The sequence below is a fragment of the Exiguobacterium sp. BRG2 genome (genome assembly GCF_031844245.1).
Classification (GTDB): Bacteria; Bacillota; Bacilli; order Exiguobacteriales; family Exiguobacteriaceae; genus Exiguobacterium_A.
In genome coordinates, this window is sequence record NZ_JAUZUW010000002.1 from 403,452 (window position 1) to 446,150 (window position 42,699).

The window sequence follows — 42,699 nt, forward strand, 5'->3', positions numbered from 1 at the left end:
ACCAGGAGGATATTTCGGATTGACGTGTTTTGTTGCGGGCGGTCCGCTGGGCGGGGCGACCTTGACGGACTGGGAAGTCTATCAGGAAAATAGTCTTCAAGGTGGACTCGGTTACACGAAAGAACGATTACTTTACATATTCGATGCATTCGACGTCATCGAACTAACAGAAATGAAAGCCGTCGACAATCCAGAGGTGTTATTTGGTCATGCCGGACTGTGGACTGGTCTGTTCCGATTAAAGGAATGATTCGTCTGGCATTCGAGACGTGAACCAATCTATAAAATAATGGATATCCTCTAACGAGATGATTTGATGCGTATCGTAAGCGGCGAACAGTGACAAAAAGCGCGGTTCGTCCGGAAAATAATGAAGTAGAATCGGACGGAGTGTCTCTAGGTCGTGCACGAAGCTTTGATCTTCCTCTAAGATGAGGTGATAGGCGCTCCGAACAATCCGTTTCACGATTGAATCCGAATCAAGCAGAGTGATCTGACCTGTTTCTAGGAGAAATAAATCAGTTTTCAACTGTTCGCATAACCCACCGTTTAACGCGAAGCCAAGAGCACGTGTCGGACAAAGGGACGGAAATCGACTTTGGAGATTTTCGCCTGCCAAAAATAAGTTGACGGACTTCAACCAGACGCCCCAGCGAAGTGCTTCGTCATCCCGTATGACGTCGCCAAGCAGACCGATGTCATAATCGATTTTGGTGACAAATGGATAATTCGTCAGCCAATGTTCTGTCCGTTCATCTAACTGCATGTGTTCTTCTTCCGTCAACGGTTCTGTCAAAATCAGTGTAAAATCGAGATCGGATTCAAAGGGACGAGCCGTTCCTTTTGCAACGCTGCCATACAAGTACACGCCATGAAACGCGGATAAGGTTTGTACATAGGCGACGACGTCGCGAATCACGGTACGATAACGGACAGGAATTGCTTCAGCGGAAGTTGGATTGTGGATGTAGCCATTTTTCGTGCCAAATGTCGTTGGATACTGCATCTGTCTTCCTCCTCATCCTTCAGGAATTGATTGATAGCGATACCAGGTCTTGTTTCGCTGCACATATAAAAACATCGTATCATCTTTTTCTTGATAGATGACCGTACCGCTCTTAAGTCGATTCGCCATGCCGTCCTTGAGTATCGTTTCGGATCGCATTTTTTTGATACGTGGACCAGGTGTTAAGGAGAGATCCGAGACAGTTACTAATTGATCGAGTCGATAAACACGGTCATTTAAGCGGATCACATCTTGATTTTGTTCGATGGCTTCAGCCGCGATGAGGTCTGTCGTTGTAATCGTCGTCTCTTCCTGGCATCCACTGAGACAAAGAACAATTAACATTGTAGTAGCTAAAACTTTTTTCATGAAACACACCTCTTTTTCTAGTTATATATCGTAATTTCGATATATTCGGGTTATGCGATATAAGGGGGAGCATCATGATTTCATCTGATTTTGAAAAAAATTTACAACCGACTACAGTCACGGTTCAAAGAAAACCTATCTCACCAGAGTGTACGTATTCTCCAACACATTCAATTTGCGACGAATCCGACGATCAAGGAGATTGCCGAGGCATTTCGCCTCTCACATAATACGACGTCCGAGCACGTCAAAAAGTTGGAGAAATTAGGTTATTTCGAAAAAAACGGAATCCGGAAGATCAACGTCAAGTAACGATCGATTTAACAAACGATGGAGATACCATCGTTCGGCGTCACACAGAACTTGATCCTGAACGGTTGAATCGAGTGCTTGCTACGATGTCAAAAACAGACCAACAGACGATTGAACAGGCGTTTCGATTATTGCGGGAGGCTGCAGATGATTGCTTTTCTCGTTAAGGTATTGTCAAGCGCAGTGGTCATCGTTCTCGTTACCGAAGTTGCCCGTCGTTCACCGTCACTAGGTGGCGTATTGTCCGCGTTGCCGGTCGTTAGTCTGATCAGTTTCGCCTGGCTCGTCAAACAAGGAAGTGAACGGACCGAGCTTAGTACATTTTTAAAGAGTGTGTTACTCGGGTTACCGGCGACATTTTTTATTGCTAGCTGTCTTGTATTGGCTCATTCACTTAGGGATTCCTGTGTTTTTCAGTATAGTTGGTGCAACGAGTTTTTTTTATCGTCTGTTGGTATGTTCAACGTTATCTACAACAGTGGTGGCAGACGTAACGGAAAAGGAGAGAAAGCGATGGTAACCCTTCAAACAGAACGATTGACGATTTATCCATGCACAGCGACAGACGTAACGCGTTTACAACAACAGCAATACGAGAACGGACCTGAAGTACAGCATCACTTGACGTTACTCGCGTCAGATCCATTGATGCTGTACTGGGGAAGTTGGCTCGTCATGACAAAAGACGGGCAGGTAGTCGGAGATATTGGATTCAAAGGGAAACCAGACTCGCGACAAGCAGTCGAAATCGGTTATGGTTTGTTACCAGCGTTTCTCAATCGAGGTTTTGCGACGGAAGCCGTCCGAGCCCTGATTGATTGGGTGTTCGACCAAACCGAAGTGAAGGCTGTACTCGCAAAGACGGATTTGACGAATCAAGCATCGATCAGGGTGCTTGAAAAAGCGGAATTGATTCAGATTGGGAGCGACGATCGGTATATCATGTGGGAGCGTTTGAAGTAGGTGTAAAGGAAACTTGACAGGTGATGCGTTATTTACATATAGTGGAACAAGCGAGGTGGAACTATGAAAAATCATGTCAAGAAGATGCGCGAAGAACGAGATTGGTCGCAAGGCGAACTGGCAAAACGATTGAACGTGTCGCGTCAGACGGTCATTTCCATCGAAAAAGAGCGGTATAATCCGTCACTCGACCTCGCGTTTTCACTAGCTGATCTGTTTGAACGGCGAATTGAAGAGATCTTTATACCGAATCGAGTGAATGAGGAGGGAACAGAATGAAGCGAGTCAATGTGTTACTAGACATCATTTTAATTGGAGTAGGTCTGTACTTAATAATGACGGATCCTGCGGCTAAAACACTCGGAATCATCCTCGTTTTAGCAGGTGTCACGTCACGTATCACAGGAACGGTATTCTCGCCAACGGAACCGTATGATGAGCGTCAAGGAACGATTAAAATCCGTAGTGGACATATCGCTTATCTCGTAAGTATCGGATATCTTTTTTTGATTTTAGTTCTCGTCAATTTATCAATCCTTCAAGACATTCAATTTGCTCTGTTGTTGGCATTAGGAGGACAAATCTTACTCTTCCCGATTACGTTGCTGTATGTGAATCGGAAGATGTGAATTAGGGGCTAAAGATTCCTCGATGATTGGATAAAACAAAGAGAGGAAAAAGCTACATTCCTCTCTTGGTACTTAAAAATTAGTGACGCGGAGCAAAAAGCATGACACTGACGCCGATTAAACAGATCAAAGCACCAATCATGTCATACGAATCTGGTGATTTACGATCTACGATCCAACCCCAAAATACGGACATGACGATGAATACACCACCATACGCTGCATAGACGCGACTGAATGTTGGAAATTGCTGAAACGTAGCAATGATGCCATATAAAATCAGGATCAATCCACCAATCAGACCGAAGTACGAAGGTCGTCCCTCTCTTAGCCATAGCCAAATCAGATATCCGCCACCAATCTCACTTAAACCAGCAATAAAGAAAATGAAAGCCGACATGATCACGATTCAACCCTCGATCGCAAACGTATCACGCAATTCAATGATCGTTCCTTCCGGTGCTTTTAATTTACTCAGATGTCCATTGACGACGAAATAGATGTTGCCACCGTGTTTTGGTAAAAAAGGCATCCCGAGTTGTTCCAGTCGTGTTACTTCCTCTTGCAAGTCGTCAACATAGAGGGCGAAATGAACAGGACCCGCTGCTTGTTTTGTGTAATCGGTGAACGGTTGACCGGATTTGGGTGTCTGTAACTCGATGTAGAAATCACCGAGACGTAACCAGCTGTTAAAGTCGCGGTCATGAAAATCGGGTGTTTCTTGAACGAGCGAAAAGCCGAGCTGTTCATAAAATTGTTTAGACGCGACGTAATCCGTCGTCTGAATACAGATGTGATGAATTTGTTTCATACTAAAACCCTCCTTCGTGTTCAATGAAATCATGCAGAACTAGTGTAGCATTTCGCGAATCAGTTGGAGTGATAGAAATGGAGAATACGATGCAACATGTCATAAATTTGATGTGTGAACGTTTTTTATTAGGGCAAGTGATTAGCGAACCTGTCCGATTGACGGGTGGTCTTCTACATGAGTCGTGGCGACTACAGACAACGACAGGATTCTATGTCTTAAAACGATTGAATCAGGAAATCATGCGACGTCCTGAAGCACGAAACAACTTTAAGATGTCAGAAGACGTTGCGATTCAAGCGTCTCTTTACTTAGCAGCATTACCAGCACGTCGCGTCAACGATCAAGTGGTGCAGATGATTGACGGCTCGGATTACCTTTTGTTTGATTGGGTCGATGGCAAGATGTTATCAACCGACCAGCTTCGATCGGCACATGCACGACAAATCGGAGTTCAATTAGGACGATTGCATGGTCATTCCGTGGCGACGACTGGCTTTCCAAAGCCAGATACCTCCAGTATGCCAATCGATTGGAACGATTACCTAGAAGAAGGAAAGCGACACCAATCAGACTGGCTACAGTTGCTAGTCGAAGAACAGGAACAGCTACAACGACTGGAGCGATTAGCACAAGAAGCAAAACTGCAACTACCTGAAGACTAGATCGTCAGCCATCGTGATCTTGATCCGAAAAATGTTCTCTGGACAACGAATGGTCCGGTCTTGATCGACTGGGAGTCTGCAGGATTGATTCATCGAGCCGTCGACGTATTTGAAACCGCCTGTTATTGGTCAAAACGTAAAGACGATACGTTTGATCGTGATCGATTTAACGCAGTTCTTGCTGGTTATACGATAAATCAACGTTTGCCTGATGTCGACTGGCTTCATGTCATCGATATCAGTGTCCAAGGAAAGTTGGATTGGCTGAAGTTTAATCTGGATCGTTCACTCGGGAAACGCAGTGTTCCTGAAGCGGAACGAACGCTCGGAACAGAGCAGGTCCTTTTAACGATAAAAGAACTACAGGTTCACGATCGGAATCTTTGGATTAAGTGGATAATAGCAAGATGATCATAAGAAAGAGGCACTGAATCATTCGATTCGATGCCTCTTTCTTATTAAAACGACTTGACTAGAAGTTCAACGGTTGATTCAGGAGTACGAAATGGAACATGCCCTAATTGCTTGATGCAATCATTCGAAAATGTCGCTTGTTCCGCTGGACGATCTGGTGCTTGAAATGGTTTACCACTTGCTTCAATCAATTTCATGCGGAAATCTGTTTCTGGCAGATTAACATCAATCGCATTAAAGATGTCCCCATCTTGCGCATTTGTTGCAGCAAGAACAATCATCTCGACTAGGTTATCCGCATGGATCCACGGAACGACGTCTTCCGGGTGTACCCAAGTAATGAGATCTGCCACTTTCATCCGCTCGACTTGTCGATCACCCCAGTAGGATTGTTCCTCGGCACAAATAGAACCAGGTCGGAGAATGATTAAATCGGAATCGGGTGTATATTCCTGTAACAGGCGTTCCGATAACTGCTTTGTATGAATGTAGACGTGCTCTGACGGTAGGAGCGGTGACGTTTCCGAAAAATGTCCACTCACGACTTCTCCGTAAACGGAAGTCGTCGAGATATGTATGATGCGCTTGACACAAGCATTTGTCGCAGCATCGGCGAGATGTTTCACACCTGTGACGTTTGCTTCTTCCGCTAAGTCGGGGTCATCCCCAAGGTAGGCAGCACAGTGGATCAAGAGATCGACGCCTTGAAGTGCTGCAAGAAGCGAAGCCGGATTACCGAGCTCACCGATGATTGGAATAACGTCATTTGTTGAATAGTGATCCGCCTGTTCCTGAGAACGATAGAGTCCTCGAACTTCACACGCTTCTTTAAGAAAACGTCGCGCGACACGTGAGCCGAGCGTCCCGGTCATTCCTGTAACTAAAATCGTACTCTCGTTTAAGTTCATGATGCTTACTCCTTTGCCTCCGTCTTTTCAGCGAAACATTTCTCACAAATGAAACGACCTTCGCTTTTTAAGTAAGCTTTTACTTCCGTCATCCCGCGATGTTTTGGATAACGCATCTGGATATAAACCTTTTCGTTTCCTTCGATCGTTTTGCCACAATGAATGCATGTCGGTTCTTTACCAAACATCCTATCGCTCCCTATATATTTTTATCTTCTACCTTATCGTAAAGGAAAATTAAGGGTGTTGGAAGAATAAAGTAAAAAAAGGAATCTAAAGGAAGATGTCTATGATCTTCATTGCTATTTTTCTCGCCGTCAGTGGAGTCGTCTGGTTCATTTCAGCGCGCAGTCAGTCGAAACATTGTTCGCTCGATGATCAGGAGTATACGCTGAACCAGCACGACGTCCATCAGCAGCAAAATCATCGTGATTTTTGAAGGCATGTCAAGGAGCATCCGGTCGATTGACTGTATGCTCCTTTTTAGCGATTGCGTACATAAAGGAAATATTTCGCGTTGCTCCAAATTAAGGCGATAATCAATAAACTGATTGCGAAGATCTGAGACTGTCCGGTTTCATACGAATAAATGACCAATACGACGATGACACCCATCAATAGGAGTTGCAACGAAGATTGTGAACGAATGAGACCTTCTAACATAACGTGTCGTTCTCCGTCATCTGAGGCGGCAAATAGCTTTTTGACATAGTTTGTTTCCGAGTACTTTGGGAAATCACGGTTTGGGTAGATGTGACGCATAAGATTAAGATAATAATAGGATGTAAAACTACTGATGATGAAAAAGAGACCACTTAGTAATAAATGAAGTCCGAAATGATTTTCGATGATGCTAAAAGATGCGAGACCGATGCTGAGAAGAGTAGAAACCTGAACCATCATCATGCCATCCGCATAGTATCGATTCACTTGACCGTCAATCGCATCCTCGTCGTCTGAAGAAACAGGACGTCGAGTCAATTGACGAATTTGCAAATAGCGCACGATATAACTGAGGGTAAGAACCGTCAAGATAACGAAAAGACCTGTGAATATGTAATTAAGATAGAGCGATAGTTCAAACTTTGACAAGCTGGTATGTTTGAAGACAGACATAACGATATAGCTACTAATGAAACCGAGCAGTGCTGCGATGATGACTTTGATTGCTTCTTTTTTCATATTAATTCCTCCTCATCGAAATAAAAAATTTCTTCTAACGGCGTATCAAACACACGAGAAATTTTGACAGCAATCAATAGCGAAGGCATGAATTCTTCACGCTCGATTAAGCTGATTGTCTGGCGTGAAATGTTTGCACGCCGCGCCAGTTCAGACTGATTCCATCCGTGACGGGCACGTAATTCTTTTAATCTGGATTTCATATAGGGATTCACCTCCTATATAATGTAACTTATCATTGTCTTTTTGACAACGATAATAGTCAAAAAAGATAATATGATGGTCATTAATATGTAAATCAATCATATCGATGGGATAAATTGTATACTAGAATAAGTCGAAAGGAGATGTGAAACACATCGATGAAATCTCAGTCATCTGTAAACGATGTTTTTTATCATGATGAGGATGGTACGTGCCAAATCGCTTCGGTTCTACAAATCGAAGAGACACTACTCAAACAAAAAATCACCTATCTCCAAGACGTGACAGACTCGGACGCAAGTAAAACATACGAACAAGGACGTCAGCAGCTATCAGACAAACTCGATACGTTAAGACGTTCGGTAAAAATGAATCTTATCTCTCGCGACGATGTCGCACTCCGAACGCGAGCACTCTGGAAACAGTCACTCAGAGCGACGCGTGTAACGGAAGAGGAAGCGCGTCTCATCCAAGAGTATCTTCGGATTGAGGCAACGATGCTGACACAATCAGGAGAAGCGGTTTCTGATCTCTATGCCGCCTTATTTGATGCAGATGAGCCGACACGGAAACAAGCATTCTTATCGATTGAAGAAGCGTTCCGGACGAATGAATCCGTCATTCAACGATTATTTTCGCAACTTGTCGACTTGCGACAAGTGCGTGCTTCTGCAAGCCATCAGGCGGGTTACGAAAAATTGGCTTTTTCGGAGCTTGGTCGTATCGATTATTCAAGCAAGGATGTCAATCATTACGCCAGCATCGTTCAAACTTATTTCCGACCGGTTAAACAGCAATTTCAGCTCGAGCAACAAACGTTTCTTGGCAAACAGGCGCTCCATCCGTGGGACGTCCGGCAATCGGCCTATACGCAGATTGATCATCGCATAACCGGTTCTGACGCTTCATTTTTAGATAAGGCACAAGCGATTCTTGAGAGCGTTCATCCGTCTTTTGCTGACATATTACAAGAAATGCGCCAAGCGGTTCATCTCGATATCGATGCCCGTTCAAACAAAGCTGGAGGAGGATTTTGTGAGTATTTACCCGTCGAACGTCAATCATTCTTGTTCATGAATCGTATGCAGACATTCGATGATCTCGTCATTTTCATGCACGAGATGGGGCATGCCGTCCATCACGATGCAATGAAAGAGACGTATGATGGACTTCAACCGATTCCGCTCGAAGTAGGGGAATTCGCCGCCATGTCACTTGAGCTGTTGACGATGAACGAGTGGCACCAAGTGATTCCAGATCGAAGAGACGTTGCTCGAGCGAAACTCGAACAGATCCGTTCGATAGTAGAGTTCTTGCCGCAAACGATCATCGTCGATCGTTTTCAATCATGGCTCTATGCTCACCCTGACCATCTGCCGGAAGAACGACAAGTTTCTTTTGCACGTCTCCGGGAGACCTATGATACGGACATCCTCGATTGGTCGGAAACGCCTGATTGGAAAGGACTCGAATGGATGAGTGTCATTCATCTCTTTGAGACGCCTTTCTATTACATTGAGTATGCTATAGCGCAGCTTGCCGCTCTTCAGTTGTATCACCGTTATACGAAAGATCCTGACCAAACGATGAAGGACTTCCTTGCAGCTTTAGCGCTCAGTCAAACCCATTCGGTTCAAGAGGTTTATGCGAGAGCGGGTGTGTCATTCTTACCGAGTGATGCGAAAATGAGAGAGTTGCTGACATTTCTAGAAGGTCAAATCGAAGCTTGGATAAATGAGTTAAATCAATTAAACGATGAAGATGTTAAAAAGAGAAAGTCTTAATCCGGAGCGACAGATGTACAAAACGATAGGAGGACGAACATGAATATACGTAAAAACATTGTCTATGCGACGTTATTCAATACTACAGGCAGTCAGATATTGATGGTCGAGAACCGTGGCGAACACGGTGACTACTATACACTGCCGGGAGGAACCGTCGAACATGACGAAACGCTACATACTGCAATCACGCGTGAAGTACTGGAGGAGACAGGCTTCACCATCATTCCAGGGGACATCGTCCATGTGGCGGAAGCATTCTTCCCGCAAGCGGGGGAACATTGTCTGTTTTTCTTCTTCGCGGGAGAAATCACTTCCGGTCAATTGAAGACGAATGTTCCAGAAGAAATTTCCGGACTCGTCTGGATGGACCGTGAAGAAGCGTTCAAACATCTTAATTTACCGGAAGCGTCAAAAGAGTCGCTTTTTGCTGGTCGAACGGTACCATATGATTTTGCCGGAGAAATCGTTCATACGTAAGGAAGTGTTACTTGACGTACTAAGGTGACGGATTTTCGGGTACAACACTACAGGAGCCTTACCCGAAATTTGCAGAAAGTCAGGTGAACACACAGTATGTCGATTCTTACGTTTCACGAAGTCAACTATCAACACATCTTACACGAAATAACCGGTGAGTTCCGCGAAGGTGTCATCACGACGCTCGTCGGACCAAGTGGTGCCGGAAAATCGACGACATTGAAACACATCAACGGACTGATTTCTCCCGATCGCGGCGAAATTTGTTTTCGGGGCGAACCACTTGAGCAGATGAATCTGCTCGACGTCCGCAAACGGATCGGAATGGCGTTCCAAAGCGCGCCGATGATTCCCGGTACCGTCTACGATAATATTAATTTACCGAAATCGATCTTCGGGGAATCGTTACCACGCGAAGAGGCGGAACGCTTGCTACAACAAGTCGAACTATCCGTCGAACTTGAACGACCGGTCAAAGATTTGTCCGGTGGCGAACGGAGCCGACTCGGAATCGCACGGACCCTCGTCAATCGACCGGACATCCTGTTGCTCGACGAAATCACGGCAAGCCTTGATTACCGGATGGTGCAGGAGATTGAGAAGCTGATTCTTGATTTACAGCAGGAGTTGCAGACGACGATCATTTGGATCACCCATGACTTGGAGCAAGCGAAGCGGGTCAGCGATGACGTCTGGTTTTTAAAGGACGGGCGATTGATCGAGTATGGTGCTTTTAAAGAGCTTACTTCAAGTGGTCAAGCAGAGACGCAAGCGTTCTTGAAGGGGGAATCGGTATGAGTTACCTTCAACTGGCGACATCGCTGATCTTCATTCTGATTCCTCTCGTCTTAGCGCGGACGTTACGGCTTGGTTTAGAGAAGGACATCATCATCGCGACCATTCGATCGATTGTCCAACTCTTGATCATCGGGTATATCCTGACGTTCGTCTTTGAAAGCGGTAGTCCAATCTTCATGTTACTGATGATTTTGTTGATGATCGGTGCAGCGACACTCAACGTCATCCGTAAAGGAGACGGGATTCCCGGGATCCAGTGGATCATCTTGTTCACACTGATTGCGGTAGAAGCATTGACGATGGGCATTTTGCTTGGATTACGAATCATTCCGTTTGAAGCCCAGCAAGTGATTCCGATCAGCGGGATGGTCATTGGGAACTGTATGATTTTGTCCTTGTTGTTTCTTAATAAGTTCAAGGACGAGGTCGAACGAAGCGACGAGGTCATCGAACTGATTCTTTCGCTTGGTGGAGATGCGAAGACAGCGATTGATACGAGCTTAAAAGGCGCGATCCGGACAAGTATGATTCCAACGATTGAAGCGCAAAAAACGATGGGCCTCGTCCAATTGCCAGGGATGATGAGTGGGTTGATCATCGGTGGCGCGGATCCAATGGAAGCGGTCCTTTATCAACTGTTGATCTTATTCCTGATCTTGACGACGGCGGCGATGGCATCGGTCCTCGTTGGTTTTCTATCCTACCGTCGACTATTCAATGAAAAAGCACAATTCATCGGTTTGACCTATAAGAAAAAAGACACGTAAGGAGCACATTATGCAGACTTATCCCATTACAGAAGCCGACCTGCAACTGGTCGAACGAGCAACAGAAACGATTCAAAGCCGCTATGCTGACGATAAACATCACGTCGCAGCTGCTCTCAGGACGAAAGATGGCGCGACGAAAGTGGGCGTTCACGTCGAAGCCTATATCGGGCGGGTAACAGTTTGCGCGGAAGCCATCACGATCGGTTCCGCCATCACGGATGGATTGACAGATTTTGAAACGATCGTCGCAGTTCGACACCCCTATTCGGACGAGGCGGATCGAACGATTCGTGTCGTCAGTCCGTGCGGCATGTGTCGCGAATTGATTTCCGATTATGCATCGGACGCATTTGTCCTCTTGATGATCGACGATCAGTTGACGAAAGTCCGGATCGCGGATTTGATTCCCCTTAAATATGTTCGCTCATAATCATGAGAAGGGATAAGATCCGTTGATTTAAAAAGAAACGAAGAAACTATCATCGTCTTAGATGTGTAGTTTCTTCTTTTTTTATTGGGTGGAATACCTAGTCTGTCATTGAAACAGCTTAACAGCGATCATACGTTTTTTCTTCTCATTAATAGTTCCTTCCTCTTTTTATGAATTATGAAGTAATATAAAAAGAGAGGTATAAATTTAAATAAAATAAACCCTTAATTTTACTTAAAAATTTTACTTAAATCTAAATTTAAAAGGAGTGTTATCATTTGGCGACGATTAAAGATATTGCTAAAAAAGTAGGCTGTTCAATTTCGACAGTTTCACGAGTATTAAATAATGATTTAAGTTTATCGGTTGGTGATGAGACACGTACGCGAATATTTGAGGTGGCTGAAGAGCTTGGTTACAAAAAAAAGACGATGAAAACACTCGTAAAAAATATTGCTTTTTTGTATTGGTTGACAGATAAAGAAGAGCTTGAAGATATTTATTTTCACACGATGCGAATTGAGATCGAGAGATTGGCTAGGGAAAATAACATGGAGTTAACGACTTATAAAGTAGCGGATGGGATTGAAAAGATTCCGTTAAATATCGAGGGATTTATTGCAGTGGGATCTTTTATGGATCGAGAACTGGAATATTTAAGAGAGTTGACGAATAATGGAGTCTTCATTGATTCGACACCCGATGCTGAATACTATGATTCGGTGCGTCCAGACCTTGACCAAATCACACGAAAGACAGTTGAAGTTCTAAAGCAACAGGGGCATAAAGAAATCGGATTTATTGGTGGAACTTTTCAAAATGCTGAAACAAATGTAGAAGAGATGGATGGGCGGGAACGTGCTTTTCGTAAGTATATGCAGCAAGAAGGAATGCTAAATGAGTCATTTATCTTCTGTCATCATGGTTTTTCAGTTGATAATGGCTATTTTTTAATGAGTCAAGCGATTGAACGCCTTGGTGAAAATATGCCAACTGCTTTTTTTGTAGCGGCAGATCCAATCGCCGTCGGCTGTCTGCAAGCACTTCACGAAAAACAAATTGATGTCCCGAACCGCGTCAGCCTGATCAGTGTGAACAATACGAGTATCGCGAAATATGTTTCGCCTCCCTTGACGACTTTCAATATTGATATTGAAGAAATTTGTAAAAATGCGATTCACTTATTACTTGAACAAATCATTGGAAAACGAAAAGTAGTAAAAACATTGTATATAGGTTCTGAGTTAATTATAAGAAAAAGCACCATTTAATTTTAGTAAAAATTTTTACTAAAATTATTTACTAAACCTTTTTGGAGTGTTATATTTTATTTGTTAAAGCGCTTTCATTTGTGTTTTACAATTCTCTAAGGAGGTTTGGTTTTTTTATGAAAAAACAATTGAATTATTCTGCTGTACTTAGTGGTTTTGTATTGAGTATGTCGTTAGCTGCGTGTGGTCCGCAAGAGGAGGCAAAAGATACAAAGACTCATAATGGAAAAATCAATTTAGTCGTTTGGGAAGATATCGAAAAAAGCGAAGGAATCAAATCTGCTGTGAAACGATTTGAAAAAGAGAATGATGTTAACATCAAAGTTGTTGAAAAACCGTATGCAAAACAAATTGAAGATCTCCGGTTGGACGGACCGGCCGGAACAGGTCCCGATTTATTGACAATGCCTGGAGACCAAATTGGAACGGCAGTAACGGAAGGAATCATAAAAGAAATAAAGATTCCGAAAGACGTCCAGTCTCAATATACGGATGTTGCACTTGATTCACAAATCGTCAAGGGCAAAATTTACGGCGTGCCTAAAGCTGTGGAGACGACGATTCTATATTACAACAAGAAATTAGTCTCAGATAAAGCGTTACCTAAAACAATAGAAGATTGGTATACATTGTCGAAAAAGATGAAAACTGAAAAGTCGTTCGGTTTTTTAGCATTGTTTGACCAAGTTTATTATGCGCAGAGTGTCATGAGTGGATATGGCAGTTACATATTCAAGCGTTCGGAAAGTGGAGTATACGACACAAAAGACATCGGGTTAGCGAATGCTGGCGCAATCGAAGGAGCAAACTACATTCAAAAATTCTACAAGGAGAAGCTGTTTCCGTCGGGAATTATTGGTGAACAAGGGATTAACGTTTTGGAATCACTGTTTTCGGAAGGAAAGGCAGCAGCTATCATCTCTGGCCCATGGAATGTTGGACCATTTGAGAAAGCGGGCATCGATTTTGGGGTCGCCAAACTTCCTGAGCTTGAAAATGGGAAAAATATGAGTTCATTTTTAGGTGTAAAAAGTTATAACGTTAGTAGCTATTCAAAACACGCAGAGCTTACTGAAAAATTAGCGCTCTATTTAACGAACGAAGAAAATTCAAAAAAGCGTTTCGAAATCACAAAAGAAGTACCTGCCATCAGTGCATTAGCGAATGATCCGATTGTTACAAAAAGTCCAGCAGCACAAGCTGTGGCAGAACAATCAAAATTTGCTGAGTTGACACCAAATATCCCGGAAATGAATGAAGTTTGGAAACCAGTTGATGCAGCCCTTCAAACTATCGCAACAGGAAAGGTTGAACCGAAACAGGCGATGACTCAAGCCGTTAATACCATCGAAGGACAAATTAAAGCGAAACACAGTTCGAAATGAGAATGATGATTCCGATTCGTCAGTTAGACCATTGATACAGTCTGCTGATAGATAATTTGTGAAGAGGTGAAAGACGTGCGACATCGTAGAATAGGTCTGCTTTTGTCAGTGATTCCCGGACTTGGGCAATTGTATCATCGTCAGTGGATTAAAGGTATTTTGTTGTTAACGGTCAGTATTGCATTTTTGATTGCGTTCGCCGACTTATTGAATATGGGATTGTGGGGCATCGTCACGCTTGGTACGGAAGTGCCACGAGACAATTCTATTTTCTTACTAGCACAAGGCATCATCGCCATCATCGTATTGTTGTTCGGTCTCACCCTTTATTTTTATAATCTTCGAGATGCATATCGAACTGGACAAAAAAGAGACAAAGGATTACGAATAAGTTCATTTAAGTCAGATTATTTCAACTTGATTGGTCAGGGATATCCTTACGTGGTAAGTGGTCCGGCATTATTTCTCTTGATTTTTGCGGTCATTTTCCCGATTTTATTTAGTTTTGCGTTAGCCTTTACAAACTACGATCTTTATCATTCTCCACCAGCAAAATTAGCCGATTGGGTTGGGTTCTCCACTTTTGCTCAAATATTTAAAGTTGATATATGGCGATCGACATTCTTTGATGTGTTGTCTTGGACGATTGTCTGGACATTAGTCGCATCGACATTACAAATTTCCGTAGGTATTTTGTTAGCAGTTCTCGTCAACCAGAAAGAAGTTCGCTTTAAAAAAGTCATCCGAACGATATTCGTCCTTCCATGGGCAGTTCCAGGATTCGTGACGATTTTAGTGTTCGCAGGACTCTTCAATGACAGTTTTGGTTCAATTAACAATGATATTCTCGCTTTTTTAGGCATCGATGCCTTACCTTGGCTGACGAATGAAAAGTGGACGCGTGTGGCACTTGTTTTCATGCAAGGATGGTTAGGTTTTCCCTACGTGTTTCTTGTCACGACAGGAGTCTTACAATCGATTCCTGAAGATTTATATGAAGCGGCAACAATCGATGGCGCATCAATCTTTGCGAAATTCCGCTTCATCACGATGCCAATGGTGTTACTTGCGATGTCGCCAATCATCATTACGCAGTTTACATTTAATTTCAACAACTTCAATATCATTTATCTGTTCAATGGTGGTGGTCCGTCTGTACCTGGATCGAATGCGGGAGGGACCGATATTCTCGTATCTTGGATTTACAAATTAACGATGCAATCGGGTCAATATGCATTAGCCGCCGCTTTAACGATTTTACTTTCGATTTTTGTCATTACAATTGCGCTTTGGCAGTTTAGACGTACAAATTCGTTTAAGGAAGGGGCGTGACGGTAGTGTCGAATATAAAAAGACTACGTTTCATTCGTATGACCATCACCTATGTCATTTTGTTGGTCGTGTCTGTCGTCATCTTTTATCCACTTCTTTGGACGATAGGTGCGAGTTTTAATCCAGGAAATAGTTTAGTCAGTACATCGCTCATTCCGAAAAACCCTACCTTTGATCACTACCGTGAATTATTTGCTGGAAAAGAAAGCCTTCAATATAGCCAGTGGTACATGAACTCATTGAAAATCAGTGTGTTTACAATGATCGGAACTGTCGTTAGTGTCTCTTTCACTGCATATGCTTTTTCTCGTTTTCGTTTCAAAGGACGTGATCAAGCATTGATGTTATTTTTGTTACTTCAAATGATTCCTCAGTTTTCGGCGCTCATAGCCTTGTTCGTACTAGCGCAAATTTTAGGGATGATGAATAGCCACTGGTTATTAATTTTACTGTACATTGGTGGGCAGATTCCGATGAATACGTACTTGATGAAGGGGTATATGGACTCAATTCCATTAGACTTAGATGAAAGTGCAAAGTTGGATGGTGCAAGTAATACCAGAATATTCCTTCAAATCATCATGCCATTATGTCGTCCAATGTTAGCAGTCATTGCGATGAATGGGTTCACAGGACCACTCGGAGATTTTGTTTTGGCATCGACAATACTTAGAACGCAAGAATCCTATACGTTACCAATCGGTCTATTTAACTTAGTGAATGAAGCGATGGGAGCAAGTTATACGACATTTGCAGCAGGTGCGATTTTGATTAGTATTCCGATTGCCGTCGTCTTCGTTCTGCTCCAGAAGCATTTCGTAGCCGGTTTGACGGCTGGTGGAACAAAAGGGTAGTAAATAGAAATCTGTTTTTAAAGGAGAGGAATATCTATGGAGAAATCAGGTAAATCTTACGTAACACCTGCTAGGCGAATGCTCCATGGTGGAGACTATAACCCGGATCAGTGGTTGGATGTTCCGCATGTCTTACGGCAAGATATCGAATTGATGCGTCTCGCTCATACGAATACTTATTCCATCGGTATCTTTGCCTGGAGTGCGTTAGAGCCGGAAGAAGGGGTTTACACGTTCGAATGGTTGGATCAAATCATCAATGACATTCATCAAAATGGTGGGAATGTAATTTTAGCGACACCGAGTGGAGCAAGGCCAGCATGGTTATCGCAAGCATATCCAGAAGTATTACGTGTCGATGAACGAAGGGTTCGACAGCTTCATGGTGGACGTCATAATCATTGTTTCAGTTCGCGTGTTTATCGACAAAAAACGCAACAAATCAATCGACTCCTGGCGAATCGTTATGGGAAACATCCAGCATTATTGATGTGGCATATCTCGAATGAATACGGTGGAGAGTGTCATTGTAATCAATGCCAAGCCGCTTTTCGTGCTTGGTTACAAGAAAAATATAAAACACTTGATCGGCTGAATGCTGCTTGGTGGGGAGCATTTTGGAGCCATACGTTCAATGAGTGGTCGCAGATTGAATCGCCGTCGCCAATCGGCGAAAGCATGGTCCACGGCTTAAATTTAGATTGGCGTCGTTTTATTACGGATCAAACCATTAATTTCTATCAAAATGAAATTCAGCCATTACGCGAAGTGACTCCGAATATACCGGTGACTACCAATTTCATGGCAGATACGGATGATTTGATTCCCTTCCAGTCGCTTGATTATAGTCAGTTCGCGAAATATGTTGATGTCGTGAGCTGGGATGCGTATCCAGCTTGGCATAACGACAGGGAGTCAACGAGTCGTTTGGCGATGAAGGTCGGATTTATTAACGATCTATTTCGTAATCTAAAACAACAACCGTTCTTGTTAATGGAATCGACGCCGAGTGCCGTTAATTGGCATCCTGTCAATAAAGCTAAACGACCAGGAATGCATTTGTTATCTTCGATGCAAATGATTGCCCATGGTTCGGATAGCGTACTTTACTTCCAGTGGCGTAAATCTCGAGGGTCATCTGAAAAATTTCATGGGGCAGTCGTCGATCATGATGGAAGTTCTGAAAATCGTGTCTTTCAAGAAGTTGCAGAAGTCGGTCGTTTGTTAGAACATTTAGATGAAGTCGTTGGTACACATCGTCCAGCCGAAGTTGCGATTTTATACGACTGGGAGAACAACTGGGCATTTGACGATGCGCAAGGATTTTCGAATGACACGAAGCGTTATCCCCAAACACTCCAAGAACATTACCGGGCGTTTTACGAGCGTGATATTCCGGTAGATGTCATTACAAAAGAACAAGATTTTGATGGTTACAAACTGTTGATCGTTCCGATGCTTTATTTAGTCAGTCAAGAGACAATCGAACGGTTAAATCGATTCGTCGCGCAAGGTGGGACTCTCATATCGACGTATTTGACCGGGCTAGTTGATGAATCTGACTTAACTTATTTTGGTGGATGGCCAAGTGAGTTAACAACGATGTTCGGAATCGAGCCAGTTGAAAACGATACGCTATACCCAATGGATAAAAATGGAGTGAAGTTCCGCGATAAGACATATGAACTAAAGGATTATGCGACAGTCTTGAAAGTAGTGACAGCTGAAACAGTTGGAGTTTATACAGAAGACTTTTATGCTGACACAGCGGCAGTGACGTGGAATAATCACGGAGAGGGCGTCGCTTGGTACATTGGTGGAAGGTTGGAGGAGCGATTCCAAAACGATTTTTATGCAGAAATCATCTCTTCGTTGAATTTGCTGTCGCCTCTTCAGATTGAACATCCAGAAGGTGTCTCGGTGCAGGTGAGAATCGATGCATCGTCTATCTACGGATTTATCATGAATTTTTCGGAAGAACGCAAAACGATTGAACTAAAAAAACCAGTCGAAGACTATTTGACGGGAGAACGACTCATCGGAACTGTGTTACTACAACCGTACGAAGTAAGAATTGTGAAGTGTAATAACAAAAAATAACGTCGTCAGAAAATATGTAGTAAGTATAGGGTGGAACGGATTTTGCAAAATATTCTCAGAAACCGAGGCTGAGATGATGTAAATCGGTAACAATACTGAAAAACGCTGGATCTCCTTATCAAATGATAGGGAGGTCCTTTCGTATTTATGAGGTAAAAGTCGATTAGCTCAGATAAGGCTCGATTTGATTCCCAGTTGATCAAACTCCCAACTGCCTTGGACAATCAAGGTATTGCAGTGTTCGTTCTCCTTTATTTCGAGTAATCCCTGTTCAATCCGATTGCAAGTTTGTCCATTTAGAACGATATAATGGACGTCCTCGTTTACGTTCTCGACAAAACCGATTGTCACAATTAGATTTTCATCCGTATCCTGAGTGAAGTAGAGATTGTCCTGGTGCATACACAGCATCATCTCGATTCCATTCAAATTCAAAAAATGTGTTCGCTGTGACGGGAACCCCGCTATCCTTAAGATTTTTCACCCCAAATCCATTGGAGTAGATGACTTCCTGATCTTTGACGCTCGCTAGCGAAAATCCAGAAATCGATTGAGAAACAGCTTTTTCTTGAATAAAGTGATCTAACGTGCAAATCATCTATTCACTCACTTTCTAATTTGTATGTTTGCCTTTTCCTTAGTAGGACTAGCTCGTTCAAATGAGTACAATTCCTTTTATTACCATGATAATTTGTGTATAACAGCTTTTTATGTATTTACTTCTAAAAAATACTTATATTGGTTATTGTAATGATATCATGTTGCAGGAGGGGTCTTGGTGGACAGTTTTTTAGAAATAGAACGATTATCAAAAACCTATACGCGGGGAACAGAAACGGTCGAGGCATTAAAACAAATCTCCTTCACGTTAGAAGAAGGTGGTTTCATCGCCATCATGGGAACAAGTGGCTCTGGAAAAAGTACACTATTGAATATAGTAGGGGCACTTGACGCACCAACCGGCGGAACGTTGACGCTAAAGGGAAAACGGCAATGCGACATCTTCACTGAACCTGCTGCGACGTTATACCGTCAACAACACATTGGGTTCATCTTTCAATCGTTTCACCTGCTCGATGATTTGACGGTCCAGGAGAACATCGCCTTACCATTGATGTTGAAGGGGATGGATGACAAAACGATCAATCAAGAGATCGAAACTTGGCTCAATCGCGTCGGACTGACGAAGTGGAAAGACCATCGACCGCAAGAACTGTCTGGTGGACAACAACAGCGCGTCGCGATCGCACGTGCCTTGATCAGTCGACCACCGATCATCTTAGCGGATGAGCCGACGGGGAACCTCGATTTCAAGACATCTGCTGAAATCATGCAGTTGCTACAAGAACTTAATCGCGAACAACAGACGAGCATCCTACTCGTGACCCATGATGCAACTGTTGCCGCTCATGCGAAACGTGTACTGTATTTTCATGACGGACAGATCGTCGCCGATCAGCCGTCGACTGGAGACGTGGCACCGATTTTAGAGACATACGAGCAGTTCGTGGGGGCTGTATGAAACGACAACATCTCTTCCGTCTTTCTCACCGACTGTACTGTAAAAGTCCGATGATTCTATTGACCTCAATCGGAAGCGTCATGATTTCGATTGGTCTCGTCTTAACGATGGTCATCTTTTTACTACATAATCAAGCTGCGATCGAGACAGATCGTGAACAAAGATACGGTCAAGTCGATCTGACAATCAAATATGCATCACATGATGAACGGATGGACAAGAGCGTGCATAAAAAACTTAAAAAGGATCAAGCTGTTTTGCGCGAAGCGTCGATTTTACAGACGACAGCACGCGTTGCTGGTCAAACAATCGCCGATGTGAAAACACTTGGGGTCCATTCGGATGCCCTGACGAAAGGTCGTTATCATTTCACAAATAATTTGCAACAGGGAGAAGCAATCGTGTCAGATCGACTTGCCAAGTCGCTTGACCATAGTGTCGGGCAAGCGCTTCGCGTTGGAGAAGAGACGTATCGAATCCGTGAGATTTTACCAAATGCGAAAATATCTGAAACTTCGCAAGATCAAGTCTTGCTTTCTTATGCTGACCTTAAAAAGAACCATCCAGGTGAAATGAAATCCGTCTTGCTTGATCTAAAAAAAGAGACAAGTTCCGTTCGCTATGCCGATACGTTCGTCAAAGCGAATCCGAAGCTTCGTATTGAACTTGCAGAAGGACAAGCACTCTCTCCAGCAATGAACGGCTATATTGGAATCTTATCAATGCTCATCCTTGTCGTGTCCGGCTTCATCTTGATGGCGAATTTCGACTTGTATTTGCGTAAACATGCTGTTCAATTTGCGATCATGCGGACGCTTGGGGCGACAACTCGGCAACTGTTTCAGTTGTTCCTTGTCCAGTCCGGCTTGATTGTCTTAGCGGGAACGATCCTCGCAATCCTGGGTGGTATTTGCTTACCGTTACTTGGTCAACTGGTATGGCCAACAGAAGGGAAAATGATCGTCTCTCTCATGATCGAACAGGGAGAGTTCTTGATGCTCATCACGCTCGGTAGTGCCTTGTTGATTCTGATGTTGCTCGCGAGCACCGCTTACCGAAAACGAGATGTGTTACCGCTCCACGTCTTACGAGAAAATCTAAAAACAGCGTCACGACCGACACGACGAAAACGTCTCGTCCTTGCTAGTAGTGGGTTGACTGCTAGCTTGATCTTATTCGCAGAAGTGATCGCAAGCACAGAAGGGGCGCGGGCGATGACCTGGATCGGTGCAACTATTGCCTTTTTACTGACAATGTATCTTGCGACGCCACTGCTCTTGAAGGGAGTGCTCCATCGAGCGGAACCGTTCGTTCGTCGGTTAGCGGGACCGACGAGTTTCGTCGCCTTCCGGGGCGTGTTGCCACAACTACGGAAAAACGCCTGGTTGATGCTGATCGTTCAAGTATTGATGATTATCGTCGTCATTGGATCGACGTTCCTTGAGACGGTACAACAAAACGAGCGGAACTACATCATCAGCCAATATCCGACGGAGGTCGTCTTAAAGAGTCGTTTAGATGAAGGATCGCAAGGAAACCCGCTGCAATTGATTCGACAAATTGAAACGGAACTACCTGGCGCAAAAGCGACCTTCCTGTCGTCTCGAAATTCACTCGAATACCAGTCGCCTCAAGAAGATGTCTCGATTGAATACGAAGTGACGGACTATCGTCGTCTTGACGTTTTAAAGGGAGAACAGACGAGTGACACAGAAGGAATCATCGTCTCACGGACCTTCGCTAAAAAACACAGACTCCAAAAAGGCGATACGTTGCCGCTCGGCCGATGGGACGGGGAACAAGAGCGAAGTGTTTCACTCGGTCAATTCCGAATCGTTGGAATCGAAAAGAAGATAGCGCCAGACATCCTCGTGGATTGGCGGAACGAGCAGCTACGGCAAACAAGCGATCAGATCTTAAATGTCTTTATCGACGTTCCATCCGAGTTAAAGAAGGCGCAAGTGACCACAACATTATCAGAGATCACAGAAAGTTATCCGACATTGCAAATGAATCGACTATCTGACGCGCTTCACGATGCGGAGCAACAAACGACGGAACGTTGGTTCGTCTTCATCATTGCGCTTGTCGTCATGAGTGGATCCATCTGGTTCGGACTTGCAAACGCTTTACTCAGTTTCGTGAGTGGAAAACGAGTCGAGTATGCCTTGCTACGAACGATTGCGCTGACTCGAAACAGGCTGCGTCAATTGACACTCATTCAAATGCTCTTGTTCATTGGGAGCGGCATCATCTTTGGACTGATCAGTGGTCTTGGTGCGACAATCTTCGTGACACGGATTGATGATACAGGATCATTCTATCTCAACGTCCCGACGATTGCTGGAACCAGTGCCGGTTTGGTGGTGCTTGTCCTAGCCATCGCTTGGTTCGTCACCCGACGGAAGCAGGAAAACCTCGTTCACGAATTGAAACAGTAAGTATGGGCAAGTGAACCGGGGGGATCGAAATGCGAAAAACGATCGGGGCGATTCTATTACTTGTAGTGATTGGCGGTGTTGGTTGGTGGATGATCGCAGATGAACGGGATGCAACCTATGAGCAGATTGTTGAAGTGCAAGTCGTTCGGCACGTGACGAAGCAGTTCGGGCGCGACAATATCGCGTCAGTCAAACCTTATTTCGTAGCGTCCGAATCATCAAAATCACGACGTCACCAGATTGCCGTTCAATTGAAATCGGCACCGACTGGAGAATACCGGATGTACCGCGTATTTCAGAATAAGGTCGAATACATCGGTCGATCACGAACCGTTCGATCAGATTAAACAGGTACGTTGAATCAGTTGGGGGATTTAAATGAAAACGAAAGCCGAACGTATCGCGTTCATTCAAGAAGAAAAACGTCAACTCGTTAGACCACGCTTGTACAGCTCGTTACTGTACGGCTTTAGCATCCTGTTGGTCGTCGCCAATCGGGACATGTACTGGCCACTATTTTTATTATTTGTAGCACTAGTCTGGATTGCGCGGATTCACTCGCAAGAAGTCGAACGTGATATGGCGTTGACAGAAGAACCACGGATGAAGAAGATCATTCAATGGCAGTACGTAACGGATTTCTTTTTCGTCATCTTAATGGGATTATTCTTCCCGATGATCATCGTATTCGATTTACCGTTCTTCCTAAGTTTTGCCGTCTACGTCGTCCTTGCAATTGTTTTGCTCGTATCCGATATGCTACTTGAACGTAATGGAAAGCGGCTCGATGTCGAGCATCCGACAAAGAAGGAATTGCGGACGTATCCGAAGACGTGGAAAAAGATCTAATTCGTGGAGCCGGTCATTGAACCGGCTCTTTTTAAGCATTCTTGTCGCTTCAGCACGAGAGGCTACCGTATGATGGAGAAGCACATGAAAAAGGAGGTCCTCGTATGCTTGCTATCATCATTGGATTCATCATCGGGTTACTCGTACCGGTTCAAACGAGTGTCAATACACGATTGCGAGGCGTCGTCGGTTCACCGTTCCTCGCTTCGCTGATTTCCTTTTCGATCGGTTCACTATTTTTACTACTTCTCGTGCTGCTCGTCGATGGCAATCTCACAGGTCTCACGGCTACTGCCGATGAACCGTTCTGGATTTGGGGTGGTGGACTGCTTGGGGTCATCTATTTGACTGGGAACATCTTGCTGTTTCCGCGACTCGGAGGCGTCCAAACGGTCATCATGCCGATTTTCGGTCAAGTCATCATGGGACTGTTGATCGATCATTTCGGATTGTTTGAAGCGAACGTTACTACACTCTCGCTGACACGGATCATCGGAGCAATTCTTGTTTTGTTCGGCGTCGTTGGGACGGTCGCGCTCGGTGACTATTTGGCACGACGACGGAAGCAACATGTGGAGTCACGAGAGAACTCGTTACTCGTTTGGCGTATTCTCGGAATTGTTACGGGAATGATGAGCGCAGCTCAAACGGCCATCAATGGCCATCTCGGAAGTGTTCTCGGGTCAGCTGTGAAAGGGGCATTAATCTCATTCGTCATCGGAACGGTTACCTTACTGCTGCTAAATCTGATCCTACGAACAAAGTGGCAAATGGATCGCACCCAACCACTTCCCGCGTGGATTTGGATTGGGGGATTGATTGGTGCATTGTTCGTTGCCGGCAATGCGTTCATCGTTCCGCTCGTTGGTACGGGACTCGCCGTCGTCATCGTCACGATCGGGTTACTGACCGGAAGCTTATTAATTGACCGCTTCGGTTGGTTCGGTGCAAAAAAACAACCGGTCACGGGTGTGCAGATCGTCAGTCTGCTTGTCATGCTTGGAGGTATCGTGTTGATCCGCATTTAAGAACAGCTCGTTCTAACGTATGGATAGATACGTTGAGAACGAGCTGTTTGTTTAATCGTTCTTAATAAAAAGAAGGAAATGATTTCCTAATCGATGAATTGAGATAAACTGAAGAAAGAGTCATCATTTAGGAAGTAGATTCGGAGGAGAAATGCATGAATCTAGTGGATATCGAACGACGATTACGAGAGGACTCAGAAGTGCAGCTCATGCTGCATTTTGGCAAACGCCGCATACCTACATACCGGAGAGTGGAGAATCCTTTGACGCGGTCCGCGAGCGCATCCTATCGTTTTTGGAACGACTGGCAGACCATGAAGAAGACGAAAACATCTTAATCGTCACCCACGGCATCTTCCTTAACATCTTGTTGACATATCTTCAACGAAAGCCGTTCGCGACATTATGGGATCCACCGTTCATTCATGGAACGAGTTTAACGATCGTTGAATACAGGGATGGGGAAGCCGTGATTCGATTAGAAGCTGACATGTCGCATGTCATAGCGGACTAAAAAAACGGCGGACTTTTTCTCGGTCCGCTGTTCTCCTTATCGTGATTTCGTCAAATAGATCAAAATTGCGCCTTCTTGTTTTCTGACCTTTAGGTGAGGAGAGGATAATGTGTCGATCGAGCGACCGATGATCGATTCTCCTGTCGTATAGCGTTTGAGGAGTAAGGGATAGAACGAAGCATTCGTCTGTTTCTGATCATTGAATTGACCGCTGTCAGTCTGGACATTTTGAGGTAAGGTATAGACCGTTTTCGTCTCAGGAATACCATTCTTCGCATCAAGCGAATAGGTGAAGGCATGCGAATCCTTGAGCAGGTTCAAATCATACGTCAACTGGAACGGTGTGCGATCATATGTACCGGCAGGAATCGATTTGTCGATTAGCACCTCTGGGGGTTCTGTATCGTCAAATTGAACCGCTTTGAGCTGGAGTTTGCGATCGAGTGTACCAGTTAAGAAAAATGTCCGCTGTTGCTGCGACTCGTCCTTTGCGGTAGAGGGTGTGATCGAAAAGTACGACTTCTTGATCTTGACGGTCTCTTTAGGAAGGACGGTTGCTTCCGTTGTGCAACCAGCAAGCAAGAAGGGGAGGGTGAAAAATAGCGCATATTTCATGACGTGATCCTCTTTTCCATAGTCATAGTAAATCGGGATAAAATTAAATATTCAAAAAATTAGAAATGATACCTAGATTATACCAACAATGTTCTCGCTAAATAAAGGAGGAAATCATGAACGGCAAATGGTTATTAGCAATCGTCCTGCTCGTCGGTTGTACCTCGACGGGGGAAGAGGCCGAATCGACGGCAAAATCGTTATACGTCGCACCAAACGGCAGTGATAAAAATACCGGCACGTTGAAGCATCCGTTTAAAACAATCCGACAGGCGACACTAAAAGCGACTGCGGGTACGACAGTCTACTTGCGAAAAGGAACGTATCAAGAGAAGCTGAACGTTAGACAAAGTGGAACGAAACAACATCCAATCGTCTTTCGGAATTATAAACAAGAACGAGTCGTCTTAAATGGGGAAAACATTAAAGATCGAGACGCAACCTTACCGATCATCCAGATCAAGGATCAAAAATATGTGACAATCCAAGGACTGACGATCGAAGCCGTTCAGTCGAAACGGTCGGACGCGACACCGATCGGCATTTTGGTCACGGGATCAGGATCACACATCACCTTGAAGAACAATACGGTTCGCCAGATCAAGACGCTCGCGAAAGACGGAAATGCACACGGCATCGCCGTCTACGGAACGAGAGCGATTCGTCACCTGACGATCACCGGCAACCGAGTCGAGCAGAATCGTCTCGGTTTCAGTGAAGCCCTCGTCTTAAACGGGAACGTCAAACATTTCCGGGTGACGAAGAACGTCGTACGTGATAACGACAACATCGGCATTGATTTGATCGGACACGAAGGGATTGCTCAGTCGAAAAAAGACGACTACGTCCGTGAGGGCGTCGTGTCGGAAAATCGTGTCTACCGGACGTCGAGCTACGGCAATCCTGCTTACGGGAAGGAATACAGCGCAGCCGGTATCTATGTCGATGGTGGGAAGAATTTGACGATCGAGAAAAATCTCGTCGAAGCGAGTGATATCGGGATTGAAGTGACGAGTGAACATGCCGGACGATACGCAGAAGATGTCATCGTCCGCCAGAATGGTGTACGGCAAAATGTCTACACCGGAATTGCGATCGGTGGGTATGACACGAAGCGAGGCGGTACAAAACGTGTCCGGATCGAGCAAAATCAGCTGATCGGGAATGATACGAAAGGGCTCGAGGGTGGTCAATTGCTCGTCCAGCATGATGTCCATGACAACACGATCATCGGGAACACATTCGATGGTTCGTTAAGTGTCGCCCATTACTTCAAGACGAGTTCTGGGAACCAGTTTGAACAAAACACGTTCAAACATACGAAACGTTTCATGTGGCGCGACACCTCCTATAAGACGGAACAAAGCTTCCTGAGAGCGGTCCGAAAGGTGGAAGGAAGATGAAGTTATCGGAGCGACTCCTCGCTTACTGGATCCGTATACCGAGACGCTGGCGGCTTGCAGCGTTGACCGCCTTAATGTTAACGATTTGGACAGTGGAAGGCGTTCGGTTTTTAACAAGTCCCGCGTTACGACTGCCGACCGTTACCGATGCAATCATCTGTCTCATTCCGGCGATTCTAATGTTCATGGTATGGAAAACAAAGCGTTCAAATTAACACCTGAATTAATCGAAAATAACAAGGAATTCATTTAATCGTCCTCGAAATAGGGAGGGAACTTCAATTAGTAAGGAGGAAAAAAGATGACGAAACTAACGATTCAAGCTGTGATTGACCGTCCGGTCGAGACCGTGTGGGAGATCTGGAACGCACCGGAAGACATCAAACGCTGGAACGCAGCGTCTGACGATTGGCATACGACGGCGTCAACGAATGATTTGACGGTCGGTGGTCAATTCACGAATCGAATGGAAGCAAAAGACGGTAGCATGGGATTTGATTTCACGGGTACATATGAGGCAATCATTCCTTACGAACGCATTGCGTATGTCCTTGAGGATGGTCGTCAGGTGACGATCGACTTCACTCGGAACGGGGAACAAACCGAAGTCGTCGAATCGTTTGATGCCGAAACAATCAACCCGCCTGAAATGCAACAAGCGGGCTGGCAGGCGATCCTTGATCGGTTCAAGGCGTATGCTGAGTCGAAGTAAATCGTTCGCTTCGTAACTTCCGACCACGGCGATCCGTCAGGGCAGGAATACCACCGCTCTCATAGCGCCGGACCCAGTTATACAATTGTTGATACGACACCTCATGCCGTCCGGCGATGCGTTGGTAGTCCTTTGCGGCCGCCAAACAATCGAGGACGGCATTCATGCGTTCTTCAAGAGTGTTGGTGGACATGAACGTTTTCCTCCTTATTGAATCGCCCTGGATTCGTCCATGGCATCAAACTAGTGCACATACAATCGATGGAAGCCATTGAATCAAAGAAAAATTGACGCGTCTCCTGTTGATTCGATTTGACGATCAGTCGTTTTTCTAGCGTTGGTAAATGCACGAGAAACGAAATCTGATATTCCATAGGATGCGAGAGAATGGTGGTAGATCGTTTTTGTAAGTGGATCGCTGCTGAATTCGCAGTGATGTATAAGACGTGTCGATTCCATTCCTCTTCGTTGAAAAGTGAATCCATCATCGTGATAAATGCTTGACCGGAAATGAAGTTCATCGGACGACCTCCTTTCTTATAATGTGTATATCCTGTACATGTTTTTCGAAAACCTACATTTCAAATATTACAAAAAAACCACCTCCAAAAGAGAGGTGGTTAACGTTACCCTGCTAGTTCAAGCATTTGGACGAACGCGACGTCCGGATCTGTCGTCTCAAATCGGTTCAACCAATCCTTGAAGTCGCCTTCGTACAAAATACGACCTTGATGGAGGAAGATGACGTGGGCATCGGTATGTAATAGATCGTGTAATTGATGCGTCGAGAAGAGGCACGTTTGACCGTTTGCTGTCATCTGCTCGAAGCGTCGCATGATATGAAGTCGTGTTGCCGGATCAACGCCACTTGTCGGCTCGTCAAAAATGTAGAGCGAACGCGGTACTGTCGTCAACAGGGTGACGAACAACCATTTCTTTTCACCAGCGGACATCTTACCAATTTTCATCTCCCATAGATGAGCGAATAGATCGAGCTCTCGTGGCTGTTTCAGATGACGCGTATAGGTCTCTTGTTTGCGATATGCTTTCAAACGAGCGAGCCGACCGACGAAGACGGCGACATCCTTGCCCTTTAATTCATCCGAGTAATAGATGAATTGCGTCAAATAGAGAATGTCCGAGATATCGGGTAAGTCCAGTTCGCCGGACGTGATCGGTAAAGCACCGGTCATGCAATCAAACAGTGTCGTTTTCCCGGCACCGTTCATCCCGATCAAGACGTTCAGTTTCCCGGGAACAAGCGAAAAGGAGACATTGTGTAACAGATCAGGTGATTTCGGATAGTTGAAGCGAACGTGTTGAACGTGCATCTGAATCCTCCTATCGGGTCAGTAATGACATGAGATTAAAGCGTTTGACAGAGAATAGACCAAGTAACAGATAAACGACGAGTACGACGGTCAAGATAAGTAACGATGCTCCCGTAACGTGCTCAGAGACGGCGAGGCCAAGTGTTTTTATGACATAAAAAGGATTCAAGTAACTGTACCAGCGATCCGGTTGGCTATTCGCGAACAAGAACAGAGGATACATGACGATGTTGATTAATGTCGACATACTCGAAATCTTAGCCGGAAGCATCGTCAAGGCGATGCTTGCAAAAGCAAGCGGGATGCTGAGCACCAAGACGAGATAAGCGAGTAACAACGTTAAAGGTGAGAAGAAGCCGAACACAAGCATCAGAATCGTCGTAAAGACCGTTAAACTAACGGCTGCAAATACGAGCTGAACAAGAACGAGTGCGAGAATACAACCAATCTTACTACCGGAAATCATGATATACGTCTTCATCAAACCATGTTCCCGCATCCGAGCAAGTTGGAGACCGATGCCGTTGACATAAATCGAAAGTAAGATATAACCCCAAAAGAGCGCGAGGAATGAGAGGAAACTGCTCTCTGTGAAATCGAGTCGTGACCCGAAGACGAACGCGAGAATCAACGGGAAGATCAACGACCAAAAGACCGGAATCTTATCCGTCAGCATGATTTTTAAGTAGAGTATGAAGTAGCTAGGAATCGAATACATATGTGCCTCCAATCAGTGTGTCGAATCAAGCTTACATTAAGTATACGTTTGGAAATGGGAAATAGTTCCTTTGAAAAGAGCTTAAGAAGCAACTGAAATCAAACGATGTAACGCATCGACAACAATATGGGGGGCATCCTGTTGAATGAAGTGCCGGCTGTTTGGAACTTCGATCAACAACCCTTGGATCGACTGTGCAGCAGTTTGTCGTTGCAATTCGTGCCACAATAGTTGCGCCTCACGCGAATAATGATCCTTTTTACCAGCAGACAGAACAACGACTGGAAATGGGTAGAGGACATCGACGTTCGTCGCTTCAATACTCTCTTTAAAATCTTCGTATGTACATTCGAGCGTGAATTGTTTTTTGTATATGGATTGGAACGTGTTTGGCATTACTGGTAAGAAGCGTTGAATGTAGGATTCTGGTGTTGCATCGATGAGCAATAGACCTTTTATTTCACTTGAATATTGCGATGCAAATTGTCGAACTAACGTGCCGCCATAGGAATGACCCACAAGAATAAAGGGTGGTTTGAGAGATAAGGTATCGATCAAACGGCGAAGGCGATTCACGCTCTGGCGACTAGTCTCGGAATCATGCTGCATACTACCACCGATGTTCGTACGGTCATACATCAAAATCGTTCCAAGTCCTTCAACTTGATCCATGATTGGTTGCCAGGTTGAAAGATCTTGTCCATATCCATTTTCAAAGATAAACGTTGGTTGATCGGAAGTTCCGAGAATCAGACGATAGTGTAACGTCGTTTCAGTTAACGTCATTAAGTCGAAAGACATATGATTCCTCCTATTCTAGTGGGAATAAAAGTAAGGATACCAGAAACGCACAAATATTGTAAACTGAAGCAAAGAACAGGAGGTGTCACGATGGACTATCTATTAACTTCAGGTGGGGTACAAAATCCATCGATTCACAACGCGTTACGTGAGATGCTCAGAAAACCGATTGAGGAATGCCATGCCATCGCGATCACGACAGCATCCTACGCATTAGGCAGAGGAACGGACCTCGCTGTCAACTTCATTCAAGGAAAAGATGAGGCACCGATGGTCGATTTAGGATGGAAGTCAGTCGGTCTGTTGGAATTATCAGCGGTCTCGGTAATTGATCCAGCAATTTGGCAACCAGCGGTCGAACAAGCGGATGTCATTCTCGTTAATGGTGGTGATCCACTCTTTCTACATCACTGGTTCGTCGAATCGGGTTTTGATCGCATGTTACCGAATTTGACAGGGGTTTATGTCGGGATGAGCGCAGGTAGCATGATTCTGACACCACGAATCGGAACGGATTTTGTTGAATGGAAAAAGACGCCGGAGCAATCGGACATAACATTAGGTCTCGTTGATTTTTCGATCTTCCCGCATCTCGATCACCCGCAGTTACCAGATAATCATATGCAAGCAGCAAAAGAGTGGGCAAAGAGGCTGACGAATCCAGCGTACGCGATCGACGACGCGACAGCGATTCGTGTCATCGGTTCGAATGTAGACGTAATTTCTGAAGGAAAGTGGGTCCAGTTGCGATGAGGACGCTCTATTTCATGCCACTGCGAATCGATCAAAACAGGCAGTGATCGAGGGCGGGGATTAACGGATGCAGGTCAAGAACAAGCGCAGAAACTCGTAGCGTTCTTTGAAGCGCTGCCGATTGACGCCATATATTCGAGTCCGATGTGACGGACGGTAGACTCCGTTCGCCCACTTGCTGAGCAACGAGGTTTGCGAATCTACGAGGTAGCGTTTCAGGAACGGCGTTTTTAGGAAACAGACGAAAGTTTATCGCCTGAACGGCTAGAAGAACTGTTGAAGCGATCATTTCAAAATGATGATTACGCGCAAAGTGGCGGAGAGTCGAATCAAATAGCACGTAATCGTGCTCTAACAGTCATCGATCAGCTACGTAAAACCCACCCGCACCACCGAGTGGTCGTCGCGACACATGGACTTGTATTGGCGTTAGTTCTTGAAAAATATACTGGGCGAACGGCGAACGAATGGTTAGATGCGATGTCGAGTCCAGCGATTCACCGGTTGACATTCGATGCCCTCAAGAAAGCGTCTCATGAACATCTATAGAAAGACGATTAAATTTGACCGCTGAAGATGAAACCGAGAAAGAGTAGTAGCAGCACACCGAGCGGAATGGCACAGGCGAGACTGACATATTTAAGAATCCCGGGCTCCCGTCGTTTGATGGCGACGATCCCAAGTCCGATTGGAATCGTAATCATCGAGTTTGGACCGAATGGCCAGTTAATTGGTGGGAAAATCATATAGGCAATGAACAGACCAATCAGACTAAAAAAGATAGAAGCTTTAGCGTATGTCATGTGAGAACTCCTTTTAATTAAGTATGTGAACAAGAATTCGGATTTAAAACGAGAATTCCTGCTCCATCCAGTAAATTTCCTGTTTGGCATTTAAATGAACGGTAACTCTATCTAAAAGATAGTATCTTTTAGATAGAGGAGGGACCGATGCCAAAAGAAAACATGCCCGTTATGCGATTCTCGGACTCCTCGCCAGCGGATGTACGTCTGGTTATGAGATGAAACATACGATCGACACGAACTTGAATCACTTTTGGAAAATCAACTTCGGACAAGTCTATCCGACGCTTAAACGGTTAGAGGCGAGAGGATTGATCGTGGAAGAGGTCACGAATGGGGAACGAAAACAATTCGCCCTGACGGAAAACGGACATGTGGAGCTCGCGCGGTGGATCGCTGAACCGTCCATCGAACTGCCGGTGCAACGAAACGACTTGTTATTGAAGCTCTATTTTGCGCGGCATGCTTCAAAAGAGGTCTCCTTGCAGAAAATTCAGGAGCATGCATGATTGCTCGAAGAACGGCTTGAGACGTATCAAGCGATCGATGCGATGATTCGTTCCCATCCTGACTCGAATGATGCCGTATACTGGTTATTGACACTTGATTATGGCATTCGGAAGACACATGCGTTACTCGATTGGCGAGTCGGCGATCAAACCGCACCAGGAACAGGCAAAGGAACGACTATCCGAGCGGCAATCACAAGAAACGATCTGAATAGACAAAAGACGGGTGCCGAGGCATCCGTCTTTTTATGTAGTGACTGGCGTGGCGGGTTCGAGCAGCTCCCCACAGTTTTGACAAATATGATCGAGCGTTTTTGTACATGGTTCGCAAAACGTACAAGCATGTGAACATTGATAGACCGTCGTTTCAATCGTTTCTTGGCACCGGACACAGGTTGGTTCCATGCGTATCACCTCCTATTAGTAGTATAAGAAATACTATTCAATGAACACAGCAGCAGAACAAAGTAAAAGGCTATATTTTCCTTTGATTCCATGTTAATTTGAAGAAAGTGGTTTTGAACCAGAAGGAGGATGGAAAATGGACCAAATTGATCAACAGATTGTCCGGATTCTGCAAGATGATGCACGGATCCCATGGTCGGAACTCGGACGACAGATCGGGTTATCGGCACCAGCCGTCATCGAACGGGTCCGGAAAATGGAGGACGCAGGGATCATCGAAGGATTCCGCGCTGTCATTAATCCAGAAGCACTAGCGCTAGGGTTACTCGCGATCGTCATGTTCGAAGAGACACGTTGCGCAGGCTTAATTGAATTTTGTAAAGGACATCCAGAAGTCGTCGAGTGCCACCGCCTGACCGGTAGCTATAACTTCATGGTCAAGTTGCAAACGACGTCTGTTGCAACTTTAGAACTTTTTCTCGATGACGCGTCTGTCTTTGGTAAACCATCGACTTGGATTCGATTGTCGACACCGGTTCCGTTCACGGGGTATACGATATGATGGAGGCGACACGTTTACGGATCGAACAACTGACGGGGGAGATCGAGGACGTGAAAAGCTCGATGAGCAAGGAGGAACTTTGACCGTATACCGAATCACAGCATGGTACGTCGGTGTCAGCGCTAGAGCAATCTATGCGATGACATACGGAATCCGAACGAGTGAGGGCGGAACGGGCTATTGCCTGGATTTGGGGCAAGGTTGGCTGAGCGGTTGTCTCTGTCCTCATTTGAATCAGGAAAAACGAGCAGCTCGTTTTCAGGAATACCTGCCTCAAATGAATTATGCGATCGGATTACCTGACAATACGGCGTATATTCAATCTGAGACCGATCACTCTCGATTAGGAGAAGGGTACGTGCTTTGTTTTAAATGATGATGAACGCTTCGAACATCCGTTGTGTTCATCATCGTGATTAAAAGTGAATCAAAACAGTTGACGAACAAAAATCTGGATGGTATATTTATCTCGAATTAAAGATATATGAATTGAAGATAAAAAGGGGTGAACGAAATGACACTACCGAATCCGAACTTGAAAGCATTGACGGTCATGGTGCGCGCAGTCGACGCGTTACATGAAGTCATCAAGAAGGACGTTGCGCAGTGGGGGCTGAACCCGACGGATTTTTCGGTTCTTGAGTTGCTGTTTCACAGGGGCAGGCAACCGATTCAATTGATTGGGAAAAAAGTCTTGATTACGAGCAGTAGCATCACCTATGTCATCGATAAGCTCGAAAAAAAGAATTATGTCTTCCGTAAAGCATGTCCAGAAGATCGGCGCGTGACATTTGCGGAACTGACCTCTGAAGGGCAACAACTGATGGAAACGATTTTTCCAAAGCACGAGCAAGCGATTAATCAAGTATTTCAAGGAATAGCCCCGTCAGACCTCGAAGCATTCATCGAGACAGCCAAAACAATCGGCTATCAAGCAAAAAAACAATAAAATTTTTTAGACTGATATCTCGAATTCGAGGTAATAACGATTAAAGGAGCGATTTTTCATGAATGAACTAAAAGGAATCCACCACGTGACGGCGATTACGAGCAGTGCCGAGAAAAACTATGACTTCTTTACGAACGTCCTAGGAATGCGATTGGTCAAGAAGACCGTGAATCAGGATGACATCCAGACGTATCACTTATTCTTCGCCGATGATAAAGGATCTGCCGGCACGGATATGACGTTCTTTGATTTCCCTGGTATTCAAAAAGGATCACACGGAACGAATGAAATCTTCAAGACGGCGTTCCGTGTTCCAACGGATGCGGCACTTGAATACTGGATTAAACGCTTTGACAAATACGACGTCAAGCACCGTGGTATCAAAGAACAATTCGGCAAGCAGACGCTCTCGTTCGTCGATTTCGATGAGCAACAATACATGTTGATCTCTGACGAGCATAATCAAGGTGTCGCTTCCGGCAGACCGTGGCAAAACGGTCCGGTGCCACTCGAGTTCGCAATCACGGGACTCGGTCCAATTCACATCCGGATCGCGGAATTCGACAATTTAAAAGCGGTACTCGAACAAGCGATGTTGATGCGCGAAGTCGATCAAGCTGGTTCACTGCATTTGTTTGAGATGGGTGAAGGCGGAAATGGTGCCCAAGTCATCGTCGAGCATAACGTCGTTCTACCAAGCGGACGTCAAGGATTCGGAACAGTGCACCACGTCGCCTTCCGCGTCGAAGATACGGCTGCCTTACAGGAATGGATCGAGCGGATGCAACAGCTACGCTTCAACACGTCCGGTTACGTCGATCGCTTCTTCTTCGAATCGCTCTACGCTCGTGTCGCGCGCGGTGTCTTGTTCGAATGGGCAACAGATGGTCCTGGTTTCATGGGTGATGAGCCATACGAAACGGTCGGGGAGAAATTGTCATTACCACCATTCCTCGAGCCACAACGAGCACAGATCGAACAAATGGTCCGTCCAATCGATACGGTCCGGAGTACGCGCAACATCGAAAAAGAATATCTTTAATAGGAAAGTGAACTGACAGCATCTAAATAAGAGGAGGAAATAAAAATGGAGAAATTAAACATTGGGATCATCTTAGGATCTACACGTGAAGGACGTCTCAGCCCACAAGTCGGGAACTGGGTCAAACAACTCGCGGATCAACGGGGGGATGCAAACTACACGATTCTTGATATCGCCGACTATAAATTACCGCTTCTAGGTGAAAAAGACGCGGATGCATCAGGTGCTGCTGCTTGGTCGAAGGATGTCGCAGCACAAGACGGATTCGTCTTCATCGTTCAGGAATACAACCACTCAATCGCAGCGTCACTCAAGAACGCGCTCGATTATCTACGGGTCGAATGGAACAATAAAGCAGCAGGGATCGTCTCTTACGGTTCTGTCGGTGGAGCTCGGGCGGCAGAACACTTGCGTGGCATCCTCGGTGAGTTATTGATTGCCGATGTCCGGGTGCATCCAGCGTTATCCTTGTTCACTGATTTCGAGAATGGATCGGTTTTAAAAGCGGCAGCCGTTCAAGAAACATCGGTCAACCAGATGCTCGATCAAGTCATCCCGTGGGCAAAGGCGCTGAAAACGATTCGCTAAATCTTTTCCTATACAAAATCCCTCATTTCGGACTGAAATGAGGGGATTTTGTATAGGAATTACGTACAGCACGTCGTGACGCGATGCAAATCCTTTTCTTGAATGTAGAGCGTCTGTTGCCGAAATTTATAAGAAATGTCAGCCGCTTGAAGCCTTTCGAGATAGTGACCAGCCGGAGCGATCGTCCATTTCACATACGACGTCGCAGCATTCGGTGAGACGAGACAGGTGAGCAATAAAAGTGGAAGGATCCATTTTCGAAGTTTCAGGCATATACCTCCTTTATTATTTCAAATACTGTATTAATGATTTTATTGTTTAAATCAAAAACTGAAAATCACGACTCACGTCAACAAAAAATAACTGACCATCAAGCCGACCAACAGACCACTAAAGACAAGTCGATAGACGGGGGAACGATGGGTTCCTTTATTTCGTTTAACTTGATAGACGGTGAAATAAGCCACACTGGTAACCATGATGAGGATGGCCAGTGTACTGAGTATCGTAGAAATCAGCATTCCTCCTTATCGTAAGACTTTAGCTAATGCTTTTCCTTTCGCCAGTTCGTCAACGAGTTTATCAAGAATCCGGATGTTACGAATTAACGGATCCGTTAGATGTTCCACACGAATCCCGCAGATGACGCCAGTGACAAGAAAGCGGCGTTCGTTCAGGTCGGGTGCGTGCTCGAAAAAGGTTGCGACGGTTTGGGTTTGTATGGCTTGTTCAAGAGTTGATGGCGTGTGTCCGGTCAACCAGAACAGCACGTCATCGAGCTCCTCTTGTGTCCGTTGCTTACGCTCGACTTTTTGGCGGTATACCTGATACAGCTGCAACATCGGCATTTGAAATACTTTTTCGTAACTCATCTGAATCGCCTCCTTTCATGGTAACATATGGGAAAAGGTCTTGTGTTAAGGATTTCAATTCATTTTGGAGGTGCAAAATGAAATGAGAAGTCGAATGATTGGAATGACGTTCATGACATGCGTATTGCTATTTTTAGGCGTCGAGGGTGTAAAACTGTCGTATCAAGCATTAGTCGATCCTCCGATCGATCAGTCGACGGGAAACTGGGTACATGTCCCGAGCACGATCTTACCGACTAAAAAAGTCATCTATACGAAAAAAGATTTGATCACAAAGGCACTGGACTCTTCAAAAAATGGGCACAAAGGATATCGGAAAGAGCCGGATAAGAAACCTGTTGTTGAAGTGGGAAAGGGATCATGGACGGATGCAATCAATCAAATCACTCGCGTGGCTCCTTGGATGGTCGCTCTAGTAATGATCATCTATCTCTATCGTCGACAACGGTTCAACCGCATGCAGTGGTCATTTCGATCTCGTTATCCAACAAAACGATCTCCTGCATCGCTTTCGCTAACGCCTGAAGTCCAGTTCTCCTTAGAAGACAGACTCCTTGAATCGGAAATTCGTGAAGCGTTGCGCGCGTTCAATCGGTCACTTGCTTCAGCGCAGCAACGACGGACACATGAGACGCTGACGGAGTGGTTAACACGCTTAGAAGTCACAGTCCCGCATGAGATCTATCAGCTCGTTCGCTATGCCGACGTGGAAGAGCAGACACTCGATCCCTCTCGACGGACTGCTTTCCTCGAACAGCTTAAGCAAAATCAGACACGGCTCGTGTAATCAGCCGTGTCTTTTTTGATGTCCGCGATACTTGTTAAGGGCAAGCATGTTCAACAGGAATAAGGCGGCTCCGTAGAGAAATAATCCGAGCCAGTACGGCCAGATGCTCGACCAACCGTTACCATAGACGAGTACCTCTTTGATCGCACTCGCTCCGTAGAAAATCGGAGTGATATATCCGATGTTACCAAGTCCATATGGGATCAGATCGAGCGGAATCAAACCGGAGAAGAAGATCTGCGGAACGATTGTAAAGGGAATCAACTGGACGACCTGTAGCTCAGATTGGGCAAATATCGAAATCGTTGCTCCGAACAAGACCGCGACAACGGCAAGTCCAAGCATCGTCAGGAAGACCCAGATGATCGAACCTTCAGACGGTAAGTCAAGAACGGTCGTCGCGTACAGGACGACAAGAATTGCCTGGATGGAGGCGAAGACACTATAACCGAGCGTATAGCCGAAGATGACGTCGGTCTGGCGAATCGGTGTCATCATCAAGCGCTCGAGCGTGCCGCCACTGCGTTCTTTGACGAGTGCCATTGCCGATAAGATAAAGACGAAAAAGAACGAGAATAAGGATAAAAAGACGAAACCGAGCGCGTCAAAGGTCGATTGATCAACATCCCCGTACAGATAGTTCGTCTCGAGTTGCATCGTCGGTTGCAGGGATGCCAGTCCAGTTTGAATTTCGCGTAACGCTTTGGAACTTTTCGTCGAAGGTTCGCGGAGGTTCAACGCTAGCTGATTGTCTTTCATGTCTAAGACGACGTCGACCGTTTCATGGTCCTTGAGATAGGCGTCAGCATCGCTGCCGTTATACGTTTTAAGCGACAGATCCTGTTTTTCGATCGATTGTGAGACGGGAGCCGGTACATCTTGACTGATGGCAACGACAGGCGTGTAGTCATCGTTTCCAAGTAGGAAATAGATCAAGGTGAAGATTAATAACGGAGCAAGCAAAATCAGTCCGACGCTTCGTTTATCGTTCAACGTTTGACGGATGACCCGTCGTGCGAGTTGCCACATCACGTCACGTCCTTTCCAGCGAGCAGGAACAGTTCCTCGACCTGACCGTTTTCAGTCTGTGCGAGCAAACGGTCGAGTGGATCGTAGGCGATAATCCGACCGTTATAGATCAATGCTGCCCGGTCACATTCATTGATTTCGTCCATGACGTGGGTCGAGACGACAATCGTCGTACCTTGCGCACGAATCGCTTGGAATTGATTCCAAATCTGGCGGCGTAACACGGGATCGATCCCGACGGTCGGTTCATCCAGGAATAGAATGCTTGGACGATGTAGGATTGAGATGGCGAGGGACAATCGTTTCTTCATCCCGCCGGAATAATGGCGAACGAGCTTTTTTTGATCATTCGTTAAATCGACGAGTGTCAACACTTCTTCGATTCGTTTTGCTAAGTCCTGACGAGACATGTTGTATAAGGAACCGAAAAACTGTAGGTTCGCAAGCCCCGATAAATCCTCGTATAAGGCATCGTTTTGTGGCATGAAACCGATCTGCGATAACATCTTGAAGCTTGGCATCGAAGTGTCACCAATCTGAATCGAACCTGCGTCTGCCTGGATCGCACCAATCATCAAACGAATCAGTGTCGTCTTACCAGAACCTGACGGACCGAGCAAGCCACAAATCTCACCGGACGGAATCAAAAGATCAATCTGTTGGAGGACGTTCTGTTGATGAAACGATTTTGATACACCGTGCAATTGTAAATCCATCGTATTCTCCCTCCTTTTATGAAATAATTATTGAACAACGTGTTGATTAATTTCATTATAAAAGGGAGATAAACTGGGAGCAATGACCACTTGACGTCCATCTGTCGCATAAGCGACACATCTCGACAAACTGTTGAAGAAAGAGGCGATTTCAATGAAAAAACAGGATTTACGCGTCATTCGGACCGACCGGAGGATTCGTGAGACGTTCCTTCAGCTGATCGACGAAGTTGGTTTTGATGCTGTGACGATTAAGTTGTTGACGGATCGGGCGGAAGTCAACCGCGGGACGTTCTACCATCATTACGCGGATAAATACGAACTACTCGAGCGGATGACGAATGAGATTTTTGAAAAGATTGAAGCGACGTTTGAACGCGAGATTCCCTTTGTCTTAATCAACCAAAAGGAGAACTCGCCATACCGGCGCATCATCCCGTTTTTGATCTTCCTCTATGAAAATCGGACGCTGATGCGAATCTTGCTCAGTCCGACGAGTGACGGGATGTTTCGGAATCGAGTCCGTAATTACATGCAACAGATTCTGTTCTTGGGACTACCGGAACAAGGAGAACGGCTCGTTCCAGAAAATTATCTCATTGCCTATCTCTCAGCCGCCCATCTCGGTGTCATCGAATCCTGGTTGCGCCATCCAAACGAGACATCACCGGAAGAAATTGCCCGGATCATCTTTACGATTTCGATGGAAGGGCCGTTTCGAGCAGCGGGGTTCCGACGATGAGTATTGAGCAAGTCTTAGAAAAAGTCGTCGCGTGTTTGCAGCAAGAACGGATTCACTTTGGCATCGGTGGTTCATTATTGTTATACCATCATGGACTGCCTGTCACTCCGCGCGACATCGATCTCGTCGTCGCGTTAGCGGACGCCGAACGGGCAGTCCTATTGTTATCTGAGATGGGAACTGTCGTTGAACAAGACGAGACGTCACTTTACGCGACGGAAGTGTTCCAAGAATTTATGATCGAAGGAATCGATCTCGATCTAATGAGCGGTCTGCAGATTCGCCATGACGAGGGGATCTTTATCTATCCGTTTGCTGAACAAACGATTATTAATGAGACCGGACTTCCATTTATGTCACTCGTCGATTGGTATGTCATCTATCAATTGATCCCAGGACGAGAACAAAAAGTCGTGATGATTGAGCACTGTCTTGCTGATCAGGAAGTGGACCGAGAACGACTCGAACAACTGAGACGACTTAATCTCCCGAAAGACGTAAGCAATCGGATAGATCAATGGCTGAACTAACTCATAAGTCGCGCATTAAAACGACTTCGTTCGTTGCCGGTAAGTAAGCATGATTCGAGTCAAGCAAACCACAGAGAACGTATTGACCTTTTGAAGCGGCAAACACATAACGCGGCGTGAGTAAAAGGTACGGACGTAATGCGTTGAAGATGATGTCTTGCTGATGATCTTCGAGTTCCGGTGGAGTAACGGATGCGAGCGCGGTATGGAGTTCCTGATCGTCGGTCAAGCTAATCCAGTCAAGCGTCTTTTCGTCAAGGAGAATCGTGACGCGTCTTTGCTGATCAACATATGACGTCGGATGCGCGCGTGACAATTTGACAGCAAGGTAAGGATGTTGCCGGTAGATATGACGAATCATCCATTGTCCGGATTCACTAGGGTAGACGTTTTGGACGATTTTTTGAATCGCGTTTCGACAGGCGTTCACTGTCTCTTGCGAAATCGGATGAAAATCAGGATGTTCGGTCTGCATGATTACATCCTCTGCTGTCACACTTGCTGCTGATTGGAAAGGATGGCGTTTGAGAATTGAAGTTGACGAATTTGCCCACGTTAAGATGTCATTTCGATCGAGTGATGACGTGAAATCCAGTTTACTAGGCACAAGGATTGATCCTTCTTGTGTCACGAACGTCTCGACGACAGTATGCGCGTATTGATGTCCTGGTTTTGTATAGGAGAACCACTTTATTTGTTGTTTAGCTAGCGAGTCGATGTCCTCGAGCGTTAAAGCGAAAGGTTCCTGATTCACATGATGATCACTCGGGTGAGGACCGTATAGGAACAACTCATCGAGTTGACCGTTTTCCGTTAATGTCAGATGAATGAAACAACCGGGAGACAGCCGAATCCCTTCGTGACAACTCACATAACTGAAAAAAGTGTCATTTTCTTCTTCGAGCATGAAATGCGTACCATGGATCATATCGGTCTCTGATTCGATCCATGCCGTCCGAGTGGTTGAATCACGTAAATCGTCAGGCACGGAATGAATCGAGTTCGGACCGTGTAAGGATAACGTCGTCGTTCGTTTCGTAACAGGGTCAATCGTAATCTGCACGGTTCCTTCTGGAAGCATCGTTCCATCCTCTTCCTCGATAACAGATGCACCTCGCGGAATCCAAAACGTTTCAAAAGAGTAGACGGTTTGGTCGTTTATTTTGTGTCGAGCGTAAGATGACTCATAGAAAATGTAATCATTTAACTGATACTTCTCGAGAATGAATTCGATTAATTGGGTAGTTATGATATGCACTACGTTCACTCCTTTAAATAACGATTAGCTGATTCATAATGATGATTGATCAAAAACAGGTGTACAATATCAGCTAATTATTCAAGGAAAAGAGAAGACCATCGATGAGTACTTTCTCTTTTTCATACGTTTAGTGTAACCGTGAAGTATTGGAAAAAGAATGTGAATTGAAATTTATTACATAATTGTAAGGCGTTGAACACGAATCAATGTATTATTCTAGAAGAGTAACTAGAAGAAGAATTGAGCTGTAGGAGGAAACAAAAGTGTCAGATTTTAGTCTAGCAATGAATCTTTAATTTGGGAGTGTCCATCTCATTCTTATGGCGATGGCGATCCCATCGATCATCTATGCACTCTATCTATTACGAAAAATCGCTAACAAATGATTGCAGGAACTTTTTGGTAAGAACAAGAAGACAGTTTAAGTACCCTCGCATCATCAAAAGGAGACGGTAGCATGTCATTTTGGACATGGTTTGCAATCTTATTTGTGTTAGCGGTCAGTGTTTACGCAGCTTCTCAATCGAAACGTTCCAAGAAATAACAAAAG

Annotated in this window: 56 protein-coding genes and 4 pseudogenes (1 of these 60 cut by a window edge); 38 read left to right on the forward strand and 22 right to left on the reverse strand. The window is 45.1% G+C overall.

Going from position 1 to position 42,699, the window contains the following annotated elements:
* Positions 1-250 (forward strand): annotated as a pseudogene (locus Q9R23_RS04775) (SAM-dependent methyltransferase); it begins 463 nt to the left of the window's first position.
* Here the strand turns inward: Q9R23_RS04775 and Q9R23_RS04780 are convergent.
* Both Q9R23_RS04780 and Q9R23_RS04785 read right to left on the reverse strand, forming a co-directional pair.
* Positions 239-1,006, reverse strand: a complete 768-nt coding sequence (locus Q9R23_RS04780; RefSeq protein WP_311246513.1) for a nucleotidyltransferase domain-containing protein — start codon at positions 1,004-1,006, stop codon at positions 239-241. The pseudogene Q9R23_RS04775 and the gene Q9R23_RS04780 overlap by 12 nt on opposite strands.
* A 12-nt stretch (positions 1,007-1,018) precedes the next feature.
* On the reverse strand, positions 1,019-1,375 hold the full coding sequence (locus Q9R23_RS04785; protein WP_290783631.1) for a hypothetical protein: 357 nt from the start codon (positions 1,373-1,375) through the stop codon (positions 1,019-1,021).
* Between the two features lie 90 nt (positions 1,376-1,465).
* On the opposite strand from Q9R23_RS04785, the gene Q9R23_RS15900 reads away from it, so the two are divergent.
* The 4 genes from Q9R23_RS15900 to Q9R23_RS04800 all read left to right on the forward strand — a co-directional run bounded on the left by Q9R23_RS15900 (position 1,466) and on the right by Q9R23_RS04800 (position 3,279).
* Positions 1,466-1,687: a MarR family transcriptional regulator gene (locus tag Q9R23_RS15900; protein ID WP_396136352.1), complete on the forward strand. Its 222-nt coding sequence runs from the start codon at positions 1,466-1,468 to the stop codon at positions 1,685-1,687.
* Between the two features lie 147 nt (positions 1,688-1,834).
* The gene (locus tag Q9R23_RS04790; RefSeq protein WP_311246514.1) at positions 1,835-2,650 is read left to right on the forward strand and encodes a GNAT family N-acetyltransferase; all 816 of its coding nucleotides are present in this window, start codon (positions 1,835-1,837) and stop codon (positions 2,648-2,650) included.
* A 63-nt stretch (positions 2,651-2,713) separates the two neighbouring features.
* Complete coding sequence (locus Q9R23_RS04795; protein WP_311246515.1) at positions 2,714-2,929, forward strand: helix-turn-helix transcriptional regulator; 216 nt, start codon at positions 2,714-2,716, stop codon at positions 2,927-2,929.
* Positions 2,926-3,279: a DUF2178 domain-containing protein gene (locus tag Q9R23_RS04800; protein ID WP_311246516.1), complete on the forward strand. Its 354-nt coding sequence runs from the start codon at positions 2,926-2,928 to the stop codon at positions 3,277-3,279. The genes Q9R23_RS04795 and Q9R23_RS04800 overlap by 4 nt, the downstream gene beginning before the upstream one ends.
* A gap of 79 nt (positions 3,280-3,358) precedes the next feature.
* On the opposite strand, the gene Q9R23_RS04805 is transcribed toward Q9R23_RS04800, so the two are convergent.
* A complete protein-coding gene (locus tag Q9R23_RS04805; protein WP_396136353.1) occupies positions 3,359-3,679 on the reverse strand; it encodes a YnfA family protein in 321 nt (106 codons plus the stop codon).
* 9 nt (positions 3,680-3,688) lie between these two features.
* The gene (locus tag Q9R23_RS04810) at positions 3,689-4,090 is read right to left on the reverse strand and encodes a VOC family protein (RefSeq protein WP_214854090.1); all 402 of its coding nucleotides are present in this window, start codon (positions 4,088-4,090) and stop codon (positions 3,689-3,691) included.
* A 110-nt stretch (positions 4,091-4,200) separates the two neighbouring features.
* Here Q9R23_RS04810 and Q9R23_RS04815 point away from each other — a divergent pair.
* Positions 4,201-5,166, forward strand: a pseudogene (locus tag Q9R23_RS04815) (phosphotransferase).
* Positions 5,167-5,213: 47 nt separating this feature from the next.
* On the opposite strand, the gene Q9R23_RS04820 reads toward Q9R23_RS04815, so the two are convergent.
* Positions 5,214-6,077 carry an NAD-dependent epimerase/dehydratase family protein gene (locus Q9R23_RS04820; RefSeq protein ID WP_311246518.1) on the reverse strand — a complete coding sequence of 288 codons (864 nt, stop codon included), beginning with the start codon at positions 6,075-6,077 and terminating at the stop codon, positions 5,214-5,216.
* A 5-nt stretch (positions 6,078-6,082) separates the two neighbouring features.
* A complete protein-coding gene (locus tag Q9R23_RS04825) occupies positions 6,083-6,265 on the reverse strand; it encodes a Fe3+ hydroxamate ABC transporter substrate-binding protein (RefSeq protein WP_311246519.1) in 183 nt (60 codons plus the stop codon).
* Positions 6,266-6,366: 101 nt separating this feature from the next.
* Between Q9R23_RS04825 and Q9R23_RS04830 the strand changes: the two genes are divergently transcribed.
* Positions 6,367-6,516, forward strand: a complete 150-nt coding sequence (locus Q9R23_RS04830) for a hypothetical protein (protein WP_311246520.1) — start codon at positions 6,367-6,369, stop codon at positions 6,514-6,516.
* A gap of 44 nt (positions 6,517-6,560) precedes the next feature.
* Here Q9R23_RS04830 and Q9R23_RS04835 read toward each other — a convergent pair whose 3' ends face one another.
* Positions 6,561-7,259, reverse strand: coding sequence for a DUF3169 family protein (locus tag Q9R23_RS04835; protein WP_311246521.1), 699 nt, complete (start codon positions 7,257-7,259; stop codon positions 6,561-6,563).
* On the reverse strand, positions 7,256-7,462 hold the full coding sequence (locus tag Q9R23_RS04840) for a helix-turn-helix transcriptional regulator (RefSeq protein WP_035407684.1): 207 nt from the start codon (positions 7,460-7,462) through the stop codon (positions 7,256-7,258). The genes Q9R23_RS04835 and Q9R23_RS04840 overlap by 4 nt, the downstream gene beginning before the upstream one ends.
* 159 nt (positions 7,463-7,621) lie before the next feature.
* On the opposite strand from Q9R23_RS04840, the gene Q9R23_RS04845 reads away from it, so the two are divergent.
* From Q9R23_RS04845 to Q9R23_RS04890, 10 genes are all read left to right on the forward strand, one after another.
* Positions 7,622-9,247 carry a M3 family metallopeptidase gene (locus Q9R23_RS04845; protein WP_311246522.1) on the forward strand — a complete coding sequence of 542 codons (1,626 nt, stop codon included), beginning with the start codon at positions 7,622-7,624 and terminating at the stop codon, positions 9,245-9,247.
* Positions 9,248-9,286: 39 nt separating this feature from the next.
* On the forward strand, positions 9,287-9,727 hold the full coding sequence (locus tag Q9R23_RS04850) for an NUDIX domain-containing protein (protein WP_290773883.1): 441 nt from the start codon (positions 9,287-9,289) through the stop codon (positions 9,725-9,727).
* 96 nt (positions 9,728-9,823) lie between these two features.
* Positions 9,824-10,525: an ABC transporter ATP-binding protein gene (locus Q9R23_RS04855; protein ID WP_311246523.1), complete on the forward strand. Its 702-nt coding sequence runs from the start codon at positions 9,824-9,826 to the stop codon at positions 10,523-10,525.
* Positions 10,522-11,292 carry an ABC transporter permease gene (locus Q9R23_RS04860; RefSeq protein WP_311246524.1) on the forward strand — a complete coding sequence of 257 codons (771 nt, stop codon included), beginning with the start codon at positions 10,522-10,524 and terminating at the stop codon, positions 11,290-11,292. The genes Q9R23_RS04855 and Q9R23_RS04860 overlap by 4 nt, the downstream gene beginning before the upstream one ends.
* 10 nt (positions 11,293-11,302) lie before the next feature.
* Positions 11,303-11,725 carry a cytidine deaminase gene (locus Q9R23_RS04865; RefSeq protein ID WP_311246525.1) on the forward strand — a complete coding sequence of 141 codons (423 nt, stop codon included), beginning with the start codon at positions 11,303-11,305 and terminating at the stop codon, positions 11,723-11,725.
* A gap of 278 nt (positions 11,726-12,003) precedes the next feature.
* Positions 12,004-12,996, forward strand: coding sequence for a LacI family DNA-binding transcriptional regulator (locus Q9R23_RS04870; protein WP_311246526.1), 993 nt, complete (start codon positions 12,004-12,006; stop codon positions 12,994-12,996).
* Positions 12,997-13,112: 116 nt separating this feature from the next.
* Positions 13,113-14,381, forward strand: a complete 1,269-nt coding sequence (gene ganS / locus Q9R23_RS04875; RefSeq protein WP_311246527.1) for a galactooligosaccharide ABC transporter substrate-binding protein GanS — start codon at positions 13,113-13,115, stop codon at positions 14,379-14,381.
* Positions 14,382-14,456: 75 nt separating this feature from the next.
* Positions 14,457-15,713 (forward strand): carbohydrate ABC transporter permease, encoded by a 1,257-nt coding sequence (ganP, locus tag Q9R23_RS04880; RefSeq protein WP_311246528.1) that lies wholly within the window; start codon positions 14,457-14,459, stop codon positions 15,711-15,713.
* 38 nt (positions 15,714-15,751) lie between these two features.
* Positions 15,752-16,567 (forward strand): galactooligosaccharide ABC transporter permease GanQ, encoded by an 816-nt coding sequence (ganQ, locus tag Q9R23_RS04885; RefSeq protein WP_290758735.1) that lies wholly within the window; start codon positions 15,752-15,754, stop codon positions 16,565-16,567.
* 36 nt (positions 16,568-16,603) lie between these two features.
* Positions 16,604-18,667 carry a beta-galactosidase gene (locus tag Q9R23_RS04890; RefSeq protein WP_311246529.1) on the forward strand — a complete coding sequence of 688 codons (2,064 nt, stop codon included), beginning with the start codon at positions 16,604-16,606 and terminating at the stop codon, positions 18,665-18,667.
* Positions 18,668-19,028: 361 nt separating this feature from the next.
* On the opposite strand, the gene Q9R23_RS04895 is transcribed toward Q9R23_RS04890, so the two are convergent.
* Positions 19,029-19,265: a hypothetical protein gene (locus Q9R23_RS04895; protein WP_290783680.1), complete on the reverse strand. Its 237-nt coding sequence runs from the start codon at positions 19,263-19,265 to the stop codon at positions 19,029-19,031.
* A 177-nt stretch (positions 19,266-19,442) separates the two neighbouring features.
* Here Q9R23_RS04895 and Q9R23_RS04900 point away from each other — a divergent pair, with 177 nt between their 5' ends.
* The 6 genes from Q9R23_RS04900 to Q9R23_RS04925 all read left to right on the forward strand — a co-directional run bounded on the left by Q9R23_RS04900 (position 19,443) and on the right by Q9R23_RS04925 (position 25,021).
* A complete protein-coding gene (locus tag Q9R23_RS04900) occupies positions 19,443-20,189 on the forward strand; it encodes an ABC transporter ATP-binding protein (protein WP_214854057.1) in 747 nt (248 codons plus the stop codon).
* Positions 20,186-22,630, forward strand: a complete 2,445-nt coding sequence (locus Q9R23_RS04905; protein ID WP_290758725.1) for an ABC transporter permease — start codon at positions 20,186-20,188, stop codon at positions 22,628-22,630. Before Q9R23_RS04900 ends, Q9R23_RS04905 begins: the two co-directional genes overlap by 4 nt.
* Before the next feature lie 29 nt (positions 22,631-22,659).
* Entirely contained in the window at positions 22,660-22,977 is a 318-nt protein-coding gene (locus Q9R23_RS04910) for a hypothetical protein (RefSeq protein ID WP_035407705.1), read from the forward strand.
* 31 nt (positions 22,978-23,008) lie between these two features.
* Entirely contained in the window at positions 23,009-23,479 is a 471-nt protein-coding gene (locus Q9R23_RS04915) for a hypothetical protein (RefSeq protein WP_311246530.1), read from the forward strand.
* 104 nt (positions 23,480-23,583) lie between these two features.
* A complete protein-coding gene (locus Q9R23_RS04920; RefSeq protein WP_311246531.1) occupies positions 23,584-24,507 on the forward strand; it encodes a DMT family transporter in 924 nt (307 codons plus the stop codon).
* 151 nt (positions 24,508-24,658) lie between these two features.
* The gene (locus Q9R23_RS04925; RefSeq protein ID WP_214854047.1) at positions 24,659-25,021 is read left to right on the forward strand and encodes a histidine phosphatase family protein; all 363 of its coding nucleotides are present in this window, start codon (positions 24,659-24,661) and stop codon (positions 25,019-25,021) included.
* 36 nt (positions 25,022-25,057) lie between these two features.
* Here Q9R23_RS04925 and Q9R23_RS04930 read toward each other — a convergent pair whose 3' ends face one another.
* Positions 25,058-25,636, reverse strand: a complete 579-nt coding sequence (locus tag Q9R23_RS04930; RefSeq protein ID WP_311246532.1) for a hypothetical protein — start codon at positions 25,634-25,636, stop codon at positions 25,058-25,060.
* A 116-nt stretch (positions 25,637-25,752) separates the two neighbouring features.
* On the opposite strand from Q9R23_RS04930, the gene Q9R23_RS04935 reads away from it, so the two are divergent.
* From Q9R23_RS04935 to Q9R23_RS04945, 3 genes are all read left to right on the forward strand, one after another.
* Positions 25,753-27,039, forward strand: a complete 1,287-nt coding sequence (locus Q9R23_RS04935; protein WP_311246533.1) for a right-handed parallel beta-helix repeat-containing protein — start codon at positions 25,753-25,755, stop codon at positions 27,037-27,039.
* Positions 27,036-27,254: a hypothetical protein gene (locus Q9R23_RS04940; protein WP_311246534.1), complete on the forward strand. Its 219-nt coding sequence runs from the start codon at positions 27,036-27,038 to the stop codon at positions 27,252-27,254. Before Q9R23_RS04935 ends, Q9R23_RS04940 begins: the two co-directional genes overlap by 4 nt.
* Before the next feature lie 86 nt (positions 27,255-27,340).
* Entirely contained in the window at positions 27,341-27,751 is a 411-nt protein-coding gene (locus Q9R23_RS04945) for an SRPBCC family protein (RefSeq protein ID WP_311246535.1), read from the forward strand.
* On the opposite strand, the gene Q9R23_RS04950 is transcribed toward Q9R23_RS04945, so the two are convergent.
* The 5 genes from Q9R23_RS04950 to Q9R23_RS04970 form a co-directional block, all read right to left on the reverse strand.
* Positions 27,726-27,944, reverse strand: a complete 219-nt coding sequence (locus tag Q9R23_RS04950) for a helix-turn-helix domain-containing protein (protein WP_214854034.1) — start codon at positions 27,942-27,944, stop codon at positions 27,726-27,728. The two genes, Q9R23_RS04945 and Q9R23_RS04950, sit on opposite strands and share 26 nt — an antisense overlap.
* Positions 27,925-28,272, reverse strand: a complete 348-nt coding sequence (locus Q9R23_RS04955) for a hypothetical protein (RefSeq protein ID WP_311246536.1) — start codon at positions 28,270-28,272, stop codon at positions 27,925-27,927. Before Q9R23_RS04955 ends, Q9R23_RS04950 begins: the two co-directional genes overlap by 20 nt.
* A 105-nt stretch (positions 28,273-28,377) precedes the next feature.
* Entirely contained in the window at positions 28,378-29,082 is a 705-nt protein-coding gene (locus tag Q9R23_RS04960) for an ABC transporter ATP-binding protein (protein ID WP_311246537.1), read from the reverse strand.
* A gap of 10 nt (positions 29,083-29,092) precedes the next feature.
* On the reverse strand, positions 29,093-29,800 hold the full coding sequence (locus Q9R23_RS04965) for a hypothetical protein (RefSeq protein WP_311246538.1): 708 nt from the start codon (positions 29,798-29,800) through the stop codon (positions 29,093-29,095).
* An 81-nt stretch (positions 29,801-29,881) separates the two neighbouring features.
* Positions 29,882-30,601 carry an alpha/beta fold hydrolase gene (locus Q9R23_RS04970; protein ID WP_311246539.1) on the reverse strand — a complete coding sequence of 240 codons (720 nt, stop codon included), beginning with the start codon at positions 30,599-30,601 and terminating at the stop codon, positions 29,882-29,884.
* A gap of 90 nt (positions 30,602-30,691) precedes the next feature.
* Between Q9R23_RS04970 and Q9R23_RS04975 the strand changes: the two genes are divergently transcribed.
* Both Q9R23_RS04975 and Q9R23_RS04980 read left to right on the forward strand, forming a co-directional pair.
* Positions 30,692-31,354 (forward strand): Type 1 glutamine amidotransferase-like domain-containing protein, encoded by a 663-nt coding sequence (locus Q9R23_RS04975; RefSeq protein WP_311246540.1) that lies wholly within the window; start codon positions 30,692-30,694, stop codon positions 31,352-31,354.
* Positions 31,355-31,384: 30 nt separating this feature from the next.
* A pseudogene (locus tag Q9R23_RS04980) lies at positions 31,385-31,903 on the forward strand (histidine phosphatase family protein).
* Positions 31,904-31,911: 8 nt separating this feature from the next.
* On the opposite strand, the gene Q9R23_RS04985 reads toward Q9R23_RS04980, so the two are convergent.
* A complete protein-coding gene (locus Q9R23_RS04985; RefSeq protein ID WP_311246541.1) occupies positions 31,912-32,157 on the reverse strand; it encodes a hypothetical protein in 246 nt (81 codons plus the stop codon).
* Positions 32,158-32,375: 218 nt separating this feature from the next.
* On the opposite strand from Q9R23_RS04985, the gene Q9R23_RS04990 reads away from it, so the two are divergent.
* The gene (locus Q9R23_RS04990) at positions 32,376-32,666 is read left to right on the forward strand and encodes a PadR family transcriptional regulator (RefSeq protein ID WP_311246542.1); all 291 of its coding nucleotides are present in this window, start codon (positions 32,376-32,378) and stop codon (positions 32,664-32,666) included.
* Positions 32,667-32,708: 42 nt separating this feature from the next.
* Positions 32,709-33,014 carry a hypothetical protein gene (locus Q9R23_RS04995; protein WP_311246556.1) on the forward strand — a complete coding sequence of 102 codons (306 nt, stop codon included), beginning with the start codon at positions 32,709-32,711 and terminating at the stop codon, positions 33,012-33,014.
* Here the strand turns inward: Q9R23_RS04995 and Q9R23_RS05000 are convergent.
* Positions 33,006-33,071 (reverse strand): annotated as a pseudogene (locus Q9R23_RS05000) (hypothetical protein); the annotation flags it as partial. The gene Q9R23_RS04995 and the pseudogene Q9R23_RS05000 sit on opposite strands and share 9 nt — an antisense overlap.
* Before the next feature lie 136 nt (positions 33,072-33,207).
* On the opposite strand from Q9R23_RS05000, the gene Q9R23_RS05005 reads away from it, so the two are divergent.
* From Q9R23_RS05005 to Q9R23_RS05025, 5 genes are all read left to right on the forward strand, one after another.
* Positions 33,208-33,633 (forward strand): Lrp/AsnC family transcriptional regulator, encoded by a 426-nt coding sequence (locus tag Q9R23_RS05005; protein WP_311246543.1) that lies wholly within the window; start codon positions 33,208-33,210, stop codon positions 33,631-33,633.
* A gap of 79 nt (positions 33,634-33,712) precedes the next feature.
* Positions 33,713-34,009 (forward strand): type 1 glutamine amidotransferase family protein, encoded by a 297-nt coding sequence (locus tag Q9R23_RS05010; RefSeq protein ID WP_311246544.1) that lies wholly within the window; start codon positions 33,713-33,715, stop codon positions 34,007-34,009.
* Positions 34,010-34,147: 138 nt separating this feature from the next.
* Positions 34,148-34,582: a MarR family winged helix-turn-helix transcriptional regulator gene (locus tag Q9R23_RS05015; RefSeq protein ID WP_311246545.1), complete on the forward strand. Its 435-nt coding sequence runs from the start codon at positions 34,148-34,150 to the stop codon at positions 34,580-34,582.
* Positions 34,583-34,640: 58 nt separating this feature from the next.
* Complete coding sequence (locus tag Q9R23_RS05020; protein WP_311246546.1) at positions 34,641-35,624, forward strand: ring-cleaving dioxygenase; 984 nt, start codon at positions 34,641-34,643, stop codon at positions 35,622-35,624.
* A 45-nt stretch (positions 35,625-35,669) separates the two neighbouring features.
* A complete protein-coding gene (locus Q9R23_RS05025) occupies positions 35,670-36,212 on the forward strand; it encodes an NADPH-dependent FMN reductase (protein WP_311246547.1) in 543 nt (180 codons plus the stop codon).
* 344 nt (positions 36,213-36,556) lie between these two features.
* Here the strand turns inward: Q9R23_RS05025 and Q9R23_RS05030 are convergent, their stop codons facing one another.
* Both Q9R23_RS05030 and Q9R23_RS05035 read right to left on the reverse strand, forming a co-directional pair.
* The gene (locus tag Q9R23_RS05030; protein WP_214854004.1) at positions 36,557-36,733 is read right to left on the reverse strand and encodes a hypothetical protein; all 177 of its coding nucleotides are present in this window, start codon (positions 36,731-36,733) and stop codon (positions 36,557-36,559) included.
* Positions 36,734-36,739: 6 nt separating this feature from the next.
* Entirely contained in the window at positions 36,740-37,084 is a 345-nt protein-coding gene (locus Q9R23_RS05035; RefSeq protein ID WP_214854001.1) for a DUF2200 domain-containing protein, read from the reverse strand.
* A gap of 94 nt (positions 37,085-37,178) precedes the next feature.
* On the opposite strand from Q9R23_RS05035, the gene Q9R23_RS05040 reads away from it, so the two are divergent.
* Positions 37,179-37,871, forward strand: a complete 693-nt coding sequence (locus tag Q9R23_RS05040; RefSeq protein ID WP_311246548.1) for a hypothetical protein — start codon at positions 37,179-37,181, stop codon at positions 37,869-37,871.
* Here Q9R23_RS05040 and Q9R23_RS05045 read toward each other — a convergent pair whose 3' ends face one another.
* Both Q9R23_RS05045 and Q9R23_RS05050 read right to left on the reverse strand, forming a co-directional pair.
* Positions 37,872-38,900: an ABC transporter permease gene (locus Q9R23_RS05045; protein WP_214853995.1), complete on the reverse strand. Its 1,029-nt coding sequence runs from the start codon at positions 38,898-38,900 to the stop codon at positions 37,872-37,874.
* Positions 38,900-39,616, reverse strand: coding sequence for an ABC transporter ATP-binding protein (locus Q9R23_RS05050; RefSeq protein ID WP_214853989.1), 717 nt, complete (start codon positions 39,614-39,616; stop codon positions 38,900-38,902). The genes Q9R23_RS05045 and Q9R23_RS05050 overlap by 1 nt, the downstream gene beginning before the upstream one ends.
* A gap of 154 nt (positions 39,617-39,770) precedes the next feature.
* Between Q9R23_RS05050 and Q9R23_RS05055 the strand changes: the two genes are divergently transcribed.
* Complete coding sequence (locus Q9R23_RS05055) at positions 39,771-40,358, forward strand: TetR/AcrR family transcriptional regulator (protein ID WP_214853985.1); 588 nt, start codon at positions 39,771-39,773, stop codon at positions 40,356-40,358.
* Positions 40,355-40,888 (forward strand): nucleotidyltransferase family protein, encoded by a 534-nt coding sequence (locus Q9R23_RS05060; protein ID WP_214853982.1) that lies wholly within the window; start codon positions 40,355-40,357, stop codon positions 40,886-40,888. Before Q9R23_RS05055 ends, Q9R23_RS05060 begins: the two co-directional genes overlap by 4 nt.
* 1 nt (position 40,889) lies before the next feature.
* On the opposite strand, the gene Q9R23_RS05065 is transcribed toward Q9R23_RS05060, so the two are convergent.
* Positions 40,890-42,146, reverse strand: coding sequence for a hypothetical protein (locus Q9R23_RS05065; protein WP_311246549.1), 1,257 nt, complete (start codon positions 42,144-42,146; stop codon positions 40,890-40,892).
* Between the last annotated feature and the right edge of the window lie 553 nt (positions 42,147-42,699).

Excerpts from the sequence above, each read along its gene's own strand:
- Q9R23_RS04780 (WP_311246513.1), bottom strand. The coding sequence starts at position 1,006 with ATGCAGTATCCAACGACATTTGGCACGAAAAATGGCTACATCCACAAT.
- Q9R23_RS04785 (WP_290783631.1), bottom strand. The coding sequence starts at position 1,375 with ATGAAAAAAGTTTTAGCTACTACAATGTTAATTGTTCTTTGTCTCAGT.
- Q9R23_RS04790 (WP_311246514.1), top strand. The coding sequence starts at position 1,835 with ATGATTGCTTTTCTCGTTAAGGTATTGTCAAGCGCAGTGGTCATCGTT.
- Q9R23_RS04795 (WP_311246515.1), top strand. The coding sequence starts at position 2,714 with ATGAAAAATCATGTCAAGAAGATGCGCGAAGAACGAGATTGGTCGCAA.
- Q9R23_RS04800 (WP_311246516.1), top strand. The coding sequence starts at position 2,926 with ATGAAGCGAGTCAATGTGTTACTAGACATCATTTTAATTGGAGTAGGT.
- Q9R23_RS04805 (WP_396136353.1), bottom strand. The coding sequence starts at position 3,679 with ATGTCGGCTTTCATTTTCTTTATTGCTGGTTTAAGTGAGATTGGTGGC.
- Q9R23_RS04810 (WP_214854090.1), bottom strand. The coding sequence starts at position 4,090 with ATGAAACAAATTCATCACATCTGTATTCAGACGACGGATTACGTCGCG.
- Q9R23_RS04820 (WP_311246518.1), bottom strand. The coding sequence starts at position 6,077 with ATGAACTTAAACGAGAGTACGATTTTAGTTACAGGAATGACCGGGACG.
- Q9R23_RS04825 (WP_311246519.1), bottom strand. The coding sequence starts at position 6,265 with ATGTTTGGTAAAGAACCGACATGCATTCATTGTGGCAAAACGATCGAA.
- Q9R23_RS04830 (WP_311246520.1), top strand. The coding sequence starts at position 6,367 with ATGATCTTCATTGCTATTTTTCTCGCCGTCAGTGGAGTCGTCTGGTTC.
- Q9R23_RS04835 (WP_311246521.1), bottom strand. The coding sequence starts at position 7,259 with ATGAAAAAAGAAGCAATCAAAGTCATCATCGCAGCACTGCTCGGTTTC.
- Q9R23_RS04840 (WP_035407684.1), bottom strand. The coding sequence starts at position 7,462 with ATGAAATCCAGATTAAAAGAATTACGTGCCCGTCACGGATGGAATCAG.
- Q9R23_RS04845 (WP_311246522.1), top strand. The coding sequence starts at position 7,622 with ATGAAATCTCAGTCATCTGTAAACGATGTTTTTTATCATGATGAGGAT.
- Q9R23_RS04850 (WP_290773883.1), top strand. The coding sequence starts at position 9,287 with ATGAATATACGTAAAAACATTGTCTATGCGACGTTATTCAATACTACA.
- Q9R23_RS04855 (WP_311246523.1), top strand. The coding sequence starts at position 9,824 with ATGTCGATTCTTACGTTTCACGAAGTCAACTATCAACACATCTTACAC.
- Q9R23_RS04860 (WP_311246524.1), top strand. The coding sequence starts at position 10,522 with ATGAGTTACCTTCAACTGGCGACATCGCTGATCTTCATTCTGATTCCT.
- Q9R23_RS04865 (WP_311246525.1), top strand. The coding sequence starts at position 11,303 with ATGCAGACTTATCCCATTACAGAAGCCGACCTGCAACTGGTCGAACGA.
- ganS (WP_311246527.1), top strand. The coding sequence starts at position 13,113 with ATGAAAAAACAATTGAATTATTCTGCTGTACTTAGTGGTTTTGTATTG.
- ganQ (WP_290758735.1), top strand. The coding sequence starts at position 15,752 with ATGACCATCACCTATGTCATTTTGTTGGTCGTGTCTGTCGTCATCTTT.
- Q9R23_RS04890 (WP_311246529.1), top strand. The coding sequence starts at position 16,604 with ATGGAGAAATCAGGTAAATCTTACGTAACACCTGCTAGGCGAATGCTC.
- Q9R23_RS04895 (WP_290783680.1), bottom strand. The coding sequence starts at position 19,265 with ATGATTTGCACGTTAGATCACTTTATTCAAGAAAAAGCTGTTTCTCAA.
- Q9R23_RS04905 (WP_290758725.1), top strand. The coding sequence starts at position 20,186 with ATGAAACGACAACATCTCTTCCGTCTTTCTCACCGACTGTACTGTAAA.
- Q9R23_RS04910 (WP_035407705.1), top strand. The coding sequence starts at position 22,660 with ATGCGAAAAACGATCGGGGCGATTCTATTACTTGTAGTGATTGGCGGT.
- Q9R23_RS04915 (WP_311246530.1), top strand. The coding sequence starts at position 23,009 with ATGAAAACGAAAGCCGAACGTATCGCGTTCATTCAAGAAGAAAAACGT.
- Q9R23_RS04920 (WP_311246531.1), top strand. The coding sequence starts at position 23,584 with ATGCTTGCTATCATCATTGGATTCATCATCGGGTTACTCGTACCGGTT.
- Q9R23_RS04925 (WP_214854047.1), top strand. The coding sequence starts at position 24,659 with ATGCATGAATCTAGTGGATATCGAACGACGATTACGAGAGGACTCAGA.
- Q9R23_RS04930 (WP_311246532.1), bottom strand. The coding sequence starts at position 25,636 with ATGAAATATGCGCTATTTTTCACCCTCCCCTTCTTGCTTGCTGGTTGC.
- Q9R23_RS04935 (WP_311246533.1), top strand. The coding sequence starts at position 25,753 with ATGAACGGCAAATGGTTATTAGCAATCGTCCTGCTCGTCGGTTGTACC.
- Q9R23_RS04940 (WP_311246534.1), top strand. The coding sequence starts at position 27,036 with ATGAAGTTATCGGAGCGACTCCTCGCTTACTGGATCCGTATACCGAGA.
- Q9R23_RS04945 (WP_311246535.1), top strand. The coding sequence starts at position 27,341 with ATGACGAAACTAACGATTCAAGCTGTGATTGACCGTCCGGTCGAGACC.
- Q9R23_RS04950 (WP_214854034.1), bottom strand. The coding sequence starts at position 27,944 with ATGTCCACCAACACTCTTGAAGAACGCATGAATGCCGTCCTCGATTGT.
- Q9R23_RS04955 (WP_311246536.1), bottom strand. The coding sequence starts at position 28,272 with ATGAACTTCATTTCCGGTCAAGCATTTATCACGATGATGGATTCACTT.
- Q9R23_RS04960 (WP_311246537.1), bottom strand. The coding sequence starts at position 29,082 with ATGCACGTTCAACACGTTCGCTTCAACTATCCGAAATCACCTGATCTG.
- Q9R23_RS04965 (WP_311246538.1), bottom strand. The coding sequence starts at position 29,800 with ATGTATTCGATTCCTAGCTACTTCATACTCTACTTAAAAATCATGCTG.
- Q9R23_RS04970 (WP_311246539.1), bottom strand. The coding sequence starts at position 30,601 with ATGTCTTTCGACTTAATGACGTTAACTGAAACGACGTTACACTATCGT.
- Q9R23_RS04975 (WP_311246540.1), top strand. The coding sequence starts at position 30,692 with ATGGACTATCTATTAACTTCAGGTGGGGTACAAAATCCATCGATTCAC.
- Q9R23_RS04985 (WP_311246541.1), bottom strand. The coding sequence starts at position 32,157 with ATGACATACGCTAAAGCTTCTATCTTTTTTAGTCTGATTGGTCTGTTC.
- Q9R23_RS04990 (WP_311246542.1), top strand. The coding sequence starts at position 32,376 with ATGAAACATACGATCGACACGAACTTGAATCACTTTTGGAAAATCAAC.
- Q9R23_RS04995 (WP_311246556.1), top strand. The coding sequence starts at position 32,709 with ATGATTCGTTCCCATCCTGACTCGAATGATGCCGTATACTGGTTATTG.
- Q9R23_RS05005 (WP_311246543.1), top strand. The coding sequence starts at position 33,208 with ATGGACCAAATTGATCAACAGATTGTCCGGATTCTGCAAGATGATGCA.
- Q9R23_RS05015 (WP_311246545.1), top strand. The coding sequence starts at position 34,148 with ATGACACTACCGAATCCGAACTTGAAAGCATTGACGGTCATGGTGCGC.
- Q9R23_RS05020 (WP_311246546.1), top strand. The coding sequence starts at position 34,641 with ATGAATGAACTAAAAGGAATCCACCACGTGACGGCGATTACGAGCAGT.
- Q9R23_RS05025 (WP_311246547.1), top strand. The coding sequence starts at position 35,670 with ATGGAGAAATTAAACATTGGGATCATCTTAGGATCTACACGTGAAGGA.
- Q9R23_RS05030 (WP_214854004.1), bottom strand. The coding sequence starts at position 36,733 with ATGCTGATTTCTACGATACTCAGTACACTGGCCATCCTCATCATGGTT.
- Q9R23_RS05035 (WP_214854001.1), bottom strand. The coding sequence starts at position 37,084 with ATGAGTTACGAAAAAGTATTTCAAATGCCGATGTTGCAGCTGTATCAG.
- Q9R23_RS05040 (WP_311246548.1), top strand. The coding sequence starts at position 37,179 with ATGATTGGAATGACGTTCATGACATGCGTATTGCTATTTTTAGGCGTC.
- Q9R23_RS05045 (WP_214853995.1), bottom strand. The coding sequence starts at position 38,900 with ATGTGGCAACTCGCACGACGGGTCATCCGTCAAACGTTGAACGATAAA.
- Q9R23_RS05050 (WP_214853989.1), bottom strand. The coding sequence starts at position 39,616 with ATGGATTTACAATTGCACGGTGTATCAAAATCGTTTCATCAACAGAAC.
- Q9R23_RS05055 (WP_214853985.1), top strand. The coding sequence starts at position 39,771 with ATGAAAAAACAGGATTTACGCGTCATTCGGACCGACCGGAGGATTCGT.
- Q9R23_RS05060 (WP_214853982.1), top strand. The coding sequence starts at position 40,355 with ATGAGTATTGAGCAAGTCTTAGAAAAAGTCGTCGCGTGTTTGCAGCAA.